Here is a 57,671-nt window from a genome sequence, read left to right as displayed (position 1 = left end):
TGGGGTGGTAACCATTCAAGTTACTCCTTCGTTTCCGTCATTCCTTTCATTATAGCAAGAACAGAAAACGTGATGTCTATTTATCGGTAGCGGACCAGCAGCTCGGTAAGCCTCCTCCGGATCGCTTCTTTCAATTCCTCCGGCTCCTCCAGAACGACACCATCCCCCAGTCCGATAAAAAAATCCGTGTAGAACGGGATGTCGCTGCGAGACACGTCCTTATCGATCAAGCCGCTTCCGTCTTCGCGTACATGCAGCATAGGAGCAAGCCACAGCTCGGCCTCGCAGCGCTGGACACCGGATCGGCTCAGCTCCGCGCGAAGGCGAATAGGCTCCTTCGGCTCCGCAGCCTCCCTCCGGCTGAGACGGACGTCGCTTAGCTCGAGCGGCTCCGTACCGGACAAGTCATATTCCGCTTCTCGAATCCGGTCGCACCGGAACACGCGAAAGCCTTGGCGCAAGAAGCAGTAGGCCGTGCAGTACCAGAATCCGTTGTTCGCATATATGCAGACCGGCTGAATGCATCGGCTGCCCGCCCCCTCCTTCTTCGACTCGTATTCGACGACAAGCACCTTCCGATGTACAGCCGCGTCCAGAAGAAGGGCCAAGCAAGGGGCATCGCCCCGCCTGGTCGGCGTAATAAAATCGACCCGGTTTTTCATGCTGTCGATTCGATCCCTGACGTCCCCGGGCATATGGAGATAGAACTTGCTCAGCGCCGAGGCGGATTCCGCTTCGAAAGGCAGCGAGGAATAATGGCGCAAGGCGTGCACCGCAAAAAACATCGCCACGGCCTCTTCCTCCGTGAATGCGATGGGAGGCAGCACTCGCTCCCGTACCACCTGATAGCCCCCATGCGGACCTACTTCCGAGTACAGAGGCACTCCCAGCTCGCTCAGCTCCTGCAAATCCCTTAGAATCGTGCGCTTGGACACGCCGAATTCGTCGGCAAGCTCCTGTACCTTGAACCGCCGCTTCCGGTTGACGGTCATCATCAGCTCCATCAGCCTTTTGGACTTGGGCATACTACCGCCTCCTTTTCATAAATAAAAAGTCAGTGACAAGTTCTGTCACTATTATGCCTTACGATAAGCACAACAAGCAACACTACACCAATAGGAGTGATCGACCCGTGCGCAAATATACCGCGCTATTTTTCCTCATCATGTTCATGATCGGAACTGATACGTTCCTGATCTCCCCCCTGCTCCCCACACTGCAGGAGCAATACGGCGTATCGACGGGAATCGCCGGATGGATGATTGGCGCCTATACGCTCGGCTCGGCCGTCTTCGCCTTGATCGCCGGGCCTCTGTCCGACGGCTGGAACCGCAGAACCGTTCTGCTGAGCGGCTTGCTCGGATTTTCCGTCTCGACGATTTTGTGCGGCTTCGCGGACAGCTTCTGGACGATGTGCCTGTTCCGCCTCCTCGCCGGCATCAGCGCGGCGTTCACGGCTCCCCAGGTGTGGGCTTCCATCCCGGCCGTCATGCCGGCATCCAGCGTCGCCAGGACGATGGGCATCGCATTCGCGGGACTTGCCGCCGCTCAGGCGCTCGGAGTGCCAATCGGGAGCTGGCTCGCGGCCGCCTATTGGCCCGTCCCGTTCTGGACGATTGGAATCGCCTCGCTGCTGTTAGCCGCCGTCGCCTTCTACTTGCTGCCCGACATGAAGCCCAATGCGCATAAGAACGGTCGGACGTCGATCCTTAGCCGATATATCCCGCTCATCATGAGCGGCAAGGCCAGAAGCGGCTTCCTTGCCTACCTGCTTCTTCACTTGGGGAGCGGTACCGCTTTCGCCTTCGTTGGCAAGTGGATGGCCGATCGCTTCGAGCTCCCGATCGGGCAGATCGGTACCGTGATGATGTTCCTCGGGTTCGGCACCCTGCTGGGCAGCATGGTTAGCTCTTATGCAACTCGAAAGCTTGGCAATGCGAACGCGGTCATAGCAGGAATGTCGCTGCTCGTAGTTCTATACACGGTTATGCCCCATCTGGCAAGCCTCCCTGTCGTGACGATCGTCTATTTGATCATTTTCACGACGCTTGGCATTATCTTTCCGATCGTCATGGGGGTGCTCACTTCGCTGAACGCCTCCATCCGGGGAACGATCTCCAGTCTGGCCAACTCTACGATGAACGGCGCGAACACGCTCGGCGCTTGGATAGCCGGCTTGCTCTATGTCCAGCTCGGGGGATATTCGTCGATTGGAATCTTCTCCGCAATCTGCCTCGCACTCTCGCTCGGGACGTTCCTGCTTGGTGGCGTCCTGGTGAGGAAAAAGGCGAGTCCAGGCCAGGAGTCGAGATCCGCTTCTTAAAGCAGGTAAGGTAAAAAAACAGTCCCTCGACGGCTTTGAGCCTCAGAGGGACTGCTCTTGATTTGCTTTGCCGAACGAACCGGCAAGAAGCAAGCTATTTCGAATCTTTCCAAACATTAAATCCAAGCCATTCGTCTTGAAACACGTCCTTGCCCTCGAGATTATTCAGCGGACCGAAGGCAAGCTCGAAATCCTTACTGCTTTGAAAACGATCCGTTGGCAGCAAAATGACCGACATCTTCTCGACGCTTTCACCCGGTTTCAACTCATCCTTCACTTTCGGCGCGAGCCCGCTTACAGCCTGTATGCCGGTATCAGGCAGTTCAATCGTCACTTTCAAACTGTTTACATGAACGGTTTGATCCGACTCATTCTCGATACGGTATTTGGCCGTCAAGGCGATGATGCCATTATCGCCATACCCTTTGAAAGAATCGATGTACGCCGGATCGATAGTCAGCTTGGCCCATTGGTACCCTTCCAGTGTAATTTTTATATGTTTCAGTTCCTTGCTTCTTTTGGGCTGCCAGGTGAAGAGCAATTGCTTTTGGGCAATTTTTTCCGTCGTCAGAAGATCCGGATAAGGTTGTTGTTCTTTATCTTTATCCTGAGAGCCGGTGCTCCCATTCGTTCCATCTGCTTCTTCGATCAGGAAATCACGGCCGCCAATGCGCAGCATGTTAACGTTTGGCTGTTCGGGCAAGAAAAACATATGCTGTTTGGTCGTTCCATCCTTATAATTGAGCAATAGGGTGTAATGGACTATCGTATAAGTTCCCGACTTTTCCGAGTCCGAAAGAACGGTTGTGGAAACTCCCGAATTATCTCCTCCAGCCGAGCCATCGGTCGTATGACCTACGAATCTGTTGTCGAAAAAAGTACCGTCTTTATTGAAAATATACGTATAGGAGCTTGCCAAGCCACTTCCAAGCGAGCTGGACGAATAGCTGCTTGATACATATTTGCCTTCAAGCTTCATCCGGCCGGCCGGCATATATTTTGTATAGGTATCTCCGTCGATTTCCAGTTCCGTATCCGATTTGATCTTGAGAGAATAAGTTTTGCCATTGCTTAGAACAAGCCGGTCCCCTTTGATTTCATAGGTCAGACATTGATCTTTACCGCAGTCAAGCGCATCAAGTCCGCCATCGGGGAGAACGGTTGCGACCTGTTTATCATTGATAAAATAATAATAATCCCAGCATAGGGTGGAGCAGTATGTAATTCCCGTCAAATCCATCTTCCATTTTGCATAAAAACCATGAAGCGTGCCTTGGGCAACAGCCGGAACGCCTTTATTCACTTCTTCTTGCGCAGCGGTAATGGAAAGTCCGAAAATCTTGATGAACTCTTCACTGTAGATCCCGATCGTCTGCTGCTCGCTGTTCCAGCCGACAACCGCACCTGTCGCTTCCCCGACAAAACGTAAGGGGACCAGAGTGTGGCCATCAACGATTGTTGCCGGATTGGTTAAAGTAACCGTTTGTCCATTGACTTGCGCTGTTTTGCTGTTGATCGTCAGTGAAAATGACCGCCCCTCTTTCTTGCCGCTGACCGTTTGTGTTTCCCCATTCCAGGAAACCTCAATGCCGAGCGACTCGAACAACGGGCGAAGCTGCACCAAAGTCGTGCCGTCCTCCAGCAGCGGATCAATGGAAAACTCAACCGGCTGTTTATCCGTGTATACCTCAATACGTTTGCTCTCTGCCCCTCCAACCGAAGGTGCAACAAGCAACAGTACGGCTGCCAGCATAACAACGCTCACAGCCCATGTTACTATTTTATAGTTCCTGACCTCTAACAACGGGTAAATCTCTCCCTCCATAGTCTCTAGATACCTAAGTAAAGGTTAGCGATTTAGGCCATTTGCGACAATAGGTCTACCGAATGAATAACCATTTCTTTACTTCTTTGTTGCACCTCTTACTTTAGTGCTATTAGTCCCATTTCTTTTGGCTCAAATGCACGCCGCACCACGTAAACATGAAACCTCCTCTATTCCCTCAACGTATCAGTGAATATGTAAATAACAAGGAGGAGGCTTGCAGTAATGTCCATGTTCAAACGAATGCTGGCGAGCGTCGGGATCGGCGCGGCCACAGTAGATCTCATGCTCCATCAAGATGTGGTGAACGCAGGGGATACGATCAGCGGCGTCGTCCGAATTCAGGGGGGCCGTGTGAATCAGCAGGTCGATGACGTCTACGCCTTCGTCATGACTCGTTATTTGAAGGAACAGAACGATACGAAGACGACCGTCGAAGCGCCGGTATCCAAATTCTTGTTGGCCGGGAAGTTTACCGTAGAGGCGGAGCAAGTCTATGAATTCCCCGTTTCGTTCCAGCTTCCGGCAATTACGCCGGTGACGATGGGGAGAACACCCGTCTGGATTCAAACCGGACTTGACATTAAAGAAGCGATAGATCCGAAGGATCAGGATCGCCTGCAAGTAAGGCCGCACCCGAATTCCTCGATTATTTTGGAGGCGGTCGATCAGCTCGGTTTCCGGCTTCGCGAGGTGACCTGCGAATACGCACCGTATTACGGCAGAATAAGCGGACTGCCCTTCGTTCAAGAATTCGAATTTGTTCCCGCTTCGCAGTTCAGGGGCCAGCTCGACGAATTGGAAATCATTTTTTACCCGGATGAGCACGGGGTCGACTTGCTGCTGCAGATCGATCGCAAGGCCCGCGGATTAGCCGGCTTGTTCGCCGAAGCGTTTGATGCGGATGAGCATTTTGTAAAGGTGCGGTTCGACAGCAATCAGCTTGCTTCCGGAGCAAACTACATTGCCGGTCAGTTGGCCGAGATGATCCGCAGGTATGTATAACACGGCAACATAAGCGAAAAGAAGCCTTTCCCAATGGGAAGGGCTTCTTTATTGGACCGAATCCGATCGGCGCAAAATTGCCACACTAGGAGGCCATTTCCGCGAGCACCTTGCCCAGTCGGTCGAAGTTCTGTTCATTGCCTTCAACGCAGTATGCCTTGGCTTCTTCGAACTCCTCTTTGATCTTGAAAAGCTGACGGAACGTAACTTTGGTGCGGCCCCCCACATTCTCGAATGTAGCCGTTACCCGAAATTGGTGACCGGAGAGATGATCAAACACGATGCGCTCAAACGGCACGATTTCCACAAACACGCTATGGTTCGGATATACTGCGCCATCCGGTCCGTGCATCGTGAACGCCCACGTGCCGCCTGGCCTTATATCGCACTCGTGAAACGTATTCGTGAAGCCTTGCGGCCCCCACCATCGGGCCAACAACTCGGGGGTTGTCCAAGCTTGAAACACAAGCTCCCGCGGTACGTCGAACTCGCGTGAAGAAATGATTTCCGTATCGCTTATCGCCATGCTTACCCCTCCCCTTCCACTACCTTGCCCAGTGCGTCCATCATGAGGTTTGTCCCGTGTTCCCGCACCTCCGGTGTATCATGTCCGTCTAAGTACGCCCCTTGCTCCGTAAAAATCAGCTTGGTGCCGCTTTCCAGCTGGATCAACTCGACCGTTGTAGTCGAGACGGAGATGCGGGTGCCATCCGAATCCAGAGTGTACGTATAGACAATGCGCTGCCCCGGAACAAGCTCCTGGTAACTGGCGTCGAAGGTAAAGACCGGCCCTTTCGGCGGCCCGCCGCTGCTGTACTCGCGACCCCCAACCCGAAACTCGAAAATGTCCGGCTTCGAAAACCACTTGGCTTTGGCAACCGGGTCGGCCCAGGCTTGATAAACCCGCTCCGGCGAAGCGGCATAGGTCCGCTCGACGACGAAGGTTGCATGCTTGACGAATCGTTCGTTCATTAGTTTTCCTCCTCAGGTTTCGGCATTCCACTCTCTTCGGTAAGAAAGTCTCCCAACAAATCCAAATGTCGCTCCCAAATCGCTCGCCGCTCAATGACCGGCTTCTCAAATCCCATTTTCATCGCTTGCAGAAGACTCGTGAAGTCTTCTACCGTCAATTCCCCTTTGCCCTGCATAAGCTTGGATACATGTCCAAGCTGCTCCAATAGTTTCTGCTGCAATTGGATCTGCTCTTTGATGCGGTTGATCTGTAGGTTGACGACCTCCAGCGGACTGATATGCCCGCCATTTAGGGCCGATTTAATCTCCTCGAGAGATAACCCCAGCTCCTTAAGCGATAAAATCTGGTGCAAGCGCGACAAATCCGCTTCGCTGTACAGTCTGTGTCCGGATTCCGTCTGTCCAGACGAAGAGAACAGCCCGATTTGATCATAGAACCGCAAAGTTCGTACGGTAAGCCCCGTCAGCTTGGCAAGATCGCCGATCTTCCACTTTCTCTTCATTAACCATCCCCTCACTTTAGCGCTTACGATGTACCGGTAGCTCTATTATAAAACCTTACGTTGCGTAAGGTGCAAGCGTTATTAATAGACAACCTCCTTTTTTTGGAATCAATGTCCCTTTTTCGCATCTTTTTCTCCGATTCAAAATGTCGATTACAGGAACTGTAGAGCAAGGCAGTATTGTGTGGTAAAGTCGGCTTTTTTATTGATTTACCTTGTAGAGTTGACCGGCACGTTATCATAATCCCCAAACCTCATCACGTCAAGAGATAATGTGCGAATAAGCGACATAGCGGGGGATCCCCCCTTATGCTTTCGAAATAAGAATGAATGTCCGAGTATGGAGAGCGATATCGCTTTTTCCAATTCATCCGGTTTCACGTAAAATTTTCTTCAGGTTACTAAAGACAGAAGGAGAAGCTGTATGAACAGAGTGGACAAAATCAGATTTATGCTCCTTTACGGTGAAGCGCCTGAAGCGCAATGTTACGGGTACATGGAGTTGGATCGGGATGGCAATATGATCGCGCTCTACAATAGGCACGGCGAGGAGATTGACATGTATGGCGGACATGAATTTGTCAGGATACGGACGCTTGGCCAATTCGATGACGAAGACCGCGATCATTTTTATTCCTTGTTAGAAAGTGATGGTGTAGGATAATCTGCGCGACAGGCTGGCGATTCGGTGTCAAGGCAATACGAAAACTCGGCTTATTCGATTGATTAACTTGCAGAGTTGCCCGGCCCTCAGGTCGATCGGGGGATATTGAATATACATACAATGGACGGAACGTAATGAACAATCGGGAGGTAGAAGATGGACAAACGGGCTCAAGAGGCAAGAGGAATGAAGAGGGGAGCAGTGTTAACCGCTCTACTCATCGGTACATTTATCGCGTTTCTTAACGAAAATTTACTTACCAATGTGTTTCCTGGATTGATGAGGGAATTTATCGTTGCTGCTTCGGCATGTTTTAGGGCCATCCTTTGCGGGAAGGCCCATCAAATCATACTTTTTCCACATAAATAAATATATTTCCATAGTATTTCATGAATCTTTTATACTCAGCATTTCCCTTCAAAACGATGATGGTGGGATAGGCATTGATTTTTCGTTGTTTTAATGAAGCCAACAACTCCTGCTGCGTGGTGCATACAAACTTCCCTTCCTCATAGTAAATAAGAAGCGGCGGATGCGCGGATACATGATCATCGCCTTCGCTTGCAAGGTTCTCCCCGACTTCACATTCTTCACGCTGAATGAGACGCAGTGGAAACTTAACCACCCCGAAATAGAGAGAATCTCCCTCCATGAGATCCCGTACAACGGGAGCAGTTTTGCGGGTAAGCAGGAAATAGCATTGGACCCACTCTTCGATCATACCGGCATTCGCATAGTGTACAGCTGATTCTAGTGTCGGAGAATAAATTAAATCCTTATCATTACTCTTCGAATATATAATTTTCTTAATGGAATCCAAGGATAAGAAGTATTCGTCCGCAATTTCCGAAACGGTGAGCCCATGGGCGTACTTATTGCGAATCATTCGATTGCGCTTCTGCAGTTGATCCCGGTAGCCGGACGTTGCGCCCCAAGCCCTCTTTTCCTCCCCGGTGGGAATATAAAGCAGTTTCCCTGCCGCGTATTTCTGGATTTCTTTCAATAGTTCCTCGGGGATTATATCGCTGGCATTTTCATATTTCATCCTATCACCATCTATAAGGCGTATATTCGATCTTTCAGCTCACTGATAGACTTCATAATGGACGTACAGGACTCCGTGTCATCAATCGATGCATGCCAACGCAAGACATCGATCCCTTTGTAATAAGCCATACATAAGAATCTCTCTTGGAAATCCGGTATGACGATGTCCCTTTTCTTGCAATACTCGAGGAACAATTCCGGAATGTGCAAGTACGGCTTATTCAAATCCATAATGGCGAAATCGAGAAGGAAATCGCAGATGCCGGATCTGCTCCAGTCAGGGAACCCGACCGTCATGTTGCCATCCGTGATCATATTGGCGAAGAACGTATTGTTATACACCAAATAACGTTTTCCTTCACAATACGGGATTCTGTCCTTCATTTCCTGCAGGTATTTTTCGAAGAATTCACGCTCAAGAACCGTTGTCTCGAACATCTCCTTCCAATTATACCAGTATCCCTCTCTATCTTCTGCGAATGTCTCGATCAGAAATTCCTTACAGGTCCTATATTCCGTCTTACACTCCTCATTAAACTGGCCATAGCCTTCTACTCCCATTATATCGGAAGAATGAATTTCCAGGATTTTGTCAAAAAACAATTCGTGGCAATCCGTAAACTGTTCTGGGTTTAATTGATCAGCGATAAATCCATTCGGCGTCATATTTACCTTCGCAGAAAGCATCGATCTAATGATATTGTCCTTACCCATCTTTTGGCTCCCTTTCCATTCTTAAATTAGGATTCATCAGGTGCGCATCTGATCTAGGATAAGGATATCATTGGAATTACGCAGGATATATGCATTGAATGTCTTAAATCAACTTTTACACAGTCCCACAAAAACTTGCCGTTACTTATGATACGGTCCTCCGCGCTGTCTATAACGGCAAGTTTAAAAGGCACCCAAAACGGGGGTGCCTTCCTGAGATCTTTTATCGATGCCACATTTATATCGCAGAAGCTTGGCGGCTTAGAAATTGTCGAACAGAACCATCGGTGCATAGTCCGATAGATCGGCTATAAGCAGAACGGGCATCTTCTATTCGATTCATCCGCTTGTACAAAAAACCGGCAAGCGCCCAATAGGGCTGGTAATCCGCCACTTCTTCCGATGGAATAGCTTCCAGCAAGATAATGCCGCGTTCCGTTCCATAAGCCTCTGCGACCGCGGCAGCTCGACCGACTAACGCGCCCAGTGTTGGGTGCATACGAATGAGGCCCTCGTATAACTGAGCAATCGCCTCCCATTCGGTGCTCCCAGTCCATAAACGCTGAGCATGCACCGATTGAATCGCGGCCATGAGTTGAAAGCGCCCGATTCCGCCAGCTTGCGAAGCGGTATGCAGATAACGCTCCGCCTCCATAATCAAGCCTTGTTCCCAACGCGTACAACTTTGCTCAGTGAGGGGGACATAGTTCCCCTCGTCGTCATACCGTGCTTCACGGCGCGCCTCGCAGTGCAGCATGAGCGCCAACAGACCGTAAACCTCCGGTTCGCGGGGAGCGAATTGAAGAAGCAGCTTTCCCAGATAAATGGCCTCCTCTGCCAATCTCCTGCGAGGCGAATCCGCAATAGCGGCCTCGTCCCACCCGCTCCCGTAAGCAGCATAAATGGCTTCCAGAACGGAATCGAGACGACCCGGTATCTCTTCCGCATCAGGCATTTCAAAAACGAGGCGTTCGGCACGGATTTTTGCCTTTACCCGAGTAAGACGCTGGCTCATCGTAGAGGGCTTGACGATAAATGCAGACGCAATTCGAGCTGCATCGATGCCAAGCACGGTCTGCAACATAAGCGGCGTGCGCATCGCAGGATCAATGGCCGGATGTGTGCAAAGAAACATCATCCTTAGGCGTTCGTCCGGAAAAGCAGCGCTTGAAGAATTCAGACGCTGTGCATCCTCGGACATCGCCAGGAGTGTCGGCAGCGCACCTTCGGAAATACGGGTATGTCGGGCACGATCGATAAGCCTCCTTCGGGCGGCCGTAACTAGCCAGGCTTCAGGCTTATCCGGAACGCCAACCTTGGGCCAAGTTTCTAGCGCGGCAAGAAAAGCATCTCCAAGGGCATCCTCAACAGCTTGCAGGTCCCGCCAATTTACAGCCAGATAGGAGAGCAATCGACCGTAAGCATCACGTGCCGCTGCTTCAATGACCTGATTAGTTTCCATAGCCTATTACTTCAAAGGGGGAATGTTCTGTCTGATCTCAACCGTATCAACGGGCCCTCGGGCAGCCCATTCCAGTGCCGTTTCAAAGTCCGGAACATCAATCACGAATATCCCGCCGAGCTGCTCTTTCGTTTCGGGAAACGGTCCGTCCTGAACCACCATCTCGCCGCCGCGCCGCTTCATCGTTGCAGCCGTCTCAGGAGCACAGAGACCCGAACCGAATACCACAATTCCAGCCTGCCGCAAAGCATGCACATAATGCGTCCAGCCTGCCAAGTATTGTTGTTGTCGAGTCGGGTCCGTTCTTGCCGCAAAGTCTTCCTGGCTCTCGTAAAACATCAAAGTGTAATTCATGCAAAAGCTCCTCCCTTTAATGCGTATTGGAATTTGGTTTCGCTATAATGACGTATCGGTTATTTTGATTTCTACATTACAAAAAAATTTTATTGAAATATTCTTAGCTGCGACATCTTTTCAGTTGGTGTAAAGAGCTTGCATGTTGGCTCGAATTGCTGTAATATGAAAGACCTGATCAACGTTAAAGATCACAATGCTTAGTTATACTATCGCGGGGTGGAGCAGCCCGGTAGCTCGTCGGGCTCATAACCCGAAGGCCGCAGGTTCAAATCCTGCCCCCGCAACCAACTTACCATTCTAGCTCGGCATATATATCAAAAAGCCTTTAACCCGCTGAACGTGGATTAAAGGCATTTTTACGTTATCCTATAATTTCATGGCTCCCTGGGCAATAGGAGCCCTGTCTATTATTTGTATATCACCTTATCTACATTGTACTTAGCCTTATATTCGTTGATAATGTACGTCTCGTATATTTCTCTATGGACGGGATCCTCGACTAAACAAACCTCGATTTTGCTCACTTCCTCCCGCTTCTCTTTGATAACCGATGCCGTATCCTCGAAATGCTTCTTAATTCTGGGTCTTAGCTTCCGTGCCTTGCCAACGAATAGGAGTTCATTCTTATCATTATAGAACATAAAGATCCCCGCTTTATCCCTTGGAATCAGAATGAAATCCGTAAACCCGTAAATATGGCTTAATTCAGGGGCCTTCTGTTTGTAAATCTTGACATCCGGAGTCGGAACCGTTATTTGTATCATGAACAATCACTCTCTCTTCTACGTCATTGTTATTTTCGGTTCGCCTCATTTACCTTCAGCAGCTTGCCTTTGATCGTTGTATCCTTTATCTTATCACGAACGAGGCACCCTTTGCCATTGAGGATGCCGGGTTGGGGCACTTCCGGCGGCACTCCTCGATCAGGTCGAGGACTACTTCAACCAACTAAGTGTTGAACTGGAAGGCGAAGCGGAAAGCCAATTTTGCTTAGACGAGAACGGCTACATCGTCTCCCCTTAACACCAAATTTTTCGCCCTCACTTGTGATAAGGTTCCCCCCGAATAATCTTAAAAGCCCGATAAACCTGCTCTACCAACACTAACCGAATCAACTGATGCGGAAACGTAATCCGTCCGAACGACAGCTTCGCGTCCGCTCGCTTCAGCACCTCGTCGGACAGTCCATTCGAGCCGCCGATGAGGAAGGTGACGTGGCTCCTGCCGTAGGTGCCGAGGCGGTCGATCTGGTCGGCCAGCTCCTCCGAGGTCCACATCTGTCCGCCGATCGCCATGGTGATAACGTAAGTATCCGGCTTGAGCGCGGCGAGGATGCGCTCTCCTTCCTTCTGCTTCACCTGCTGCTCTTCCGATTCGCTCATGCGCTCGGGGGCTTTCTCTTCCGGCACCTCCGTAATCGTGAGCTTGGCATAGGGCGTCAGCCGTTTCGAATATTCCGCGATGCCGTCCGTCCAGTACTTTTCCTTAAGCTTCCCTACCGCAATAATTTGAATTTGCATGCTGATCCCGCTCCATTCTTATAGCTGTATATACTCCCCGTAACGAAAGAAAGGGAGCCCTCGCAGGCCCCCGTGTCTGTTCATATGACCAAAAATTGCGGCTTGTTCCCGCACCGCTCGCAAGTTGCCGGCGGCTCCCAAGCGGTGAACTTCACGTCTTTCAAATCGTAAATGTCCGGCGCTTCCTCGTATTCGTCGACAAACTGGTCGATCGCGATTTCGATATGTTCCTTGCATACGACAAACATCGATTAGTCCTCTTTCTTCTCGCCCAATTCGATCGTGGCGGTCGCTTTTTTGCCTGCGCGGTAATACGTCACCTTGATGCTGTCGCCGATTTTCTTGGATCCGTACAGATATTGGCGCAGCGTGATATTATCGTATACCGGCTTGCCGTCGAGCTCCGTAATGACGTCGTTGGTAGCGAGCCCCGCCGTCTTCGCTGGGCCGATTGCATCAATGACGATAAGACCATTCTTGACCGAATCGGGAAGTTTTAGTACTTCCGTTCCTTTATAGGCGCGGAGCGGCTCGGTTGTGAGCCCCATGTACGGGCGCTTCACCTTGCCGTATTTGAGCAGACTGTCGATCGTTTCCTTGGCGGAATTGATCGGGATGGCGAACCCGAGTCCTTCCACGCCCTTCTCCGCCACCTTCATGCTGTTGATGCCGATCAGCTTGCCTTCGAGATTGACGAGGGCACCGCCGCTATTGCCCTGGTTGATGGCCGCATCCGTCTGAATGACGTCCATCTCCCAATCATAGTTCCCGTCTCCGGCAAAAGAGATCGGAACCTTCTGATGCGGCGAGCTGATAACGCCTACGGTCGTCGTCTGCGCGAAACGAAGTCCGAGCGGACTGCCGATCGCAATCGCCGTCTGGCCCGCTTTCAGCTTCTCCGAATCGCCGAACTCAGCGTACGATTGAATGCCGGACGAATCGATCTCGACTACGGCCAAGTCGGTGATCATGTCTCTGCCCTTCAGCTTTCCTTTGCGATGCTCTCCATTGGCCAAAATGACCTCGATCTGCGAAGCCGATTGCACCACATGGTTGTTCGTCACGATATACGCCTTGTCCCCGTCTTTGCGGAATAGGACGCCCGAGCCGATACCCAGGCTTTGCGCATTGCCGGCGCCTTCTTCCTTGATGGCGCTCAGGATGCTGACCACCGCGGGCTTCACCTGCTCGACCGCGCGGACAACCTGGTCTTCCATAAACTGATAGCTGTTTCCGGTGGACATCACTGGAACGGCCGCAAGCTTATCCGGGTTATCCCGGTGCGATCCAATCCCGATCAGGAGAGTCCCCAGCATAAGAGCAGCAGCCGCTCCCGCGATCGTAACGACCGCGGCCGTACTGTTCTTGCTCCGTCTGACGGATGGAAACTCCGATCCATCGTGCGTCCAGCGGGTTCTTCGGGGCAGCTTCGTCGTGTAAAAATCGTCATCAAACAAGCTCATGCCCGCTTCTCCTCTCGGGTCCCTTCACTCTATTTCCACTCGATTTCCAACCGGAAAAAAGAGGAATGTTTTCGCTTCTATCGGCCTATACTAACAATAAGAGAGCCGCTCCCCTTATTTTACTAGATTTGCGCGGAAAGTTCGAGCCAGTTTCACTGGAAAAGGAGAGAAAAGTATATGAATCGTATCCACTCGCATATGCAGGAAGTCAACTGGATCGCCAAGCTCGCCGATCTGAAGGAAGATCATTATCGCAACACGCTGCTCGTCACGACTCTTATGGATTTGCTAATCGAGAAAGGGATTCTGACACGGGGCGAAATCGAGACGAGAATGACCGAGCTGGACCGGATTATGACTCCCGACCCAACCTATCCCATCTCGTAGGACGGTCGAAATATGTATCCTTGAGCTCCACCTTGCGCCCGTCCGCTTCGATTCCGCGGTCCTCTAATATATTATTCACCGTCAGTTTGGCCAAATCCATCAAGTTATGATCGCGGCTCAAATGGGCCAAATACACCGTCTCCGTCTGGCCGGACAAGATGTCGCACAGCGCCTCGCCGGCCGCCTCGTTGGATAGATGGCCGGTATCGCCCAAGATGCGTCTCTTGATATTCCATGGATACTTTCCCATCCGCAGCATCTCGATGTCGTGGTTCGACTCCAGAATGACCGCGTCGGAATCGACAATTTTCTCCTTAACCTTCGCGCTGACGTAGCCGAGATCGGTAGCCAGACTCAGCTTGTGCTCCCCGTCATGGAAGCAATAACCGACCGGCTCGGCCGCGTCATGGGAGATCGGGTAAGATTCGACTTGGAGCGCTCCGAACTCGACGACGCTCCCCGTCTCCATCACCTTGATTTTCTCTTCCGCCAACTCTCCCAGATGCTTATTTAACGCTTCCCAAGTTTTTTCATTGGCGTACACGGGCAAATCGTGCTTTCTTGCCAGAGCGCCGACTCCTTTAATATGATCGGAATGCTCGTGGGTGATCAGGATCGCGTCCAGCTCCGACCCTTTCACACCCCGCTCCTCCATCAGCTGCTCGATTTTTTTGGCGCTTAGTCCCGCATCCACAAGCACTTTCGACTCGCCGCTATCCACGAGCAGCGAGTTCCCCGTCGAACCGCTCGCCAATATCGTATACCGCATCGTCATCCGAAATCCCCTCTTGTCCCAACTTCTTGTCGCTATCATAACTTTCTACGGCTTCTTCGTCGTGCGCGCCGCAGTCTCCACATCTCCCCGGAAGCCCTGCACGTAGTAGATGTCCCCGTTCTCAAGCGCTACCCGCCATGTAGGGAACGTCGGAAGCGCAGACCATTGCTCCGTCTCGAAAAACTGGCCGTGGTACCCGAGCCGGATATCCGTCACGACGGCACCGTTCTGCAAATATTTTTCCGCCAGCGTCCGGAGCACCGTATGAGCCGAGATCACCTTCTTCTCTTCTTTCCCTTCCGAGCCGGAGTCCACCTCCACGTACGATTGCCGGTATCCGGTCACTACGCCGTTAGTCACGAACAGCTCGAGATTGACGTCGAACAAAGGATATTCCCCTACGAGCTGATTCATCATAAACAGGCCGTCCTTGCTCGTAACCCGGTCGTAGGCGTACGACTCGATTTTCGGGATCGCCCGGTTACCCAAATCTTTCAACGATCCTTTGCTTAGGAATAAGTTATAGCGGATTGGCTCGGCCAGATTGATTTTTTTTCCGTAATTTTCGTCATCTACCCATTTCACTGTGATTTCCCGCATCTTCGGGGTTTCCTTCGGTACGACTGCCGTCATCTTAATTCCCCGGCTGATCATAATCCGGTCCAGCTCCTGGGCAATATCCGCCGATGTTTGCTTCGAATCTCCGATGACGTTCCATTTCCCGATCCACAGCTCGTAACCGAGCAGCAAATTCAGCGCCAGGAAAGACAGTATGAATATCGACTTCGCTCTGCTCCAGTCCATCGCACCCTCACTCGCCCTTCCCGGCTCCGATTATCTTAAAATATCGTACGTCCCGTCACGCAGCTCCACAGCCCATACCGGATTCAGCTCCATAAGCTTATCCCGGACGATCGGCTGGTAAGCCGGTGTTACCGCCACGATCAAATTTCTGCGCGCATACGCGTTCAATAGATCGTCCAGCGCTTTGCCGCCTTCGATCGTCTTGAGCGAGCGCTCCACCTTCGTGTTGTCCAGCATCATCATTGAACGCTCGTAGTTCGCTACGACCCGGTTCTGCAGCACGGTTCGGATCAAGCCGAAATTATCGCTGCGATCGCTGATGATCGGAAAAGAATCGTAATATTGGCGGAACGTGAACTGCTGCCGCCCGACGAGCTGCGACTGTGTGAGGGATTTGGCCATGAAGCTGCCGTTCCATCCGCCATGCTGGTTAATAAACTGTACGGCCGCGTTCAGATTCTCTCTGACGTCGTTGCGGCTGTCGACGGCCGGTATAGGGTCGGTATAGCTCATCCACAGCTGGTCGGGCTTTACTTGCAGCCCTCTTTTTCCGTCCGTATACATTTCCGAACCGTCATTTTTACGAAAATTGCGAGTGTTGCGCGGGTCCACGAACAGCGTCTTCTGCAGCTGGTCGATCGGCATCGTATTTACCGCGATTTTATAGTTCGCAACCTCGAGCGGCTGATCGGGCAAATAAAAGTCGTCCTTGATATGGTACGTGACCAGAAGCTCTCCGAAGCCGACCATTTGCTCGATGTTCTTATTGTTTAGATCGGCCCGCGCCTCATATGTGTTGTAATCGGACTGAAAAAACGTCCTCACTTCGTCGGCATCCCGGTTTACATAAATCCAGATCCGGTTGACGCCTTCCGTATCCAGCGGAAGATCGCCCCTGAGCTGGAATACGCTTTTCAGAATGCTGAACGGAACGCCTCCGCGCTGAAACCGCACCTCCACGCCCGCTTGCTTGTTGCGTATTTCCTCCCAATCCAAGCCGGTTTGAACGACTCCGGACCGCCTGAAGTTATCGAACGTGCGTCCTTTGAGCATTTTCATAATTTCTTTGAAATGCAAATGGTTCGGATACAGAGCCATATGCGTCTGTTTCCCCGTATGAAGCACGATCTGCTCGGGGAAAATGAGTTCCTCGGTCGTCATCTGCGTACCGATCCGATCGGTTTGGACATACTCCGCTTGATTGGTCGGCATTTGGCGTGGTGAGCTGAATATGAGCATATAGCTTTGCAGCAAGCTGGCCAGCACGAGAAACGCGAGAATCGCGGATTTGAACTTCTCGATCATACCGCCTCACCTTCCGTTCTGTGAACCGGCAAGGCAAAAGTGACTCGGGTTCCCTGATTCAGCTCGGAATCGAGCGAAATCGTTCCGCCATGCGCTTTTACTATTTCCCGGGCAATCGATAGCCCGAGTCCCGTTCCGCCCATATTGCGCGACCGGGCTTTATCCACCCGGTAAAACCGGTCGAAAATCCGGGCCAAATCTTTCCTCGGAATTCCGATCCCATTATCCTGCACGGCGATTTCCAACCATTCCTTCTCCGTCTTGCCCGCGCGGATCGCGATCGCTCCCCCTTCCGGAGTATATTTGATCGCATTCGATACGAGGTTATCCAGTACTTGGTCGATTTGATCGCGATCGAGCAAAACGTCTTGTATGCCCGGGTCGACGGCAATCTCGATCGATATTTCCTTCTGATCGAGCTGGAACGAGAACCGGTCGGCCACCTCCTCCAGCATATCGGGCACATACGTCGGAACTCTGCTGATCAACGCTTTGCGCGAATCGAGTCTGGACAAATGCAGCAGATCGTTGACGAGCCGGATCATCCTTTCCGTTTCGTTGCGCATGACGCCGACGAATCGGTGCGCCAGCGTTGGATCCTCGATCGCTCCGTCGTCCAGCGCCTCCAGGTAGCTCTTCATCGTCGTCAGCGGCGTACGCAGCTCGTGCGATACGTTGGCGACGAACTCGCGCCGCGCATTCTCAAGCTGCTCCTGCTCGGTGATATCGTGCAGCATGGCGATCGTTCCCGTTATCCCTTCGCCTCTCCGATGAATCGGGGTAAAGACGACTCTCAGCGTTACGAAATCCCCCTCTTCCTCATTCGCTATCTGAATCGTTGCAGTTTGATGCTCGCCCTGCACGTATTGCCCGATCTTCTCCTCCCCGATACCCAGTACTTCCGATACGTTGCGGTCCGTAATGTCCTCGTTGCCGATCCGAAGCATCTGCTTGGCCTGACGGTTTACGACGATGATCGTACCTTGATCGTCCGTGGCGATGACACCGTCGTTCATATTCGCGAGAACCGAAGCGAGCTTTTCCCTCTCTTCTTCGTTCAACGACAACGCTTCCTTCAACCGGTTCGTCATGTGGTTGAACGCATTGCCAAGCTGCCCGATCTCGTCCGGCCCTTTCACCGAAACTTGCTGATTGAAATTGCCGTCCGCCATCGCAGACGCCTGCCTCGTTATTTCCTTGATCGGATTCGTGATCGTATGCGAGATAATGACACCCAGGAACACGGTCAACGCAAGAGCAATTCCGGTCCCGGACAGAAATATTTTGTTAATCCGATTCATCGTCCCGTACAGAGACTCCATCGATGCCACGATATAGACGGCACCCAGCACCTTGGCCCCTTCGCTGACCGGCTGAGCTACCACTTTACGCCGGTGGCCGTCGCTGTCGATCGTTTCGGACTGGATATCCTTAATCCCCTGCAGCGCGGAAACGACTTCGGCCTGCGTGTTCTTTTGCCCGATCAGCGATGCTTTGCTTTGCACGGAAGTGGTCAGTACGAGTCCGTTCGCATCAATGATCTGGATTTCCGCGTCGCTTATGTTGAATAGATTGTTGACGATTTCGTTTAGATCGGCGTACGATTTTTTCCCTTCCACAGACGGCCCGGCATCTTGGCTCGCGATCAAATACGGCTCGGAGAAATTGGCGAGCAAATACGCCTGCTTGTTCAACGAATCGGTGAAATTATCGATAAACGACCGTTCCATCGTGCGGACGAAATAGACGCCGATCAGCTGCATCGCCATCAGAATGAGCAGCACATAGATGATGATGATTTTGCTTTGAATCGTTTGGAAGAGACGCATTTCCTTCAATTCAAGCGCCTCCCGCCTTCGGGTTGCGCATCGTATACCCGAGCCCGCGGCGCGTCATAATGTATTCCGGGCGGCTCGGATCGTCTTCGATCTTCTCCCGCAGGCGACGGATGGTCACATCGACCGTTCGGACGTCCCCCAAATATTCGAACCCCCACACCGCTTGCAGTAAATGCTCCCGCGTCATAACCCTGCCGCTGTTTTTGGCCATGTAATAGACCAGTTCATATTCCCGATGCGTCAGGTCAAGCGTCTGGCCGTCCTTGTATACCAAATACATATCGGTATCGATCGTGAGCCGGTGAAGGCGCAATCCGGCCGGCTCGGCCGCTTCCTGCTGGCTTTGGGCGGCTTTGCTCTGCCGGCGCAAATGCGCTTTCACCCGTGCCAGCAGCTCCCTCGTACCGAACGGCTTCGTCACGTAGTCGTCTGCACCGAGCTCCAGCCCGAGTACCTTGTCCACCTCGGAATCTTTGGCCGTAAGCATAATGATCGGAGTATCCTTCTTGGCGCGCACTTCACGGCATACGTCCATGCCGTCCTTCACCGGGAGCATGATGTCGAGCAGAATGAGATCCGGATCCTCGGAGAAGGCGAGCTCCACCGCCGCACCGCCGTCAAATGCGCATACGACCTGATAGCCTTCCTTCTCCAGGTTGAATTTCAATATTTCCGCGATCGGTAGTTCGTCGTCCACGACCAATATTTTTCCGTACATTCGCCTTCACCGCCCCTTTTCGTTTCTTTCCTCTATATTACCATACATGGCGTTTCAAATCGCAATGAATCGGGTAATAGTAAAATATCCCTGGAAAATATTGCAGGGAGAAGAAAGAGGCGTGAGGCCGAATTTTCGTTCAGCTCCACACCTCTGCAACCTTTGATGGGTTTCATTCGTATAGTAAGAAGAATTAACGCGACAAAAACTTCAGTGGGTTTTCGGCAACGCCGTTGCGCTGGATTTCGAAGTGCAGGTGGACGCCGGTCGAATCGCCGGTGCTGCCCATCACGCCGATTTTCTCGCCCTTCTCGACGATTTTGCCTTTGGTCGTTTCGATTTTGCTCAGATGACCGTACACGGTGACGTATCCGTTCTTATGATCGACGACAACCTTGTTGCCATAACCGTCGCCTTTGTCTCCCGTATACGTCACTACGCCGTTGTCGGCAACGATAATGTTGCGGTTTCCTGTAATGTCTACGCCTTTGTGCATTTTGCCCCAACGCATACCGAAGTAATCCGACAGCTTGGCGCCGACGACCGGCCAGATGAACTTGCCGCTGCCCTCGCCGAGAATAACCTTCGTGCCCTTCTTGGCGTATTCCGGTACCGGCTGTTCGATGATTTCCTCATCAACCAGCTCCTGGTCCATCATATAGCCGTTCGCTTTCGTCACGAGGAACGTTACTTTCTTCATGCCGTTTTTGCCGGGCTTGATCGTTTGGATTTGACCGGCCCGCATCGTATCGTCCTTCTCGTAGATGATCTCGTGCTGCATTTCCTGGTTCTCGACTACCTTCTCCACCGTCTTCACAGTAAGCGCCGGCTTCAGCATCGTAACGTCGAGTACATCGCCTATTTTGATTTTATCGTCTTGGATCCACGGATTTTTCTCATAAATGAGCTGCTTGGAGATGCCTAATTTCTTGGCGATGCATCCGACGCAGTCTCCCTTGACGACCGTATACTTGCTGGGGGCGACATCTCCGGTTTCCAATTTCACGACCAAGTCATCCGGTTTCGCGATGTCTTCCGGCTTAATCTCGGTAATGTTCAAGTCGATCTTCTCCATAAAATCGACCGATTGGATGACCGACTCCCCGACTTGCGGTTCGGGAGCTGTCGACAACACGGATACGCGTCCGTCTTTTTTCTGAGGAGCGTATTTCCCTTTGATCCGGCTCAGCACGTCTTCCGCCGTCTCTTTATCCTTCACAATACCGACCAGCTTGTCATTTACGACCATCTGCACGCCGACGGCATGCGCCTTCAACATTCCATCCAGATTGGAAAGCGCGGCATCGTTATCGCTTTGGATTTTGTAAGCCTTTTCAGCTTTATAGGCGACCTCATCCGAATTTAGCACCATATGTACATTCGGGTTATCCTCTTCGAGCTGCTTTACTTTGCCTATAATGTATTCTTCGACAATTTTCGGATCGCTGACCGTACCGGCCAGTTGATTGCCGACATATACGTGATACACCTCATAGGTGTGCAGCTGAACGTATTCATTGCCGCCGACTGAAATGGAAGCTAACAATCCCAAGGCGCCTACGCCTTGCAACAAGCGAAGTTTATACGTCCGGAGCAGCGACTCTGTGCGATGTAGAGGCCGTCGTTCCCTTATTTTTTCAGTCAAGCTTTCGTATTGAGCCTTGGAGAACATGCGCTTCGTCTTCTCAAGCGCGGCCATGACCCAATCTTTACCCTTGAATGACTTCATGAGATTCTCCTTACATTGGTTTTTTACGAAACTTGGCAACATTCGGCAACAAAAGCCGACACCAATGTTTTTACTTTACCACAGACCGTCTATCAGTTTCAACTTTCTGTGGGTAAAGGCAGTAGAGAGGACCGTGAAGGCAGGCGGCATCTACAACGAACGGAATTGGGCGCTATCGGATCAACTGGCATTTCTAGTATTTGTTCACAATATCCATCAATTTTGCAACTTGCTCCGGCTGCAAGTATCGTTCCACGATCTTCTCGATTTCCGTAAGCTCCGTAGCTGTGAGACCGTCCTCGAGTTTTGTCGATATGTGCTGAAGCTCATCTTGCGGCAGTTGAGAAATGAGCATCGAAAAAACGGTAACCTTATCTTCCTCCGAAAGCATTTCGCGTTTCTTCTGGAATTGTTCGGCACTGATCACCACTTTATCTTTTCCCCGGCCCTCCTCCGTACCGGTCTGCGACCAAGCGGCAACGGCCTCGTCTTGCGGAGGTGTAACACCTGTGCTGGAATCGGGCTGCGGCGCCCTCTCCTTTCCTTTTTGCGGCGTACCCCCTTGATCTACTATATTCGACCCGTTCCACAAATTTGCAACAAATTCGGTAAGATCAATCTGATTTATCGGCAATACGGCTTCATAGGACTTCAACATTTGCTGTACATACGCATGCATGACATAAAAAGTAGTTGCTGCGGATACGATTGCGACTAGTAACACGGTTGCGATCATTTTGCTTAGCCAGCTTAAAAATTTCATGCTTCCGTTCCCACCTTCTGACGATTAGGAGCTTTAACGGAATTACCGCCCTGACTGACGACCAGAAACGTTATTCCGTTAAAGTTCCCTAGCGTTCCTTGTATCACCAGTATTGACGGAAACGGGGAGCTTGAAACCGGAACAAAAGAAAAACGAACTAACCCCACATAGTGAAGCCTAAGCTCCGGTGCTTATCCAGATACCTTGCGGGGACCCTGAAATTTATAATGGTATACGAAAAAAAGCCGCCTTTCACGACCTGTGGCCGTAAAAGCGCGGCTTGCTTCTTTAATTTAGGATTACGCGTATACCGGGCGGACGAGATTCGTCTGCTCGCGGTTGCGGCCTACGGAGAAGATCGAGATCGGAATCCCGCTCAGCTGGGAGACGCGCTCCACATAATGTCTTGCCGCTTCCGGAAGGTCCTCGAGCGATCTTGCGCCGGAGATGTCTTCGTTCCAGCCCGGCAGCTCTTCGTATACGGCTTTGCATTCGGACAGCATTTTCAGGCTGGCCGGGTAATAATCGATCTTTTCCCCGCGATACTCGTAATGGGTACAAATTTTGACCGTGTCCAGTCCGGAGAGCACGTCGATCGAATTGAGCGACAAGCCGGTAATCCCGCTGACACGTCTTGCGTGCCGAACGACGACACTGTCGAACCAGCCGACGCGGCGCGGACGGCCGGTTGTCGTACCGTATTCGTTGCCTTTCTCGCGGATCCAATCGCCCGTCTCATTATTCAACTCGGTCGGGAACGGACCGTCGCCTACGCGCGTCGTGTACGCCTTGGCAACGCCGATAATTTGGTGGATTTTGGTCGGACCTACGCCCGAACCGATACATACGCCGCCCGCCGTCGGGTTGGACGAAGTAACGAACGGATACGTGCCTTGGTCGATGTCGAGCATAACGCCTTGCGCGCCTTCGAACAATACCCGTTTGCCTTGATCGATTGCATCGTTCAGAACTACCGAAGTGTCCGTTACATAACGGCGCAGCACTTCCGCGTAGCCCAAATATTCGGTAAGAATCGAATCGGCGTCAAGCCCTTTACCGCCGTATACTTGCTCGATCAGCGTATTCTTCTCCGCTACGAGGTGGCGCAGCTTACGCTCGAACTCTTCCGCGTCCATCAGGTCCGCGATGCGAATGCCGTTGCGGGCGGCCTTGTCCATATAGCACGGACCGATCCCTTTGCGCGTCGTCCCGATCTTGTTGGCGCCTTTGCGGTCTTCATCCAACCCGTCGAGCAGCAGATGATACGGCATAATCACGTGAGCGCGGTCGCTGACCTTCAGGTTGTCCGTAGAGAAGCCGTTCTCGTGAATGTAGTTGATTTCTTCGATCAGCGCGGCCGGGTTGATAACCATACCGTTGCCGATCACGCAAATTTTATTCGTATAGAAAATTCCGGATGGAATCAAATGCAGCTTGTACTTCTTGTCCTGGATCAAAATCGTATGTCCGGCGTTGTTCCCGCCTTGATATCGAGCGACTACTTCAGCCGATTCGGCCAAAAAGTCGGTAATTTTGCCTTTTCCTTCATCGCCCCATTGGGATCCGACTACAACTACGGTTGACATGCGCATACCCCCAGTTATGGTGTGACGACACACCGAGATCACCGCAATGCAATAGCGAAGGCGGCAGTTTCAGTGTAGCAGTCCTCCTATGTAATGTCAATGAAAAACGAACAATTACACGGATGACCGTATAATTGTTCGGAAATTATTCATATACCTATGAATCCGCCAAAAGTGAAGCCATTTTTCAAAGCTTATAGCCAGGTCAGCCCGCTCCGGCGGCAGCCTCCTGATGCGTGCGGTCCAGACTGACGAACTTGTTGTAGTTTTTCAGAAAGGCGAGCTCCACCGTTCCGACCGGGCCGTTCCGCTGCTTGGCAATAATGATTTCGATAATATTTTTCTTCTCGGACTCTTTGTCGTAGTAGTCGTCGCGGTACAGAAACGCCACGATGTCGGCATCCTGCTCGATCGATCCCGATTCCCGCAAGTCCGACATCATCGGCCGCTTGTCCTGCCGCTGCTCTACGCCCCGGCTAAGCTGCGACAGCGCGATGACCGGCACATTCAGCTCACGCGCGATCTGCTTCAGTGTCCGGGATATTTCCGATACTTCCTGCTGCCGGTTCTCGCCGGCCTTGCCCCGGCCTTGAATAAGCTGCAAGTAGTCGATCAAGATCATGCCGAGACCTTTCTCTTGCTTCAGCCGGCGGCACTTGGCCCGAATATCGGCTACGGTTACGGACGGAGAATCGTCAATATAAATGTTCGCTTCGGACAGCGTACCGATCGCCATCGTCAGCTTCTCCCAATCATCGCCTTCCAGATGACCGGTACGCATCCGTGTCGCATCGACGTTCGCCTCCGCGCATATCATCCGCTGGACGAGCTGCGCGGCGCCCATCTCGAGACTGAAGATGGCTACCGTCTCCTTCGCCCTTACGCCGACATTTTGGGCGATATTCAGCGAGAACGCCGTCTTCCCTACGGATGGGCGCGCCGCTACGATAATTAAGTCGGACCTTTGGAAGCCGGACGTCATCCGGTCCAGATCCGGAAAGCCGGACGGAATTCCGCTCGCCCCGCCTTTATTGCTGTATAGAAACTCGACCTTCTCGAACACTTCCATCAGCACATCGCGAATGGATATGAACCCGCTGCCCGACTGGCGCTGCGAAATTTCCAGAATTCGCTTCTCCGCATCGCCAAGCAAGCTGCTTACATCGTCTTCGCCGGCATATCCGCTCGATACGATTTGCGTCGCCGTACGGATCAGTCTGCGAAGCATCGACTTCTCTTCCACGATTTGCGCGTAATAGTCCACGTTCGCCGCAGTCGGTACCGCATTGGCCAATTGGCTCAAATAGCTGACGCCGCCGATATCCTCCAGCTGCTGATTGTCCTGCAGCCTGGCGGTCAGCGTAATCAGATCGATCGGCTCGTTCTGCTGCGCGAGCTCCAGCATGGCACCAAATATATGTTGGTGAGATGTTCGGTAGAAGTCGTCGCTGCCGACCCGCTCCATGACCGTGATCAGCGAGTCGCTTTCGAGCAGGATCGCTCCGAGTACCGCTTGCTCCGCCTCCAGGTTTTGGGGCGGAATGCGGTTTTCGAGTAACTGTTCCCCGTTCATGCCAGACTCCTTCTTTCGCGGAAGCCGCTCATTCTTCCGACACTTGAACCCGAAGCTCGGCCGTTACTTCCGGATACAGCTTCACTTTCACGGTCGTCGTTCCGAGGGAACGGATCGCATCGTTCATTTCGATTTTGCGCTTGTCGAGATGGATGCCTTTCTTCTCCAGCTCCTCCGCGATCTGCTTGCTCGTAATCGAACCGAACAATCTGCCGCCTTCGCCGGCTTTCGACTTGATGACGACGATCATTTCGCCCAGCTTGGCAGCAAGCTCTTGAGCATCCGCCTTTTCCTTATCTTTGCGCTTCGCTTCCGATTGCTTCTGATGCTCCAGCTGCTTGACGTTCCCTTCGGAAGCCGCGGCTACAAGCCCTTTCGGCAGCAAAAAGTTGCGGACGTATCCTTCCGACAAATCTTTGACTTCTCCCTTTTTCCCCTGGCCCTTCACGTCTTTCAGAAAAATCACTTTCATTCGAACAGCCCCTCCTCTTCATTCATCTGCTTCAAAACCTGCTTCAGCTTCGCGAGCGCATCGTCCACGGTTCCTTCCAGCTGCGTCGCAGCGTTGGTCAAATGACCGCCGCCTCCGAGCCGTTCCATAACGACCTGGACATTGATCTGCCCAAGCGAGCGGGCGCTAATGCCGATCAACCCGTCGGTTCGCTCGCTGACTACGAATGAAGCCATAATATCCGTCATATTGATAAGCGTATCGGCTACTTGCGCAATTAGCAATTGGGAATATTTGCGCCCCGCTGCCGTCGCCGCCACCGCAATATGGTCGTACATGATTTCCGCGTGCTTGATTACTTCGGCCTTGCGGATATACTGCTCCAGGTCCTCTTTCAGCATGCGCTGGATGAGCGCGGAATCGGCCCCGTTGCGCCGCAGGAACGAAGCCGCTTCGAACGTTCGCGCGCCGGTGCGGAGCGAGAAGCTTTTCGTGTCGACTACAATACCCGCCAGTAACGACGTCGCCTCCAGCACATCCATCGACAGCCGGTCGTGGAAATATTGCAGCAGCTCGGTTACAAGCTCGCACGTAGACGACGCATACGGCTCCATATAGACGAGCGTGGCATCATTAAGAAATTCCTCGCTTCGCCGATGATGGTCGATCACCATGATGCGGTGCGTTTGCTGCAGAAGCCTCGGTTCGGCGACCATCGATGCTTTATGCGTATCGACTACGACCGCCAAACTTCGCGGTGTCGTAATCTGCATCGCCTGCTCCGGTGTAATGAACCATTTGTGCAGCTTCTCTTCCTCTCTGATCGCTTCCATCAGCTTCAAGATGGACGGGTTCATCCCTTCCAGGACGATATACCCTTCTTTCTGGCTGACTTGGACGGCCTTTAGTACCCCTATAGCGGCTCCGATCGCGTCCATATCGGGAATACGGTGACCCATGATGACCACTTTGTCGCTATCGCGAATCAAATCCCTCAGCGCGTGTGAAATGACCCGTGCCCTTACGCGCGTACGCTTCTCCACTGCATTCGATCGCCCGCCGTAGAACGACAGCCGCTGTCCGACTTTAACCGCCGCCTGGTCGCCGCCGCGTCCGAGCGACATGTCCAGACTCGTTTGCGCCAGCTGCCCGAGCTCGATCAGACTTTCCGACCCCGCGCCTACCCCGATGCTTAGCGTAAGCGGCAGCTTGTATTCGATCGTCAGATCGCGTACGTCGTCCAGCACTTCGAACCGCGTTTGCTCCAGCTGCTTGAGCGATTTGTTATTCATGAAAATGAGGAACCGGTCGGAAGCGGTACGACGAAGGTAAACGCCATACTTTTGGGCCCATCCGGTCAGCTCGCCCGTCACCTTCGCCAGCATGACGCTGCGGCTCTGGTCATCCATTCCTTGTGTAGCTTCGTCCAGATTGTCCAGCATGACGATGCCGATCGCGATTTTTTCTTCCTCGTACTTTTTGGACAACGCCTTATGCGCCGTTACGTCCTGGAAGTACAGAAGACGATGCTCGGCCTTCACCTGCACCTGGTAAATCTGTTTGCCGATCGTAAGTTCGAGCTTGCTTTCTTTATCGTCCTTGCCCTTCAAACCCGGTAATATCTCGTGCAGCGGTTCCCCGATCACCGATTCGCGTTCCAGCATTTTGCCGACGAAACCGTTATGCCACTCGATCATCCGCTCTTCGTCGTAGAGGACGATGCCGATCGGCAGCTCGTTGAACACTTCATTGCCCGCTTTCTTGATCCGATGCGACAACGTCCCGACATATTGATTCAATCCTTTGCGGAAAGCCCTCTCCGCAGCCAGCGTGTAATAAGCCAGCACTCCCCCGATCACGAGACCCGCGGCACCGAGCACCCACTCATAAAAGAAGAGCGCGATCGACAGAAGAAGGATCGCGATCGACGACCAATAAATATGAAGTCCGTGCCATCGATTCAACAAAAACTTCGGCATACGGCTCGCTCCTAAACTTCTATGATTTCTTCAACTTGCCTCGGATCGGGAAAGCGACGTCAAACAAGCCGAGTAAAGTAAGCAGCTGCATAAATCCCGGCAGAAACGGCATCAGCAGCATCGATACGATCACAAGCGTAACAGGCGCCGCTCTGGCCCATCCCCTTGCCTCGGCGAGGAAGAAGAAGAATCCGAACGCCTGGATCGCAAAGGCGAACATAAGGAGCGGAATGACGTTAAGCAGCACCATCGCAATCAGCGAACCGTTCACTTCGGTGAAAATGAAGCTTAGCACCAGCGCGATCAAATAATACCAGACGAACGACTTCGGAAGCATCCACTCTTTGGCCGGCTTCATGCCCGGAATCGACTCCCCGCTGCGGTTAAGCACCTTCCGCGCCAACCAGTGGGTTACGACACTGTAATAGAACGACAAGCCGATCAAATACAACGGCAGCAGTTGAATCATCATCTCGATCACTTGCTCGATCAAGTTAGCCGGCAGCATTTGTTTGAACTCGGACGGGAACGTATCCAGACTGCCTCTGACGAATTCCCGCATCTCATCCGTGACATGGACCCCGAACAGCGTAAGGAGCAGCAGAAACAGAAGCAGCTGCGCCAGAAGCGCCACAGACCCGCCCGTGATGACCGAACGCGCCGATGCCTTCCTCCGGTACATGATTCCCATCACGATGCTAGGAATAAGAAGAAACAACGAGAAAATCGAGGCGATCGTGCCCAAAATACCCGCTCCGAATGCCGCGGTCAGGGCATAAACGACCAACAGTGACAGTACATAATAAAGAACAAATCGTTTCGTGTCCAATTTGACAAATAAATAGACCACCGGAATCATGGCCAAACTGATCGCCACCATGATCAATGGAGTAAAAATGAGCAGGAGCAGCACCACAAGAATGAGGCTCCAAAGCAAAGCCTGCTTGTTTACCAAAACGTCACCTCTTAATGAATCAGGTTGTTCCGATTCCGATTCCGCAGCTCCCAGACAACGGCTCCATTTGTTCGGCTATGATACAAATTATAGCACAAACGACAGGGACTGTCCCGTCCGCCGGACTGCCGCAAAAAACACGATTTTCCAGTTATCGTAAAGAAGGTGAATCCCCCGGCGAAAGCGAATTGTTTGTACAAAAGATTGATATGATTACGGGAGGGACACCCTTGAACAAACGACTGTTCTCCTTTGTTTTGACTTTCTGCCTGCTGCTTGCCCTCGTTGCGCCAACTGCCCTGGCTGCCGACGCCGGCTCCCCGTCCACGGAAAAATATGTTGTCTTCGGCGATTCCCTCGCGATCGGATTCGAGCCGGGGATGACAACGGCCTCCGTGCCTTACGGCTATTCCGATCGCCTGTACGAGCAAGCGCTTCTGCACGGTCGTGCCACCGCGACAAATTATGGAATCGGAGGGCTGACCAGTACCGGCCTGAAGACGATGCTGCAAGCAGTCGTCGATGGCAAGAAAGTGAGCGGCGCCGACATTCAGCCGAAGCTGCCCGATCCGCGGGCCGATCAAGTCGTTAGCGATATGCCGAAAATAAAGGCGGATATTGCGGCTGCCACCTTGATCACCATTACAATCGGCGGCAACGATATCGGCACGAGCATCGTAACGGAGCTCGCCACGATGGACGACGCCGGGCTTGCTGCATTCTCCGCCAATTGGATGAAAACCTATACCGATAATTTGACCTCCGTACTCCAAAACATATTCACGATCAACAAAAACGTCCGCGTCTATGTAGCCGACCAATACTCTCCGATCCCGGCCGTAATGAAGACCGAGTACCCGAAGGCGCAGAAACTGAAAGATCAGTTCACGGCGACGTTGAAGCAGGTCGAGCAGTCGTTCCGCAAAAACAACTTCAATGTAACTGCCGTTCCCGTAGCCGCGGCTTTCGTAGGCAACGAAGGCTTGTACTCGCATATAGCGGTTCGTGACATTCATCCGAACCAAAGCGGCTACGAAAAAATGGCCGAAATTTTCGCGAAATCGATCTGGGGCGAATACCGGAGCAATATGGCCAAAACCGATCCGATTACGGTCGTCGTAGGTGGACGCACGATCGATACGGTGCATTTGCCGGCGTTGATCCAAGACAGTACGTTCGTGCCGCTTCGCGAGTATTCGGAAGGACTCGGAGCAACCGTCGAATGGGAAGACTCGACCAAGACAGCTACCGTCCGCTACAAAGGCAAAAGCGTCGCTCTCACGATCGACTCGACTACGATAGTCATTAATGGCGTTCCGAAGCAGATCGAGTCCGCGCCTCCCCATTCCCACGAAAGCGCCGGAGAGACGAAAACATACATTCCTCTTCGCCTGATGGCCGAAGGGCTCGGCTTCGACGTGCAATACGTCGGGCAGAGCCGGACCGCGTACATTAATCCGTAAAATGCAACAGGCCACCCGAACCGGGTGGCCTTCTACGTTATATCCAATTTCTCATCTCGCTTCCATCAGTTCGCGCATCCGTTTGCGCGCTCGGTGTACTAACGTTTTGATCGCATTTTCCGTAACCCCGATATGTTCCGCGATTTCCTTGTAACTGAGCCCCCGCTGTATGAGCATTAAGAGCACCTGGCGGTCTCTCGGCTTCAGCTCGTTCAGAGCCTGCCTTATTTCCATCCGCAGCTCGGCTCCTACGGCCGCCCCTTCGGGCGATATATCCAGTACCGGCATGTCGGGTATCGACTCTAGCGGTACATGAACCGATCTCCGTTTTTTGCGCCATTGGTCGACGAACAAATGATAGCCCGTTTTGAACAGCCATGCCTTCGCGGTTTCCGGCTGAACCCGCTTCTCGTACATGCGAACGAATGTTTCTTGAGCCAAATCGGCGGCGTCGCTATCATTTCCCGTTCTGCGTGCCAAATAGCGGTACAGGGGTACTTGGTATTGCTTATATACATGTTGGAACATTTGTTCTTCAGCTTGTGTCATATCCGGTCCAGCCTCTTTCATCTTCTCTTAGTAGGTACGCCTTAATTGTACAGCGCAAACCTTAAGGAGAATGAGCCGTAATTCTTAACTTTCTCTTAATTACGTAACCTGCCTAATGAAAAAGAAAAGACAGGGCGTGTCCGCCCTGCCTCTTTATTGCTTATTGGAGCTCTACTCCGTCGTATACGGCAGCAAAGCGATTTGACGAGAGCGTTTGATGGCAATCGTCAGCATCCGCTGATATTTCGCGGAAGTGCCAGTGACACGGCGAGGCAAGATTTTGCCACGCTCGCTGATGAATTTCTTCAGCGTTTCGATGTCTTTATAGTCAATGTGAGTGATTTTGTTAGCTGTGAAGTAACAAACTTTGCGGCGCTTGTTGCGTCCGCCTTTTTTGGAGAACTTGCGTTCGCCGCGGTCTTCTCCACCCTCACGTCTGTTGTTCATGCGAGATTCATTCCTTTCTGCCTAGAATGGCAAATCATCATCGGAAATATCGATGGGTTTTCCGTCGTCTGAGAACGGATCCTGATTGTCCCGAGCTCCGCCGTATCGGTTGCCGCCGCCGTTTCCTCCACCGCTTCCACCGCTATTGCCGCCGCCGCTGCTTCCGCCACCGCCGAACTCGTCACGGTTCGCTCCGCTGTTCGCCGATTCCAGGAATCGCACGTTGTCGGCTATCACTTCGGTCACGTATACCCGCTTGCCTTCGTTGTTGTCGTAGTTGCGTACTTGAATCCGGCCTTCCACTGCGGTCAATCGGCCTTTGCGCAAGTAATTCGCGCAAGTTTCCGCCAATTGGCGCCAGGTCACTACCGGGATAAAGTCGGCTTCACGCTGGTTTTGCTGGTTCGAGAACGGTCGGTCCACCGCAATCGTGAACTGCGTAACGGCTACGCCTGCCGGCGTGTACCGCAGCTCCGGATCGCGCGTAAGCCTGCCGATCAGAATAACACGGTTCAACAATCGAAATCCCTCCCTAACGATCGACTACATCACATACATGCAACGATTAAGCTACGTCTTTGACGATCAGGTAACGAATGATTTCGTCGGAAATCTTCATTACGCGGTCAAGCTCCGTAATGACTTCGGAACCCGCGTTGAAATGCACCAACACGTAAATCCCGTCGCGGAACTTGTTGATCTCATACGCAAGACGGCGCTTGCCCATTACGTCATGCTTTGTAATTTCGCCACCGTTGTTGATGATGCCTTGGAATTTCTCGATCGTCGCTTGAACAGCCTCTTGCTCGATGTCAGAGCGAATGATGTACATCACTTCGTATTTGCGCATGAATATTCACCTCCCTTTGGACTTAGCGGCTTCCGGGTTGCCGGAAGCAAGGAGCGGGCTTTGCTGTCAAAACTCGCACCATATAACTATATCAAAACAAACCGGGCAACACAAGCGAAACGGCCGGTTATTTTGAAAGAACTCATTTGCAAAAAATGGACTTCAGCTCCGGGCATGTTTTGGTGCCCGCTTATGCAATCTAAAGGAAGTATCGCCATTCAACCTTGGCCGGGAGGTGACACTATGGGAGAACAAACCGAGTTTAAGCCAGGCGCTAAAGCGCCGAACAGCGGAACCTACATCGAGATCGGCGAGAACGATTTCCATATGGGCATCACGAATCCGAAACAAATTCATCTGGAGCAAGGCGAGAAATTCCCGGAGACAACGAATAAGGACCGCAAATGGACGAAGAAAGGAAACGACTGACTTTTGGTATCCGCAAGCCTTTCTCTTGGCGAGAAGGCTTGTTTTCTTTCGAACTGCTTACAATCCTACTGCGCTCATTTTCTAAGTTGTTGACCCAAGTAACTCCCGTCGAGTAAAAATATCCCGAATCGCCAAAGACAGCGCTTTATACTTGCCCCGACTTCGTCCGAGCGGTTCATTATAAAATGTTCAAAATAATAAGTAAGGTCTTGAATGATACTAGATTTATTGACGTATTTCACATTAACTATTACTTTTAGAGTATGACTTAGGGAAAAGGGACACGGGATGGGTTCCATGCAAATCGACCGTTGTCGCCATTCTGGATACATTAAATCAGTTTGCCAAAGAAAAAGAATATCGAGAGTACATTCCACGACATCATGGAATACTTCACCGACAGCAACAAGTAGTTCCTTACTGTTGCTTTTTTTAACGTTATCCACATGTGGATAACTTCATATTTAGTTGCGGTTTAGTCACTTACACACATGTGAATATATAATAAAAAAACCGCTAGAGCTCATTGAATGAACAGCGGTTTTTTTATTTATAAATAATGCCGAGCAAACAAAAAAACGACTCATCTCTGAGCCGTTCGCTTCGTATGTATGGCGGAAAGGGTGGGATTCGAACCCACGCACGCCTTGCGACGCCTAGCTGATTTCGAGTCAGCCCCCTTGGGCCTCTTGGGTACCTTTCCGTGTTGGCCCGCCTCTAAAAAATGAGGACAAGAAGAATTATAGCACACTATCCTATAATTCCGCAAGGGGTTTTGTCCATTCACATTCAATTCTTTTTATGGCGCTTCCGTGTCGTTTAGTTCGTCCACCGGCGAGGCCGATTTCAGCACTTTTTTCATTTTTTTCTCGAATTCCGCACGAGGGATTAGTACGCTATGCTTGCAATGCACACATTTGATTCGAATATCCATGCCCATGCGAATGATTTCCCATTCGTTCGTTCCGCAGGGATGCGGTTTTTTCATTTGCACGACGTCTCCGAGATCGAATTTCTTTTTCTCCAACCGGTTCCCTCCGTTCTTCGTTCCGTCAGCCTATTTTCTTAAAGCCGAGCTGGTCCAACGCCTTCATCAATTCTACATTGAGCGCTCTCATCACTTCCGCTTGGGCGTTAGGACGGCATTCCGCCGATATACGCAGCGTTACATCCGTATTGGTCACCGTTTGCACTCCTAGCACGCTCGGCTCCTTCACAATAAGATCGCTGCTCTCATAGACGCGCCGAACCGTCTCCTTAGTCGCCTGCAGCGCCTTCTCCAGGTCCGCTTCATAGGCTACGGTCACATCGACCACAGCCAACGAATTATGGCTCGAGAAGTTCGTTACTTGCGTTATAAGCCCATTCGGGATGATATGAACTTCTCCCGTCCAATTGCGGATACGGGTTACGCGAATGCCGATTTCTTCGACCGTACCTTTGAAATTCCCAGTCTGAATAACGTCTCCTACCGCAAACTGATCCTCGAAAATAATAAAAAATCCGGTTATCACATCTTTAACCAAGCTCTGAGCTCCGAATCCGATCGCAAGCCCGAGCACTCCGGCGCCGGCTAAGATCGGGCCCAAGTTAAATCCGAATTGAGACAATATCAATATGATGACAAAGAAACTGACCGTTGAAGAAACTAAGCTCCCGATTAACTTTCCGATTGTTTTCGTTCTTCTCGGATCGAACTTGAGAGGGCTCTTCTCTCGCTCCTGCACCATATGCGCAACAGCCCGTCTTGTAATCGCATTGACGATACGTCCCATAATATAAATGACGGCTACTTTGATTAAGATCGTTAACCATGTCGTCCAATTATCCGGATTAATAATATAGTCCCACGTATTTTGTTTAAATTGAACCCATCCGCTTACATCCAGCAGCATGGTTATGGCTTTATGTTTATCCAACGTTTCCCCTCCCGATTCAAGCTAACGCGATCTTAACGTAACCGCCGTTTAATTTTCTGAAAATTCCGCGAATTTCTACTTTTTCGTCTCGTATTATGCTTGCCACGGTATCCAACTGCTCCGCGGGAAAATCGATCGATAAGGCACAGCCTGCCGTTATTTCTTTCGGCGTCGGCCGTATATCGATTTCCACATCCGCATATTCAAGCAGCATCTCCGTTCTCAACGCCTGCTGGGTTGAATCGAATGCTATCAGCAACGTTTCTTCCATCTCAAACCCCCGCCTTACAAACTAAGTCGACACTTCAGCTTCTTATACGGTCCAAATGTTTCCGATTCTCTCTTTTGCACACGTATAAATAGGATCTCTTTTTCGTATACTAGTAGAAAACAAGAAATCGACCAACATGAACGACAACGTAACATTAACAAGCTCTGGGAGGAACGTCCATGAAGTTTTCGCTCGGTTTATTCAATAAAAACGATCCCGCTTCTTACCGATTCAATTACAGCGACCCGGATGTCGTAGATTCCTTGACCCAGCGTTTGTATCAATATTTCGCCCAAGTTCCTGCCCGTCAACAAATCGTATTCGTATGTATCGGCACAGACCGATCGACCGGCGATTCGCTTGGACCGCTAATCGGCACTCACCTGCAAAAGCATCACTACAGCGGACTGCATTTATTCGGCACGCTGGACGAGCCGGTACATGCGATGAATTTGAACGAATCGATATCGGAAATCGAACGTTTGTATGATTCCCCATTTGTAGTCGCAATCGATGCATGCCTTGGCCAAGTTTCCAGTGTCGGATGCATAACAGTAGCCGACGGTCCGGTCAAGCCGGGAGCTGGTGTGCAAAAAGAACTTCCTCCCCTTGGCAATATGCATGTAACGGGGATTGTCAACGTCGGCGGCTTCATGGAATATTTTGTGCTGCAAAATACAAGACTGAGTGTCGTCATGAGAATGTCAGAAATTATTTCTCGCTCCATATTCCGCTCTCTTATGCTAGCGAGACGCATTACTTCGGCTCAGGCTGAGCACATTGATTGATTGCCTCTTCCTCCTCCGGTGACAGCCTGTAGTCGGATTTTCCTCTTGCGATCGGTTTAGCATACATATACGTTTCATTGCGGCTATGGATCCCGGTCAATACGACTCCATCCTGCTGTTCGCTCAGTAAGGCGACGGAAAAGCTCATGTTCGATCCCGAATCGCCAAAAGCATTGAATCGCTTTACTCCAACTCGCGAGTTCATCGTCTTCATCGCAGATTCCATCGCATTCAATCGGACATCTTGCGCTTCCGTTCTAGCAGCCGCCAGCTCTACATTTTCCTTTAGCTGTGTCAATACTTGCTCTAGGTCGGTGACGTTCATACTGTCCATCATTTTGACATACGTCTTTCTAAGCCTATTCAGCTTAACCCACAATGCAAGAATTGCAATGCCTAGTACAATAATAACGAACAGTGCGATTATAAGTAAATAGGTCGGTTCGAGCAACAATTCCACCCATTCGTTCACGCTCGGTTTTTCCTTTCTTCCTCTGTATCGTTTGGCTGGAGATTCATCAAACCATTTGTCGGTAATGCTTTGATATTTCCCGAACCGCACCAATAAAATCGTCTAGTTCCGTATTTGTCGTAAAGTATCCGATACTTGCCCTGACTGCTCCCGTCTCCATCGTTCCGGCCGCCTCATGAGCTAGCGGCGTACAATGATATCCGGCCCTAACTGCAATTTGGAAGCTTTGGTCCAGAATGAAAGCCACTTCCGAAGAATCGGCTTTATCAAGCACAAATGCAGCAATTCCGGTCTTTGGCTCGCCCAGATCCGGCCCCAGCAGGCGAACGCCTTCGATGGACTTTAGCCCCTCCATCAGCCTCTGGATTTGCTCCCATTCTTTATTATGGATTGTCTCTACACCCTCATTCAGGATAAATTTGACTCCCTCCTTCAGGCCTGCCACTCCTACCGTATTTTGCGTCCCGGACTCGTATCGGTCCGGCCTTACCGCAGGCTGCACGATCGATTCCGACTGACTCCCCGTCCCCCCATGTAGCAGCGGCTTCAGTTCCAGGTCCGAGCTAATATAGAGCCCCCCTGTCCCTTGTGGCCCAAGCAATCCTTTATGACCTGGGAAAGCAAACATGTCGATTCCCATCCGCTGCACATGGATCGGGATAATGCCGGCGGTTTGCGCACCGTCGACGAGCAGCTTGGCGCCTTTCTTTTTGACAATTTCGGCTATTTGTTCAATCGGGAGTATTGTACCTAGCAAGTTGGAGCTATGATTGCATACGACTAGCGTAGTATTGGTTTGGAATGCGTTCTCGACGTCTTGGACTTTCACTTGTCCTTTAGGGTCGGCTTCAACGTATGTAACCTGAACCTCTTTTTCCGTCTTCAAATATTCCAACGGCCTTCGCACGGAATTGTGTTCGACATTTGTGCATATAACATGATCGCCTTTTTTCACAAAACCTTTAATCGCTTGATTAAGCGCCATCGTCGTGTTAAGTGCGTAAGATATGTCATTCGGATTATTAATTCCCAGAAGCTTAGCAATTACGCTTCGTGTCTCGAACAATATTCTGCTCGCCTTGACAGCCATTTGGTGACTCCCTCTTCCGGGATTGGCACCTATTTGCATACTCGCAGTCATCGCTTCCAACACGGAGGGCGGCTTCGGCCAAGATGACGCTGCATTGTCGAAATATTTAATATTCATTCATGCATCAGCTCCCTACTCTGGTTCGGCCGTCATAATCCCGTACATGGAACCTATTCCATTCAGGACCGTTGAAAAAGCATACCACATCACACCCCTTTTGGAGATGAGCTTTGGTATGCCATTCGTGACGTCGTCAACTTATTTTGCCCTGTAATATGTCCAGCAATCGTTCCAAATCATCCTTTGAATAGTAGAGCAGTTCGATTTTACCTTTATCGTTCTGATGTTTAATTTTCACTGTCGTCCGATAACGATCTCTTAACGATTCTTCCAGTTGATCGATATAAGGGTCTTTTCTCTTTTCTTTGGCTTTATCTTTTTGCGGCTGCTTCTCTTCTTCCATCTGTTTAATATAATCCTCGAGAAAGCGGACGCTCCATTCATTTTTCACTGTCATATTGGCGAGCTCTTTTTTGGTTTTATCGTCCTTCACACCGACGATCGCTCTTGCATGACCCATCGATAATGTTCCACGTGAAACATGTTGCTTCACATCTTCAGGCAGCTGCAGCAGCCTCAGAAAGTTCGCAATATGAGAACGACTTTTCCCAACCTTAACGGACAACTCTTCTTGTGTGAATTGAAATTGTTCGACTAATGCTTGGTACGCATTTGCAATTTCAATGGCGTTCAAATCTTCGCGTTGTACGTTTTCTATGAGTGCAATTTCCATAACCTGCTGGTCCGAAAACTTCCGAATAACAGCCGGTATTTTTTCAAGTCCGCATTGTTGGGATGCACGAAAACGCCGTTCCCCTGCAATTATTTCATATCCTCTTAATACGGTCCGGACGATAATCGGTTGTATAACTCCGTGTTCCTTGATCGATTGCGCCAATTCGCCGATCGAATCTTCATTAAACGTTTTTCGGGGCTGATATGGATTAGGACGAAGCTCCTTCAAAGGAATCTCGATTACTTTATCGTCATCGCTTACATGAAGCGACGGGATAAGAGCGTCCAATCCTTTTCCGAGGCGTTTACTCATAGGAGATCACTTCCTTCGCCAATTCCAAATATACTTCCGCACCTTTCGAGCGTGGATCATAAGTAATAATGGATTGCCCATGACTGGGAGCCTCACTTAAGCGGACATTGCGAGGGATAATCGTTTGATACACCTTTTGCTGAAAATATTTCTTCACTTCTTCAATAACCTGAATACCCAAATTCGTTCTGGCATCAAACATTGTCAACAATACACCCTCAATTTGAAGGCTCGTATTTAAATGTTTCTGCACGAGTCTGACCGTATTTAACAACTGGCTTAACCCTTCGAGCGCGTAGTATTCACATTGTATCGGAATGATCACAGAATCGGCGGCAGTCAATGAATTAATTGTCAAAATACCGAGCGATGGCGGACAATCAATCAATATGTAATCAAACATATGCTTCACTAGCTGCAACGATTTCTTCAATCGTACTTCACGAGATATGGTCGGAACAAGTTCAATTTCTGCGCCTGCCAGTTGGATCGTAGCCGGTATGACTTTCAAATTCTCTATTGCGCTATCTACAATCGCATCTTTCGGATGAACATCATTAATAATAACATCATAAATACAATACACGACATCGGCTTTGTTGATTCCTACTCCGCTTGTCGTATTCCCTTGCGGATCGATATCGACTAGCAACACTCTTTTTCCAAGTGTGGCCAAACAAGCACCCAAATTAACGGAAGTTGTCGTTTTCCCTACTCCGCCCTTCTGATTTGCAACGGCTATTATTTTCGCCAACATATTCACCTCAATCAATAATGCATACACAGCACTGCCGTGTACTCCACTCCGACAATCCCCCGTAATATCTCTAACTTATATATGATAACACGTCTACCCGTTTTAAAAAAGACCTGGAACAAAAAGAAGCCCCAATTATTGGAGCTTGATGGTTGTTCGTGAACATTTAATGTTTTTTTGGGATGCGAATCACGATTTCATAATGATCTTCATGATCTTTCTCGTCAGTCTTAATTTGCAGTCCTGATCCCGCAACCATTTCCACCGACTGACGAATCGTATTCAAAGCCAAACGAATATCTTTCGAGAACGATATTCGTTTGCTCTTCTTTATGGCCGCAGCTTCCTTATAATAATTCACTCTTGCTTCGGTTTGCTTAACATTCAATTCTTTTGTAATGATGTCATTTAACACTTTAAGCTGGAGCTCCTCGCTATCCAATGCAAGGAGCGCTCTTGCATGACGCTCTGTTATTTTCCGTTCAAGAAGAGATTGCTTCACAGGTTCGCTAAGCTGCAGCAGTCTAATTTTATTAGCTATCGTCGATTGGCTTTTACCTAGCCGTTGCGCCAAGCTTTCTTGCGTTAATCCGTGTATCTCCATCAATTGCTGATAAGCGATCGCTTCTTCCAGCGCGGTTAGTCCTTCACGCTGTAAATTTTCTATTAGAGCAATAGATGCCGCTTGTGCATCGTTAAATTCTCTAACGATAGCCGGCACCGTATCTAAACCGAGCTTTTTGACTGCCCTCCATCTTCGTTCCCCGGCAATAATTTCGTACTTTTGATTCCGGATTCGAACCACGATAGGTTGAATGATACCATGTGTCTTAATGGTTTGACACAGCTCGTCAATACGGTCGTCGTCAAATATAGTTCTCGGTTGATATGGACTCGGCACGATTTCTCGAACGGCAATATTTTTCACTTCATCTTGGTTCGTTCGCTCCGAGAACCCGAATAGTTTGGAGATTTGTTCTTTCATATGGAAACCAATCACCCAATTCCTTTCGTTGCAATGAAAGCCTTGTCCGAGGGTTCCCCATCCAGATTCCGCGGCTCTTCGCAGTCATCCTACCAATCTAACTTGAACGGACTTATACTATATTAATTCTCCAAATATTAGCGATTTCCTGCCTGACTATAATAAACATTTGTGAATGTTCCACGTGAAACAATACCTCGGGCTTAATACTTCATAAGATCACTTATTTAAACTAGCGGTTGTTTTAATGGAGTACCCGCTTTGCGCGGATACTTTGCCGGAGTGCTGCCGGTTTTGTGGATCAAAATGATATGCCGCGTAGACTGTTCCACTGGAAGCTCGAATCGAAACACCGACTTCGTCTCACCGCGTAGCTGCTTTAAGCTAAATACAGCCTCCTGCAGTTCCTCATCGGGGTCAGACCCCTTCATCGCAGCGAATAATCCGGAAGCTTTGACAAATGGAAGACAAAACTCGTTCAGTACATTCATACGGGCAACGGCCCTGGCCGTGACAAGATCGAACGAATCTCTTAGCTCGGCTTTCCTCGCCAAGTCTTCCGCCCTTCCATGAATGCATTGAACGTGCTCGAGTTCAAGCGATTTTACGAGATGATCGAGAAATTGAATCCGTTTGTTCAGCGAATCGATAATCGTCACTCGGAGATGCGGATATACGATTTTCAGCGGAATGCTTGGAAAACCCGCCCCCGATCCGATATCCGCTAACGTCACAACTTCGGACATGGGCACAAAAAAAGAAAGAGAGAGCGAATCGTAGAAGTGCTTAATATACACTTGCTCTCTCTCTGTTATTCCGGTCAAATTCATTTTCTCATTCCACGACACCAGCTCGCGGAAGTAAATCTCGAATTGATTCCACTGCCTCTCGGATAAAACGATTTGTTTCTCCGCCAATAACTCTTCAAAGCCTTTTCTCACTTCGTCCATCGTATCATCCTCTTGCAGCAGCCATTTTGTTGTACTGTTCCAAATAAACGAGCAGTATCGAAATGTCCGCCGGCGTAACTCCGGAAATTCTTGATGCTTGACCGATCGAGATCGGACGTATTTGCGACAGCCTTTGCTTTGCTTCGTTTGCCAGACCATGGATTTCCTTATAATTTAAATCTTCAGGCAGCTTCTTCTTCTCCATCTTGCCTAGACGTTCAACGTGAATCAGCTGCTTCTCGATATAGCCTTCATACTTGATCTGGATTTCCACTTGTTCTTTCATCTCATCATCCAGGTCGAATGGAGACGGAGCAAGCTGCACCAATTGATTATAAGTGATCTCGGGCCGGCGCAGCAGCGTGATCATATCAACCGCATTGTTAAGCGGCACTGTTCCCGCTTCGGTCAGCATCTGCTGCACATTCGGTTCCGGTCGAAGCTTTGTCGTTTTCAGTCTATCGATCTCCGCTGCAACGGCCGCTTTCTTATGCAGGAACTTGTCATACCGCTGCTGAGAAATGAGCCCAATCTCGTATCCGATAGGCGTCAAACGCAAGTCAGCGTTATCATGCCGGAGAAGAAGACGATATTCAGCTCGCGAAGTAAGAAGCCGGTAAGGCTCGCTTGTTCCCTTCGTAACGAGATCATCGATCAATACGCCGATGTATCCCTGAGAACGATCCAATATAACCGGTTCCTTTCCTTGAACTTTTCGTGCGGCATTTATTCCTGCCATAATTCCTTGACCAGCCGCCTCTTCATAACCGGACGTACCGTTGATCTGACCTGCCGTAAACAGACCCTGAATTCGTTTCGTTTCCAAAGACGGCCACAGCTGGGTCGGAACAACCGCATCGTACTCGATGGCATAGCCCGTTCTCATCATCTTTACGCGTTCCAGACCGGGAATCGATCTTAAGATTTCAAGCTGAACCTCTTCCGGCATACTGGTCGACAAGCCCTGGACATAATATTCCGAAGTATGGCGGCCTTCCGGCTCCAGGAAGATTTGATGCTTCGGCTTATCGCTGAAACGAACGATTTTATCTTCGATGGAAGGGCAATAACGCGGTCCTGTCCCCTCGATCGCACCCGAAAACATCGGAGCCCGGTGCAAATTGTTGTTAATGATTTCATGCGTATCGCCGGACGTATAAGTAAGCCAGCAAGGCAGCTGTTCTCTTGCAAACGGCTCCGTTTCGTATGAAAAATATTTGGGCTGTTCGTCGCCCGGCTGAATTTCCATTTTGGAGAAATCGATCGTTTCCTTTTGAACGCGCGGCGGAGTCCCCGTCTTGAAACGAACGAGATCGAACCCGAGCTGCTTTAAGCTTTCGGACAGCTTAACCGACGGCTGCTGATTATTCGGGCCGCTCTCATACATCAAATCGCCCATAATCACTTTCCCGCGCAAATAAGTGCCGGTTGTCAGAACGATCGCCTTACCGAAATGTTGAGCACCGGTTTTCGTAATAACACCGATGCACACCCCGTCTTCGACGATCAGCTCTTCCACCATGCCTTGTCTTAACGTAAGCTTCTCCTGCTTCTCGATCGTTTCCTTCATCGTATGCTGATACAGAAACTTATCCGCTTGCGCCCTCAGCGCATGAACGGCCGGCCCTTTACCCGTATTCAACATGCGCAGCTGAATAAACGTTTTATCGATATTGCGCCCCATCTCTCCGCCGAGCGCATCAATCTCTCTAACGACATGTCCCTTCGCCGGACCTCCGATCGAAGGATTACACGGCATAAAAGCCACCATATCCAGATTGATCGTCAACAGCAGCGTATCGCAGCCCATGCGCGCGGATGCCAGAGCCGCCTCGCAGCCAGCATGTCCGGCTCCTATTACAATGACATCAAACTGACCAGCTGTATAGCTCATTACAAAAACCTCCTTTGCATTCAGAACATATGTTCTTATTGTTATTTACCGAGGCAAAACTGTGAAAAAATTTGATCGATCAACGATTCGCCTACCGAATCACCGACAAGCTCTCCGAGATTTTCCCAGGCATTGCGAATATCGATCTGGATCATATCGATCGGCACGAACTGATCGGCCGCATCCTGCGCCTCTTCCAGCGAACGCTTCGCTTTATTCAGTAAATGAATGTGACGAACGTTACTCACATACGTAATATCGTTGGTTTCCAGCTGTCCACCGAAAAACAAATTTGCGATCGCTTCTCCGAGCCGGTCCAATCCTTCGTTTTCCTTCACGGACATCAAGACGATCCTCTCCGGCGGGAAACGCGCTTCCATATAAGAAAGATCGGCGGCCGTCGGCAAATCGCTTTTATTCAATATGACGATGCTCTGTTTGTCTCTCACTTGCTCCATCAGCTGCTTCTCGTCTTCATGAAGCGGTTCGTTGCGGTTAATAACGAGCAATATCAAGTCCGCATCGCCAAGAGCGCTCCTCGAACGTTCCACGCCGATTCGTTCGACGATATCTTCCGTCTCCCGCAATCCGGCCGTATCGAGCAGCTTCAGAGGGATGCCGTTCAAGTTCACGTATTCTTCGATGACGTCCCTCGTCGTACCTGGAATATCCGTCACAATCGCTTTATTGTCCTGGGCAAGTGCATTCAGCAAGGAGGACTTCCCTACGTTCGGGCGGCCTACGATGGCCGTTACGATCCCTTCGCGAAGAATTTTCCCTTGCTCGGCCGAACGAAGCAACCGGTCCAAATCGCCAATCGCAGTCGTACACTTATCTTTAATATAAGCATTCGTCAGCTCTTCGACATCGTGCTCCGGATAATCGATATTCACTTCGATATGGGCCATCAGCTCGACGAGCCGGTATCGAAGTTCCTTTACTTGCTTCGAAAGAGTGCCTTCCACTTGCTTTAACGCGATTTTGAAAGCGCGATCCGACTTGGCGCGGATCAAATCGATAACCGCTTCGGCTTGGGTAAGATCGATTCGTCCGTTAAGGAAAGCTCTCTTCGTAAACTCTCCCGGCTCGGCCAAACGGACACCTTGCTCCAGCACCAAATTCAGCACTTTTTTGACCGAAATAATCCCGCCGTGACAGCTGATTTCGACAACGTCCTCGGTCGTAAACGAACGGGGGCCTCTCATGACCGTTACCAAAACTTCTTCGATACGTTCACCCGTAGAGGGCTGAATAATATGCCCGTAATGCACCGTATGCGATGCGACATCAGGCAAGCTGCCTTTGAAAGAAAAGATGCGGTCCGTCGTCATAATCGAATCCGGTCCGCTTACGCGAATAACGGCAATGCCCCCTTCCCCCGCCGGAGTCGAGATTGCCGCAATTGTATCCGTCATTGTAAATCATCCACCCACCTTTACGTTCCCGCACCGTTCTTAGTGCCGGGAAAAACAAAAGCAATGACTTCCGCCCCGCGGAGTCATTGCAAGTTTAGCGCTGTAAGCCGCAGTGAAGCGTACCGGCCGGCAATCGAAGCAACTGCATGGCAACTGGCGGTCGAATCCCTCATCCGGCTCCACTTCTCCTATCTGATTGCGATAACGACTCTCCGGTTCGGCTCTTCCCCTTTGCTGAACGTCTTTACTTGAGGATGGTTCTGCAATTGGGAATGAATCACCTTCCGCTCCTGCGCCGACATCGGCTCCAGCACGACTTCCTTACGGGTCCGGATCACACGCAGGGCGAGACGGTCCGACAGCTCCTCGAGCGTTTGCCTTCGGCGCAGCCGAAATTTTTCCGCATCCAGCACAATTCTTATGTGGGAAGTGGCATAACGGTTCGCCACAATATTGACAAGATATTGCAAAGAGTCCAGCGTCTGGCCCCTTCTACCGATCAGTATTCCCATTTCTTTGCCGTTCAAATTAATTTGTACGCCGTCATCGGTTTGTTCGCGATCGATTTTCACTTGGATGTCCATAGTACGAAATACGTCTTCCAAAAAGGCGACGGCTTCTTCCAAAGCATCCGGAATCAGCTCGAGCTCCACCTTTGCATCTTTGGAGCCGATAAGGCCGAACAGCCCTTTGGACGGCTGCTCCAGCACTCTCGTCTTCACCCGTTCTTCCGGAACGTTCCATTGGTTCAATCCGGATTTTATAGCTTCCTCGATCGTTTTTCCCGTGACAACGATTGTTTTCATTTCGATAGGCCACCCTTTTGATTTGATCTACCGTATAGAAAATAAGATTGCACGACTGTGAACAAGTTGCTGTATACCCAATACAACGGCAGTGCCGAAGCGAAGTTCATCGACATGACGAAAATCAAAACCGGGAATATGAACATCAGGCTTTGCATTTGCGGCGTCATTTGAGTCGACATCACTTTTTGTTGAGCCCAAGTAGTAAGCGCGGCTAATACCGGAAGCACGTAATAAGGGTCCGGAGTGCCAAGCTGCATCCACAGAAAAGAATGGCTGCTGATCAGGTCGTTACGAACGATCGCGTTGTACAGCGCGATCAGAATAGGCATTTGAACGACCAACGGCAGACAGCCGGCCAACGGATTGACGCCGCTTTTCTGGAACAGCTTCATCGTTTCTTCCTGCTGCTTCTTCGGATCGTCCTTGTACTTATCTTTGATTTTCTTCATTTCGGGCTGGATCGCCTGCATCGCCTTGGAGCTTCGATATTGTTTAAGCGTAAGCGGAAGCACCAGGAAACGGATGATGATCGTGACGACCAGGATGGACAATCCGTATTGTCCCCACATCAAGTCCGCAAACCAGTTAAGCAGCCAAGAAAGCGGATGCACGAAATATCGGTCCCATATCCCGTTACTGGGATTGATCGGATTCGCTTGTGGAGACATGCTGCTACAGCCCGACAAGACGAGCAGGAATGCTGTAAACAGCAGGGCGAGTTGTATTCGACGACGGGCCAAAATAAGCTTCCTCCCAAATATCTTTGTCTATACGTACATCTATAGCAAACCGAACCCATCAAAAAGCATAACTAACACGAGGATGGTAAACGGCCTTCCTATCCAACATCAACTATACCACATGTTGGGTGCCAAAGAAAACTTTTTAACGAGAAGAAAAGCTTCTGCTCGAAGCCTTTCGATGAAGTACATTCGTGTTTTGGCGATTGCTTATTCTTGGTACGGAAATCCGCAGCTCGCTTTGATAACAAGCCAAGCATGCGGCTAGAACGGATTCCTTAACAGCTGTGCCCTTTTCAGGCCGTGCAGCAAGCTTTTCTCGAGCTGCTTGTAGTCCATATCGGCAACCGGCTTCCGGCCTATTACGATAAAATCGTAGTGGGACCGAATCTTGTCCGCATTCAGACGAACGATTTCCTTCATCATGCGCCTAATCCGGTTTCGGACTACGGCGCTTCCCAGCTTCTTGCTGACCGACACTCCCATCCGAAAACGTTCAATCCGGGGATTCGGCAAACAATATATGACAACCTGCAGGTTAGCCGCCGATTTGCCGTGGCGGTACACTTTATTGAAATCTTCCCTGCGGGTCAGCCTCAGTTCCTTCTGCATCAGACTCACCAACTACCCTGTAAATTCACAGAATTTGCAGCCTTCTATTCGAGTTGAGCAAACGGTACCGTAAAAAGCGCATATGGATTTTATCGTTGACACATTTTCGGTATTTTAAACGAAAGCCGATATGCGATCCCTACGCTTTTTTTACGACCCTTGCTCTTTTTTTTCAAACTTTATCAATAAAAAGAAAAGACCACCTTGAAGTGGCCTTCCGTTACGCGCTGATAACTTTTCTTCCTTTTTGGCGGCGGGCTTTCAATACTTTGCGGCCGTTTTTCGTGCTCATTCTTTTGCGAAAACCGTGCACCTTTTTGCGTTTGCTCACATTCGGTTTAAATGTCGGACCCATCTATCGCACCTCCTTGCATTATTCCATGTTCATCATCTTCCGAAGACGCCTCTATACATTAAATCATTTTCGCCCGCAAAAGTCAATTCGGCAGCTTCTTGCAATTTTTGCGCGGCGGTCCTGCACCTATCCCCCAAGTTATCCAGAATCGCTGTTTTTCGATAAACTTTATCCACTTGTGCATAACTTATTGGCGACCAAAAACGGATTTTGTCGATTTTTACACAATGTATAAACAATATGTAGTGCTGTTAACAACTTTTGCGCACAAGGTCTAGATATTGTGGATAATGTTTGAAAACACGCGCCAATTCTGCTATTATGATATTGTTTTCGGTTGTGAACAATTTATGCAATTCTCCGCTTATCAACAGGTTGTGGATAAGTTTGTGAACAATTTCCCCCTTCCTATAATTACAATATTCCCATTCCTATGACCAATGTGGATAATATCCGACATATTCTTCTATAAATATGAACATAGCATGGCTCCCCTGTCCGACCGGCATTGAATCTAAGGAGTGAACAAACTGTGGACGGTCATACCCACGATTTATGGCAACAAGTGTTGTCCGTTATTCAATCAAAACTTAGCAAACCCAGCTTCGACACTTGGCTGAAATCAACGAAAGCGTCCGTCTTCACCGAAACGCAGCTGATCGTATGCGCCCCGACGGATTTCGCCAGGGACTGGCTGGAAAGCCGTTATAAGAAGATGATTGCCCAAACCGTCTTCGAATACTTGAACCGCGATGTCGAAGTCAAGTTTGTGCTGCAGGACACCGAATCGCCGGTGGTCAAGCCCGTTCAGGTAATGGCGCCGCAGCCCGTCAAGCAGGCTCCCGTTCAGGAAGACGGCAGCATCTACAACATTTTGAATCCCAAATATACGTTCGACACGTTCGTCATCGGCTCGGGCAACCGTTTCGCCCATGCGGCCTCGCTTGCCGTGGCAGAAGCTCCCGCAAAGACGTACAATCCGTTGTTTCTGTACGGCGGCGTAGGGCTTGGCAAAACGCACCTGATGCACGCAATCGGAAACTACGTGCTTGAGCACAATCCGGGCGCTCGCGTCCTCTATATATCGTCTGAGAAATTCACCAATGAATTTATTAACGCGGTCCGTGACAACCGCGGGGAAGATTTCCGCAACAAGTACCGGAAAATCGACGTGCTGCTGATCGACGATATCCAGTTTCTTGCCGGCAAGGAAGGAACGCAGGAAGAATTTTTCCATACCTTCAATGCGCTGCACGAGGAGCGCAAGCAGATCATCATTTCGAGCGACCGCCAGCCGAAAGAAATTCCGACCTTGGAGGACCGGCTACGCTCCCGTTTCGAATGGGGTCTCAATACCGACATCCAGCCGCCCGATCTGGAGACGCGTATTGCGATTTTGCGCAAGAAAGCGAAAGCGGAGAACTTGGATATTCCGAACGAAGCCATGGTTTACATCGCCAATCAAATCGATACGAACATCCGGGAGCTCGAGGGCGCGCTGATCCGCGTCGTCGCCTATTCGTCTCTCATTAATCAGGACATTACGACCCATCTGGCGGCCGAAGCGCTGAAGGACATCATTCCGTCCAGCCGTCCGAAAATTATTACGATCCAAGACATTCAGCAAAAAGTAGGGGAATTTTACGGCTTGAAGCTCGAGGAGTTCAAAGCCCGCAAACGGACGAAGGCGGTCGCCTTCCCAAGGCAAGTCGCCATGTACTTGTCCCGCGAGCTGACCGATTATTCGCTTCCCAAGATCGGCGAGGCGTTCGGAGGGCGGGACCATACGACCGTCATCCACGCCCATGAGAAAATCGTCTCCTCGATCCAGCAAGATCCGGATTTATATAAAATCATTCAGTCGATTACCGAGAAAATCAAAAATCCGTCCTCTTAATAAACGGGAGCCTATGCACAAACTATTCACATGTGGATAGGCTTTACTGTTCAAGGGACTTGCCCACATATCCACATATTCAGGGGCCCTACTACTACCATCACTTTAAAAGATATATACTTATGCATAAATAGCGAAGCACAGTTCGCACCGATCCCATCCTTGTGACCGAACGAAATCATGACTATGTTTCCCATCTTATGCGTAAGTCGGAACCATTTAGAACCGGGAGTTGAAATTTATGAAGTTGAATATTTTGAAAGAACATTTGAACGAATCGATTCAACACGTATCCAAAGCGATTTCCAGCCGGACGACGATCCCCATCCTGACCGGCATCAAAATAGATGTGGACGCAGGCGGAGTTACCCTCACCGCATCCGATACCGAAGTATCGATTCAAAGCACCATACCGATCGAAAAAGAAGGAACCGAAATCGTTCAAATCGTCACACCCGGAAGCGTTGTCCTTCCCGCAAAGTTTTTTACCGAGATTATCAAGAAGCTCCCGTCTTCCGACGTCACGATCGAAGTGAAAGACAATTTCATCACGTGGATCAGCTCCGGGACGGCAGAAATCCAAATCGTCGGTCTCGATCCGGAAGAATATCCTCTTCTTCCCCAGCTGGAGGAAAACAATATCGTCTCCGTATCGAGCGATCTGTTGAAGGCGATGATCAGACAAACGACCTTCGCCGTGTCTACAAGCGAAACTTCCCCTATATTGACAGGCGTTCTGTGGAATTTCAGCCATGACCGGCTGAAGCTGATCGCATGCGATCGATTGCGTATGGCTTCTAGAGAAGCACAGATTGAAGCCGAAGGCGAAATTGAATTTCATAATATCGTCATTGCCGGCAAAAGCTTGAACGAGCTCAACAAGCTGCTTCCCGACCAGAACATGCCCATCGATATCGTCGTAGCGAATAATCAGGTTCTTTTCAAAATCGATCGAATCCAGTTCTATACAAGGATTTTGGACGGCGCTTATCCCGATACATCCAAGCTCATTCCGCAATCGTTCCAAACTCATCTGACGATCGATACGAGAAAGCTTGCGGACGCGATCGACCGCGCTTATTTGCTTTCGCGCGAAGAGAAGACGAATATTGTCAAAATGACGCTGAAAGACGAAAGAACGGTCGAAGTATCGTCCAGCTCGAGCGAGCTCGGCAAAGTTACCGAACAAATTGAAACGCATAAGCTGGAAGGCGACTTGCTCAGTATTTCATTCAACTCCAAATATATGCTGGACGCCCTGAAGGTCATCGACAGCGACTTTATCCAGATCTGCTTCCGCGGTCCGATGCAGCCGATCATCATGAAGCCCGAGGACCATTCCAACATGCTGCACCTGATCATGCCTTACCGGACGACAAATTGACACCCGATATGGAGAATATGCCGTGAAAACGATAACGATTACTACGGAATACATCACGCTCGGACAATTTCTGAAATTGGCGGATTGCATCTCCACTGGAGGAGAAGTGAAGTTTTTCGTCAAAGAAACGGAGATTCTCGTCAATGACGAGCCGGAAAACCGCAGAGGGCGCAAGCTCTATCCGAAAGACCGCATATCGGTACCGGGATGCGGTTCGTTTGTAGTCGATCGGCGCTAGCTAGGAGGCTGCTTCTTTGTATCTGAAAAAATTGGCGCTGCGCGATTATCGCAACTATGAGTCCGTCGAGTTTGCCACCGAGGGAGCCGTCAATATATTCGTCGGTCCGAACGCCCAGGGCAAAACGAACTTGCTGGAAGCGATATTCGTGCTGGCCTTGACCAAATCGCACCGGACGCATCAAGACAAGGAATTGATCCGCTGGGGAGCGGACCGTACGCTGCTCCGCGGCGAGCTGGATAAAAAATACGGCCCGTGCACGCTCGACCTGACCTTTACCAACCAAGGCAAAAAATTAGCCAGAATCAACGGTTTGGAGCAAAAAAAGCTTAGCAGCTTCATAGGGGCTCTGAACGTCGTGATGTTTGCCCCGGAAGATTTGAGCATCGTCAAAGGCGCTCCCGGAATACGGCGGCGTTTTCTCGATATGGAGATCGGTCAAGTGCAGCCCTCGTATTTATACGATGTGACCCAATATCAGAAAGTGCTCGTTCAGCGCAACAATATGCTGAAGCAATCGTTCAAGGGGGCTTCGAACGAAGCGCTGATGGAAGTCTGGAATGAACAACTCGTACGGCTAAGTATTAAAATTATGAAAAAACGTCAAAACTTTATTAATAAGCTGCAAATATGGGCGGAATCTATCCATCGAGGCATTACAAACGGTTTGGAAACGCTTGTGATCGAATACAAGCCTTCCTTCACTTATGACGACTCGGTAGAAGAATCTGTTTTATTTGAGCAATTTATGATAAAGTTATCACAGGCTAAAGATCAGGAATTACGCCGCAGCACGACTTTATACGGCCCTCACCGGGACGATCTTGCCTTCTTCATCAACGGGAAGGATGTCCAGACGTTCGGTTCGCAAGGGCAGCAGCGGACGACGGCACTGTCGCTAAAGCTCGCGGAAATCGAGTTCATTCAGGAGGAAGTCGGGGAATATCCGATTCTTCTGCTCGATGACGTATTGTCCGAATTGGACACATACCGGCAAACCCAACTTCTCGAGACGTTCCAGACAAAAGTTCAGACGTTCATCACGACGACCGGCGTGGAAAGCCTTCAGATGAACCGACTGGAGAACGCCTCCATTTTTCATGTGCGAAACGGCCAATTGGTACTTTCCTAACACTCGCCAACAATCGAAAGAGGGAGCTGATTCGTCATGTTCATTCATCTGGGCGGAGAAAAAATAATTCGTGCGTCCGAACTGATCGCCATCTTCGATCTGTCGATCGAGAAGTCTTCGAAAATATCGAAAAGTTTCGTCCAGCACGCTCAGAAGGAAAAAAACTGGGAAGTAATCGGCGAAGAGGAATGCAAATCGATCGTTGTCACGAAAACGAAAGTATACTATTCCCCGATTTCCTCCACGACATTGAAAAAACGGACCAGCAGCTTGTTGATGAGCGATATCGAGAATTTTTCAAATCAAAGAAGTAGGTGACCTAGCTAATGACTGTCAACCAACACGCATACGACGAAAGCCAGATCCAGGTGCTCGAGGGGCTCGAAGCGGTACGAAAGCGCCCGGGGATGTACATTGGGTCTACCGGCGTCCGGGGGCTCCACCATTTGGTTTGGGAAGTAGTAGATAATAGCATCGACGAGGCGTTGGCGGGATATTGTACGATGATCCAGGTCATCGTCCATAAAGATAATAGCGTAACCGTAATCGATAACGGCCGGGGTATTCCGGTCGGGGAAAACGTCAAGCTGAAACGTTCCACGCTCGAGGTCGTGCTGACCGTTCTGCATGCAGGCGGCAAATTCGGCGGCGAAGGATACAAAGTATCCGGCGGCTTGCATGGTGTAGGCGTATCCGTAGTAAATGCCTTGTCGGAACGTTTGACCGTTCAAGTCAAGCTTCACGGCCATATTCATATGCAGGAATACGAGCGCGGCGTGCCTCAATACGATGTCAAAGTAATCGGCGATACCGAAGAGACGGGAACGACGGTTACGTTCAAGCCGGACCCCGAAATTTTTACCGAGACGACCGAATACGATTATGATATTTTGCAGTCCCGGATCCGCGAGCTCGCCTTTTTGAATAAAGGGATCGAGATCCAACTGACGGACGAACGCCACGATCTATCGCACACGTTTAAATACGATGGCGGGATCATTTCCTATGTCGAACATTTGAATCGGACGAAGCAAGTCGTTCACGAGCCGCCGATCTTTGTCGAAGGCGAGAAGGACATGATTCAAGTGGAAGTGGCTTTGCAGTATAACGACAGCTACACCGAGAACATTTATTCGTTCGCGAACAACATCAACACCCACGAAGGCGGAACGCACGAATCCGGGTTCAAGAGCGCTTTGACCCGCATATTGAACGATTACGCCCGCAGATCGAATTCGATCAAGGATAACGATTCCAACTTGACCGGAGACGATGTTCGGGAAGGATTGACCGCGATCATCTCCGTCAAAATTCCTGATCCGCAGTTCGAAGGGCAGACGAAGACAAAGCTCGGCAACAGCGAAGTGCGGGGCATCGTAGAGTCTTTGTTTGCGGACAAATTCGAGGAATTTCTAAACGAAAATCCGGCAATTGCCAAAAGAATCATAGAGAAGGGCATCCAAGCCGCACGAGCCCGGGAAGCGGCCAGGAAAGCGCGGGAATTGACCCGGCGCAAAAGCGCGCTTGAAGTCAGCTCTCTGCCGGGCAAGCTTGCGGATTGCTCGTCACGCGACGCCTCGATCAGCGAAGTGTATATCGTCGAAGGGGACTCTGCCGGTGGATCGGCCAAACAGGGCAGAGACCGGCACTTCCAAGCGATATTGCCGCTGCGGGGCAAAATTTTGAACGTAGAAAAATCGCGGCTCGACAAAATTTTGTCCAATGCGGAAATTCGCGCGATTATAACGGCTCTCGGAACCGGGATCGGCGATGATTTCGATATCGCCAAAGCGCGCTATCACAAAGTCATCATCATGACCGATGCCGACGTTGACGGAGCGCACATCCGGACGCTGCTGCTCACGTTCTTCTACAGGTACATGCGCCAAATTATCGAGTCCGGCTATGTTTATATTGCACAGCCTCCGCTGTTCAAGATCGAACGGAACAAAACGGTGCGTTATGCTTATAACGAGAAGCAGCGCGATGTAATTTTGCAGGAATTCGGCGAAGGCGTCAAAGCGAACATCCAGCGTTATAAAGGTCTCGGTGAAATGAATCCGGAGCAGCTGTGGGAGACGACCATGGATCCGGACAGCAGAACGATGCTGCAAGTAAGCATACAGGACGCCATCGAGGCGGATGCCGTATTCGATACGTTGATGGGCGACAACGTCGAACCGCGAAGAGATTTTATACAGCAGCACGCGAAATTCGTGAAAAATTTGGACGTATAAGTGTTTCGTAGTTTTGTGATTTTCAAGCTTGTTAGAGTACCAGCTTCTAGGAGGTTTCCATGGCTGAAGAAAACCAATCGCAAGTGAGAGATATCGACATCGGCACAGAAATGCGCACGTCGTTTATGGAATATGCGATGAGCATTATCGTCAGCCGCGCGCTTCCGGACGTCCGGGACGGGCTGAAGCCGGTTCACCGTCGTATTTTGTACGCGATGTCCGAATTGGGCATGGCTCCGGACAAGCCTTATAAAAAGTCGGCCAGGATCGTCGGCGAAGTTATCGGGAAATATCACCCGCACGGCGATTCCGCCGTCTATGAAACGATGGTCGGTTTGGCGCAAGATTTCTCGACCCGTTACATGCTCGTCGACGGTCACGGCAACTTTGGTTCGGTCGACGGAGATTTCGCCGCGGCCATGCGTTATACGGAAGCGCGTCTGTCGAAAATATCGACCGAGCTTTTGCGCGACCTGCAAAAAGAAACGATCGATTTCGTCCCGAACTATGACGGCGAAGAGCAGGAGCCGTCCGTGCTGCCGGCCCGCTATCCGAACCTTCTGGTGAACGGATCGTACGGGATTGCCGTAGGCATGGCCACCAGCATACCGCCTCATAATTTGGGAGAAGTCATCGACGGCGTACAGATGCTGATCGACAATCCGGACGTAACGCCGCTGGAACTGATGCAGACGATTAAAGGCCCGGATTTCCCTACGGGCGCCTATATTTTGGGGCGCGAGGGTATCCGCCAGGCTTATACGACCGGACGCGGCCACGCTACTATGCGTGCCAAAGTCAATATCGAAGAGACGAACAACAAGGCGCGCATAATCGTCTATGAGCTGCCATATAAAGTAAATAAAGCGAAATTAGTCGAGAAAATCGCCGAGCTTGTTCGCGACAAGCAAATAGACGGCATTACCGATCTGCGGGACGAATCGGACCGTACGGGCATGCGCATCGTGATCGAGCTGCGACGAGATGTTAATCCAAGCGTCGTTCTGAACAATTTGTATAAGCATACTCCGATGCAGTCCAACTACGGAATTATTATGCTTGCGCTCGTTAACGGCGAACCTAGGGTGCTGAACCTAAGGGACATGCTTTATTATTACTTGAAGCACCAGCAGGAAGTTATTCGCCGCCGGACGGAATACGAACTCAGGAAAGCTGAAGCGCGGGCCCATATTCTCGAAGGATTGCGTATCGCTCTGGACAATCTGGACGAGGTTATTACGCTTATCCGTTCTTCCAGAACGACCGAGGAAGCGCGTGAAGGTCTGATGAGCCGGTTCAGCTTGAGCCATGAACAGGCGCAAGCGATTCTGGATATGCGCCTGCAGCGTTTGACAGGATTGGAACGGGAGAAGATCGAAGCGGAGTATGCCGAGCTGATGCAGAAAATCGCCGAGTACAAAGCGATTCTCGCCGACGAGCAGCTGATCCTTGGCATCATCAGCGAAGAATTGCGGGAGATCAAGGAGAAGTATGCTGACGCGCGCCGCAGTGAAATTACGATCGGCGAAGAAAGCATCGAAGACGAGGACTTGATTCCGCGCGAGGATGTCATTATTACGATCACGCACTCCGGTTATGTCAAACGATTGCCGGTAACAACGTACCGCAGCCAAAAGCGCGGCGGCAGAGGCGTCGTAGGCATGGATACGAAGGATAATGACTTCCTCGAACATTTGTTCGTTTCGAATACGCATCAATATTTGATGTTTTTCACGAACAAAGGGAAGGCATATCGGTTGAAGGCGTACGAAATTCCCGATCTGAGCCGGACGGCCAGAGGGACGCCGATAATTAACCTGATCCAGATCGAACAGGGAGAAACCGTAAATGCGGTTATTCCGATCGAAAACTTCGATTCCGAGCAGTATTTGTTTTTCACGACGAAAAACGGGATCGTGAAGAAGACCCCGCTGGACGATTATTCCAATATTCGCAAAGCCGGCTTGATCGCCATTCATCTGCGTGAGGATGACGATCTGATCGGCGTGAAGCTGACCGACGGGAAGCAGGAAATCATTATGGGAACGAAGCAGGGCATGTCGATCCGCTTCTCGGAGGACGATGTACGCCCGATGGGACGTTCCGCTACCGGCGTAAAGGGAATAACGATTGCCGACGACGATGCGGTAATCGATATGGATGTCGTAAATTTGAATGACGACGTTCTTATCGTTACGTCCAAAGGGTACGGGAAACGGACTCCGATGGATGAATACCGAATCCAATCGCGGGGCGGCAAAGGGATTAAAACCTTGAACATCACCCAGAAAAACGGACCAGTCGTCGGCTTGAAAGTCGTCAAAAACGAGGAAGACCTCATGATCATTACTGCTTCGGGCACCATCATCCGCACGAGCATGGCGGGAATCAATACGATGGGCCGCAACACGCAAGGCGTCAAGCTCATCAATACCCGTGAGGATGATGAAGTGGCAACCGTTACGCGCGTGGAGAAGAGCGAAGAGACGGCCGAGCTGGAAGAAGGAGAATGAACGGCGGTACGATTCGGTAATCGTAAACGTAAGGCAGGGGAAAATTGATGGCGATCGTTTCCGTCTCCCAGTTGAAGATAGGCGATAAAATCGTCGAAGACGTCATTACGAAGTTGGGCAACGTGTTATTTAAGAAAGGCTTTCACGTCACCCAGAGAGAATATGATATATTACGAGCTTTCCTGATTCCTTCCGTCTCGATCGAGGCGAAGGAATCGGATCCGGAAGCGACGGATAAGTCGGAAGAGTTCAAGGCGGAAGATACCGGGCTCATCCAGTTTTATACCGAGTACGACAAGATGATCCAACTGCTGAAAAAAGTGTTCAAGGATGCGATGTCCAGTCCGACGATTCCGATTTTGGACATTCGCAACGGCATGGAACATTTGATTGCCAAAATCCAGCATTACAACATTTTGACGTTCACTCCGCGGATGCTCAGCACGGACGAGTATATATATCACAACAGCATCATGGTCGCTCTTACGTCGTTCATACTGGCGCGCTGGCACGGCTTCCAGAGCAAGGACTGGATGCCGATCGCGCTTGGCGGGTTGCTTCACGATATAGGCAACGCGAAGGTCGATCGCGCCATATTATCCAAGCCGTCCAAGCTAACGGTATTGGAAGTGGAGGAAGTAAGAAGGCATACGCTATATGGATACTCGATTATGAAAAATATCCCGGCCCTAAACGAAGGCTCGAAGCTTTGCGCTTTGCAGCATCACGAGCGCGAAGACGGTTCCGGCTATCCCCTTGCCGTCAAAGGAGATAAAATTCATCCGTACGCCAAAGTGATTGCCGTAGCGGACATCTTCCATGCTATGACGAGCCATCGCACCTACAAGAAGGCACAGTCGCCATATCTTGTATTGGAGCAGCTGCAGAAGGAGTCGTTCGGCAAGCTTGATCCGATTATCGTATCGACGTTCATCAATAAAGTGACGCAGTTTCACAACGGCACGATTGTCCGTCTTAGCGATAACAGCGTAGGCGAGATCATTTTCACCGACAGAGCGAATCCGACCCGTCCGATGGTTAATGTGAACGGGACGATTATTAATTTGGCCGTCGATCGGAAGCTTTTTATTCAAGAAGTCATCTAAACGGCTTAAAACGGGTGCTGCAATGCGCCCGTTTTTCTTTTTCGATAAAACTGCAAAAAGAGTTGACACTGTCTATTAGGCGTGGTATTCTATATCTCGCCCCTTTAAAAGGGCTGCCATCGAAAAGCGGGTTTGAAAAAAGATTTTAAAAAAAGCTTGCAAAGACATGGGTAGCTGTGATATATTAAAGAGGTCGCCGCAAAACGGCGAAAAATGACGAAAGTCATCGATTGTTCCTTGAAAACTGAACAACGAGCGTGCAAGTGAAGGTCTCGTAAGAGACCGCAACAAGCTAGTCAAGTAATGAGCAATCAGCTCATCTAATAAGCAACACCTTATTGGAGAGTTTGATCCTGGCTCAGGACGAACGCTGGCGGCGTGCCTAATACATGCAAGTCGAGCGAATCCTTCGGGGTTAGCGGCGGACGGGTGAGTAACACGTAGGCAACCTGCCTGTAAGCTTGGGATAACTATCGGAAACGATAGCTAATACCGAATAAGTGGAGGAGGGGCATCCTTCCTTCTGGAAAGGCGGAGCAATCT

60 protein-coding genes, 2 tRNA genes, 1 rRNA gene and 1 pseudogene (1 of these 64 running past the window's edge) are annotated in these 57,671 nt (G+C 50.4%); 18 read left to right on the top strand and 46 right to left on the bottom strand.

Going from position 1 to position 57,671, the window contains the following annotated elements; translation table 11 throughout:
• On the bottom strand, positions 1–15 hold the start of the coding sequence (locus FE783_RS18820) for a protein kinase domain-containing protein (RefSeq protein ID WP_138880935.1). Its footprint begins 1,785 nt before the window's first position; 15 of the gene's 1,800 nt are visible here — the first part of the coding sequence; it begins with the start codon at positions 13–15; the stop codon falls past the left edge of the window.
• 65 nt (positions 16–80) lie between these two features.
• Positions 81–1,025 carry a helix-turn-helix transcriptional regulator gene (locus FE783_RS18815; RefSeq protein WP_138880934.1) on the bottom strand — a complete coding sequence of 315 codons (945 nt, stop codon included), beginning with the start codon at positions 1,023–1,025 and terminating at the stop codon, positions 81–83.
• 107 nt (positions 1,026–1,132) lie between these two features.
• Here FE783_RS18815 and FE783_RS18810 point away from each other — a divergent pair, with 107 nt between their 5' ends.
• Positions 1,133–2,323 (top strand): MFS transporter, encoded by a 1,191-nt coding sequence (locus tag FE783_RS18810; protein ID WP_238403152.1) that lies wholly within the window; start codon positions 1,133–1,135, stop codon positions 2,321–2,323.
• Between the two features lie 94 nt (positions 2,324–2,417).
• Here the strand turns inward: FE783_RS18810 and FE783_RS18805 are convergent, their stop codons facing one another.
• Positions 2,418–4,127 carry a copper amine oxidase N-terminal domain-containing protein gene (locus FE783_RS18805; RefSeq protein WP_158301903.1) on the bottom strand — a complete coding sequence of 570 codons (1,710 nt, stop codon included), beginning with the start codon at positions 4,125–4,127 and terminating at the stop codon, positions 2,418–2,420.
• 246 nt (positions 4,128–4,373) lie between these two features.
• Between FE783_RS18805 and FE783_RS18800 the strand changes: the two genes are divergently transcribed.
• Complete coding sequence (locus tag FE783_RS18800; RefSeq protein ID WP_138880931.1) at positions 4,374–5,153, top strand: sporulation protein; 780 nt, start codon at positions 4,374–4,376, stop codon at positions 5,151–5,153.
• An 85-nt stretch (positions 5,154–5,238) separates the two neighbouring features.
• On the opposite strand, the gene FE783_RS18795 is transcribed toward FE783_RS18800, so the two are convergent.
• Genes FE783_RS18795 through FE783_RS18785 form a run of 3 tightly spaced genes read right to left on the bottom strand, consistent with a single transcriptional unit; the run spans position 5,239 to position 6,628 of the window.
• A complete protein-coding gene (locus FE783_RS18795; protein ID WP_138880930.1) occupies positions 5,239–5,679 on the bottom strand; it encodes an SRPBCC family protein in 441 nt (146 codons plus the stop codon).
• Positions 5,680–5,681: 2 nt separating this feature from the next.
• A complete protein-coding gene (locus FE783_RS18790) occupies positions 5,682–6,125 on the bottom strand; it encodes an SRPBCC family protein (protein WP_138880929.1) in 444 nt (147 codons plus the stop codon).
• A complete protein-coding gene (locus FE783_RS18785; RefSeq protein ID WP_138880928.1) occupies positions 6,125–6,628 on the bottom strand; it encodes a MerR family transcriptional regulator in 504 nt (167 codons plus the stop codon). The genes FE783_RS18790 and FE783_RS18785 overlap by 1 nt, the downstream gene beginning before the upstream one ends.
• A gap of 424 nt (positions 6,629–7,052) precedes the next feature.
• Here FE783_RS18785 and FE783_RS18780 point away from each other — a divergent pair, with 424 nt between their 5' ends.
• Positions 7,053–7,292 carry a hypothetical protein gene (locus FE783_RS18780; RefSeq protein WP_138880927.1) on the top strand — a complete coding sequence of 80 codons (240 nt, stop codon included), beginning with the start codon at positions 7,053–7,055 and terminating at the stop codon, positions 7,290–7,292.
• Between the two features lie 156 nt (positions 7,293–7,448).
• Positions 7,449–7,661: a hypothetical protein gene (locus tag FE783_RS18775; protein ID WP_238403151.1), complete on the top strand. Its 213-nt coding sequence runs from the start codon at positions 7,449–7,451 to the stop codon at positions 7,659–7,661.
• Positions 7,662–8,079: 418 nt separating this feature from the next.
• Here FE783_RS18775 and FE783_RS18770 read toward each other — a convergent pair.
• The 4 genes and pseudogenes from FE783_RS18770 to FE783_RS18755 all read right to left on the bottom strand — a co-directional run.
• Positions 8,080–8,337: pseudogene (locus FE783_RS18770) on the bottom strand (CD3324 family protein); the annotation flags it as partial.
• A gap of 11 nt (positions 8,338–8,348) precedes the next feature.
• Positions 8,349–9,053: a hypothetical protein gene (locus tag FE783_RS18765; protein ID WP_138880926.1), complete on the bottom strand. Its 705-nt coding sequence runs from the start codon at positions 9,051–9,053 to the stop codon at positions 8,349–8,351.
• A gap of 238 nt (positions 9,054–9,291) precedes the next feature.
• Entirely contained in the window at positions 9,292–10,515 is a 1,224-nt protein-coding gene (locus FE783_RS18760; RefSeq protein ID WP_138880925.1) for an RNA polymerase sigma factor, read from the bottom strand.
• Between the two features lie 6 nt (positions 10,516–10,521).
• Complete coding sequence (locus FE783_RS18755) at positions 10,522–10,869, bottom strand: YciI family protein (RefSeq protein ID WP_138880924.1); 348 nt, start codon at positions 10,867–10,869, stop codon at positions 10,522–10,524.
• 213 nt (positions 10,870–11,082) lie between these two features.
• Here FE783_RS18755 and FE783_RS18750 point away from each other — a divergent pair.
• Positions 11,083–11,159: transfer RNA gene (locus FE783_RS18750), tRNA-Met, on the top strand.
• A gap of 120 nt (positions 11,160–11,279) precedes the next feature.
• Here the strand turns inward: FE783_RS18750 and FE783_RS18745 are convergent.
• From FE783_RS18745 to FE783_RS18730, 4 genes are all read right to left on the bottom strand, one after another.
• On the bottom strand, positions 11,280–11,636 hold the full coding sequence (locus tag FE783_RS18745) for a nucleotide excision repair endonuclease (RefSeq protein ID WP_138880923.1): 357 nt from the start codon (positions 11,634–11,636) through the stop codon (positions 11,280–11,282).
• 276 nt (positions 11,637–11,912) lie between these two features.
• Positions 11,913–12,392 carry a 23S rRNA (pseudouridine(1915)-N(3))-methyltransferase RlmH gene (gene rlmH, locus FE783_RS18740; protein WP_138880922.1) on the bottom strand — a complete coding sequence of 160 codons (480 nt, stop codon included), beginning with the start codon at positions 12,390–12,392 and terminating at the stop codon, positions 11,913–11,915.
• A gap of 80 nt (positions 12,393–12,472) precedes the next feature.
• Positions 12,473–12,640: a CxxH/CxxC protein gene (locus FE783_RS18735; protein ID WP_138880921.1), complete on the bottom strand. Its 168-nt coding sequence runs from the start codon at positions 12,638–12,640 to the stop codon at positions 12,473–12,475.
• A 3-nt stretch (positions 12,641–12,643) separates the two neighbouring features.
• Positions 12,644–13,855: a S1C family serine protease gene (locus FE783_RS18730; RefSeq protein WP_138880920.1), complete on the bottom strand. Its 1,212-nt coding sequence runs from the start codon at positions 13,853–13,855 to the stop codon at positions 12,644–12,646.
• A 177-nt stretch (positions 13,856–14,032) separates the two neighbouring features.
• On the opposite strand from FE783_RS18730, the gene FE783_RS18725 reads away from it, so the two are divergent.
• A complete protein-coding gene (locus tag FE783_RS18725; protein WP_138880919.1) occupies positions 14,033–14,242 on the top strand; it encodes a nitrile hydratase subunit beta in 210 nt (69 codons plus the stop codon).
• Here FE783_RS18725 and FE783_RS18720 read toward each other — a convergent pair.
• The 12 genes from FE783_RS18720 to FE783_RS18665 all read right to left on the bottom strand — a co-directional run bounded on the left by FE783_RS18720 (position 14,208) and on the right by FE783_RS18665 (position 28,718).
• Positions 14,208–15,017, bottom strand: coding sequence for an MBL fold metallo-hydrolase (locus tag FE783_RS18720; protein ID WP_138880918.1), 810 nt, complete (start codon positions 15,015–15,017; stop codon positions 14,208–14,210). The genes FE783_RS18725 and FE783_RS18720 overlap by 35 nt on opposite strands.
• A 45-nt stretch (positions 15,018–15,062) precedes the next feature.
• A complete protein-coding gene (gene yycI, locus FE783_RS18715; RefSeq protein ID WP_138880917.1) occupies positions 15,063–15,821 on the bottom strand; it encodes a two-component system regulatory protein YycI in 759 nt (252 codons plus the stop codon).
• Positions 15,822–15,851: 30 nt separating this feature from the next.
• Positions 15,852–17,126, bottom strand: a complete 1,275-nt coding sequence (locus FE783_RS18710; RefSeq protein WP_138880916.1) for a YycH family regulatory protein — start codon at positions 17,124–17,126, stop codon at positions 15,852–15,854.
• Positions 17,123–18,964 carry a cell wall metabolism sensor histidine kinase WalK gene (gene walK, locus FE783_RS18705; RefSeq protein ID WP_138880915.1) on the bottom strand — a complete coding sequence of 614 codons (1,842 nt, stop codon included), beginning with the start codon at positions 18,962–18,964 and terminating at the stop codon, positions 17,123–17,125. Before walK ends, FE783_RS18710 begins: the two co-directional genes overlap by 4 nt.
• Before the next feature lies 1 nt (position 18,965).
• Entirely contained in the window at positions 18,966–19,682 is a 717-nt protein-coding gene (gene yycF, locus FE783_RS18700) for a response regulator YycF (RefSeq protein WP_138880914.1), read from the bottom strand.
• Between the two features lie 193 nt (positions 19,683–19,875).
• The gene (locus tag FE783_RS18695; RefSeq protein ID WP_158301902.1) at positions 19,876–21,411 is read right to left on the bottom strand and encodes a M23 family metallopeptidase; all 1,536 of its coding nucleotides are present in this window, start codon (positions 21,409–21,411) and stop codon (positions 19,876–19,878) included.
• 193 nt (positions 21,412–21,604) lie between these two features.
• The gene (locus FE783_RS18690; protein ID WP_138880912.1) at positions 21,605–22,174 is read right to left on the bottom strand and encodes a hypothetical protein; all 570 of its coding nucleotides are present in this window, start codon (positions 22,172–22,174) and stop codon (positions 21,605–21,607) included.
• A gap of 299 nt (positions 22,175–22,473) precedes the next feature.
• The gene (locus tag FE783_RS18685) at positions 22,474–23,760 is read right to left on the bottom strand and encodes an adenylosuccinate synthase (protein WP_138880911.1); all 1,287 of its coding nucleotides are present in this window, start codon (positions 23,758–23,760) and stop codon (positions 22,474–22,476) included.
• Between the two features lie 205 nt (positions 23,761–23,965).
• Entirely contained in the window at positions 23,966–25,333 is a 1,368-nt protein-coding gene (dnaB, locus tag FE783_RS18680; protein WP_138880910.1) for a replicative DNA helicase, read from the bottom strand.
• A 28-nt stretch (positions 25,334–25,361) separates the two neighbouring features.
• Positions 25,362–25,805 (bottom strand): 50S ribosomal protein L9, encoded by a 444-nt coding sequence (rplI, locus tag FE783_RS18675; protein WP_138880909.1) that lies wholly within the window; start codon positions 25,803–25,805, stop codon positions 25,362–25,364.
• Positions 25,802–27,763 (bottom strand): DHH family phosphoesterase, encoded by a 1,962-nt coding sequence (locus FE783_RS18670; protein WP_138880908.1) that lies wholly within the window; start codon positions 27,761–27,763, stop codon positions 25,802–25,804. The genes rplI and FE783_RS18670 overlap by 4 nt, the downstream gene beginning before the upstream one ends.
• Before the next feature lie 19 nt (positions 27,764–27,782).
• Entirely contained in the window at positions 27,783–28,718 is a 936-nt protein-coding gene (locus FE783_RS18665; protein ID WP_138880907.1) for a DUF2232 domain-containing protein, read from the bottom strand.
• Positions 28,719–28,948: 230 nt separating this feature from the next.
• Between FE783_RS18665 and FE783_RS18660 the strand changes: the two genes are divergently transcribed.
• Positions 28,949–30,181, top strand: coding sequence for an SGNH/GDSL hydrolase family protein (locus FE783_RS18660; protein ID WP_158301901.1), 1,233 nt, complete (start codon positions 28,949–28,951; stop codon positions 30,179–30,181).
• A gap of 51 nt (positions 30,182–30,232) precedes the next feature.
• Here FE783_RS18660 and FE783_RS18655 read toward each other — a convergent pair whose 3' ends face one another.
• The 4 genes from FE783_RS18655 to rpsF all read right to left on the bottom strand — a co-directional run bounded on the left by FE783_RS18655 (position 30,233) and on the right by rpsF (position 32,027).
• Complete coding sequence (locus FE783_RS18655) at positions 30,233–30,730, bottom strand: RNA polymerase sigma factor (RefSeq protein ID WP_158301900.1); 498 nt, start codon at positions 30,728–30,730, stop codon at positions 30,233–30,235.
• A 171-nt stretch (positions 30,731–30,901) separates the two neighbouring features.
• The gene (gene rpsR / locus FE783_RS18650) at positions 30,902–31,177 is read right to left on the bottom strand and encodes a 30S ribosomal protein S18 (RefSeq protein WP_138880904.1); all 276 of its coding nucleotides are present in this window, start codon (positions 31,175–31,177) and stop codon (positions 30,902–30,904) included.
• Between the two features lie 21 nt (positions 31,178–31,198).
• Positions 31,199–31,696, bottom strand: a complete 498-nt coding sequence (gene ssb, locus FE783_RS18645; RefSeq protein ID WP_138880903.1) for a single-stranded DNA-binding protein — start codon at positions 31,694–31,696, stop codon at positions 31,199–31,201.
• 46 nt (positions 31,697–31,742) lie between these two features.
• On the bottom strand, positions 31,743–32,027 hold the full coding sequence (rpsF, locus tag FE783_RS18640; RefSeq protein ID WP_138880902.1) for a 30S ribosomal protein S6: 285 nt from the start codon (positions 32,025–32,027) through the stop codon (positions 31,743–31,745).
• Between the two features lie 243 nt (positions 32,028–32,270).
• On the opposite strand from rpsF, the gene FE783_RS18635 reads away from it, so the two are divergent.
• Complete coding sequence (locus FE783_RS18635; RefSeq protein WP_138880901.1) at positions 32,271–32,456, top strand: YjzC family protein; 186 nt, start codon at positions 32,271–32,273, stop codon at positions 32,454–32,456.
• Between the two features lie 612 nt (positions 32,457–33,068).
• Here FE783_RS18635 and FE783_RS18630 read toward each other — a convergent pair.
• The 4 genes from FE783_RS18630 to FE783_RS18615 form a co-directional block, all read right to left on the bottom strand.
• Positions 33,069–33,159 (bottom strand) — tRNA-Ser (locus FE783_RS18630).
• A gap of 96 nt (positions 33,160–33,255) precedes the next feature.
• Positions 33,256–33,483: a DUF951 domain-containing protein gene (locus tag FE783_RS18625; RefSeq protein ID WP_138880900.1), complete on the bottom strand. Its 228-nt coding sequence runs from the start codon at positions 33,481–33,483 to the stop codon at positions 33,256–33,258.
• A 25-nt stretch (positions 33,484–33,508) separates the two neighbouring features.
• The gene (locus tag FE783_RS18620; RefSeq protein WP_238403150.1) at positions 33,509–34,375 is read right to left on the bottom strand and encodes a mechanosensitive ion channel family protein; all 867 of its coding nucleotides are present in this window, start codon (positions 34,373–34,375) and stop codon (positions 33,509–33,511) included.
• A 16-nt stretch (positions 34,376–34,391) separates the two neighbouring features.
• Positions 34,392–34,646 (bottom strand): putative Se/S carrier protein, encoded by a 255-nt coding sequence (locus FE783_RS18615; RefSeq protein ID WP_138880899.1) that lies wholly within the window; start codon positions 34,644–34,646, stop codon positions 34,392–34,394.
• A 179-nt stretch (positions 34,647–34,825) separates the two neighbouring features.
• On the opposite strand from FE783_RS18615, the gene yyaC reads away from it, so the two are divergent.
• Complete coding sequence (gene yyaC / locus FE783_RS18610) at positions 34,826–35,434, top strand: spore protease YyaC (protein ID WP_138880898.1); 609 nt, start codon at positions 34,826–34,828, stop codon at positions 35,432–35,434.
• On the opposite strand, the gene FE783_RS18605 is transcribed toward yyaC, so the two are convergent.
• The 12 genes from FE783_RS18605 to rpmH form a co-directional block, all read right to left on the bottom strand.
• A complete protein-coding gene (locus tag FE783_RS18605; RefSeq protein ID WP_158301899.1) occupies positions 35,403–35,906 on the bottom strand; it encodes a DUF4446 family protein in 504 nt (167 codons plus the stop codon). The two genes, yyaC and FE783_RS18605, sit on opposite strands and share 32 nt — an antisense overlap.
• A 46-nt stretch (positions 35,907–35,952) precedes the next feature.
• A complete protein-coding gene (locus FE783_RS18600; RefSeq protein WP_138880896.1) occupies positions 35,953–37,113 on the bottom strand; it encodes an aminotransferase class V-fold PLP-dependent enzyme in 1,161 nt (386 codons plus the stop codon).
• Positions 37,114–37,249: 136 nt separating this feature from the next.
• Positions 37,250–38,104: a ParB/RepB/Spo0J family partition protein gene (locus FE783_RS18595; RefSeq protein ID WP_138880895.1), complete on the bottom strand. Its 855-nt coding sequence runs from the start codon at positions 38,102–38,104 to the stop codon at positions 37,250–37,252.
• Entirely contained in the window at positions 38,097–38,858 is a 762-nt protein-coding gene (locus FE783_RS18590) for a ParA family protein (RefSeq protein ID WP_138881123.1), read from the bottom strand. Before FE783_RS18590 ends, FE783_RS18595 begins: the two co-directional genes overlap by 8 nt.
• A 169-nt stretch (positions 38,859–39,027) precedes the next feature.
• Positions 39,028–39,846 carry a nucleoid occlusion protein gene (noc, locus tag FE783_RS18585; RefSeq protein ID WP_138880894.1) on the bottom strand — a complete coding sequence of 273 codons (819 nt, stop codon included), beginning with the start codon at positions 39,844–39,846 and terminating at the stop codon, positions 39,028–39,030.
• Between the two features lie 227 nt (positions 39,847–40,073).
• On the bottom strand, positions 40,074–40,796 hold the full coding sequence (gene rsmG, locus FE783_RS18580; RefSeq protein ID WP_138880893.1) for a 16S rRNA (guanine(527)-N(7))-methyltransferase RsmG: 723 nt from the start codon (positions 40,794–40,796) through the stop codon (positions 40,074–40,076).
• 4 nt (positions 40,797–40,800) lie between these two features.
• A complete protein-coding gene (mnmG, locus tag FE783_RS18575; RefSeq protein ID WP_138880892.1) occupies positions 40,801–42,690 on the bottom strand; it encodes a tRNA uridine-5-carboxymethylaminomethyl(34) synthesis enzyme MnmG in 1,890 nt (629 codons plus the stop codon).
• 41 nt (positions 42,691–42,731) lie between these two features.
• Positions 42,732–44,105, bottom strand: coding sequence for a tRNA uridine-5-carboxymethylaminomethyl(34) synthesis GTPase MnmE (mnmE, locus tag FE783_RS18570; protein WP_138880891.1), 1,374 nt, complete (start codon positions 44,103–44,105; stop codon positions 42,732–42,734).
• Positions 44,106–44,293: 188 nt separating this feature from the next.
• Positions 44,294–44,911, bottom strand: a complete 618-nt coding sequence (gene jag, locus FE783_RS18565; RefSeq protein WP_138880890.1) for an RNA-binding cell elongation regulator Jag/EloR — start codon at positions 44,909–44,911, stop codon at positions 44,294–44,296.
• Complete coding sequence (gene yidC, locus FE783_RS18560; RefSeq protein WP_238403149.1) at positions 44,908–45,654, bottom strand: membrane protein insertase YidC; 747 nt, start codon at positions 45,652–45,654, stop codon at positions 44,908–44,910. The genes jag and yidC overlap by 4 nt, the downstream gene beginning before the upstream one ends.
• A gap of 264 nt (positions 45,655–45,918) precedes the next feature.
• Complete coding sequence (rnpA, locus tag FE783_RS18555; protein ID WP_138880889.1) at positions 45,919–46,266, bottom strand: ribonuclease P protein component; 348 nt, start codon at positions 46,264–46,266, stop codon at positions 45,919–45,921.
• Positions 46,267–46,486: 220 nt separating this feature from the next.
• Positions 46,487–46,621, bottom strand: coding sequence for a 50S ribosomal protein L34 (rpmH, locus tag FE783_RS18550; protein ID WP_110841751.1), 135 nt, complete (start codon positions 46,619–46,621; stop codon positions 46,487–46,489).
• A 532-nt stretch (positions 46,622–47,153) separates the two neighbouring features.
• On the opposite strand from rpmH, the gene dnaA reads away from it, so the two are divergent.
• The 9 genes from dnaA to FE783_RS18505 form a co-directional block, all read left to right on the top strand.
• Positions 47,154–48,518 (top strand): chromosomal replication initiator protein DnaA, encoded by a 1,365-nt coding sequence (gene dnaA, locus FE783_RS18545; RefSeq protein ID WP_138880888.1) that lies wholly within the window; start codon positions 47,154–47,156, stop codon positions 48,516–48,518.
• Positions 48,519–48,759: 241 nt separating this feature from the next.
• Positions 48,760–49,902, top strand: coding sequence for a DNA polymerase III subunit beta (gene dnaN / locus FE783_RS18540; protein ID WP_138880887.1), 1,143 nt, complete (start codon positions 48,760–48,762; stop codon positions 49,900–49,902).
• Positions 49,903–49,924: 22 nt separating this feature from the next.
• On the top strand, positions 49,925–50,140 hold the full coding sequence (gene yaaA, locus FE783_RS18535) for a S4 domain-containing protein YaaA (protein WP_138880886.1): 216 nt from the start codon (positions 49,925–49,927) through the stop codon (positions 50,138–50,140).
• A 16-nt stretch (positions 50,141–50,156) separates the two neighbouring features.
• The gene (recF, locus tag FE783_RS18530) at positions 50,157–51,272 is read left to right on the top strand and encodes a DNA replication/repair protein RecF (RefSeq protein WP_138880885.1); all 1,116 of its coding nucleotides are present in this window, start codon (positions 50,157–50,159) and stop codon (positions 51,270–51,272) included.
• A gap of 36 nt (positions 51,273–51,308) precedes the next feature.
• Positions 51,309–51,590 (top strand): extracellular matrix regulator RemB, encoded by a 282-nt coding sequence (remB, locus tag FE783_RS18525; protein WP_138880884.1) that lies wholly within the window; start codon positions 51,309–51,311, stop codon positions 51,588–51,590.
• A gap of 8 nt (positions 51,591–51,598) precedes the next feature.
• Positions 51,599–53,509 (top strand): DNA topoisomerase (ATP-hydrolyzing) subunit B, encoded by a 1,911-nt coding sequence (gene gyrB, locus FE783_RS18520; RefSeq protein WP_138880883.1) that lies wholly within the window; start codon positions 51,599–51,601, stop codon positions 53,507–53,509.
• Between the two features lie 59 nt (positions 53,510–53,568).
• The gene (gyrA, locus tag FE783_RS18515; protein WP_138880882.1) at positions 53,569–56,022 is read left to right on the top strand and encodes a DNA gyrase subunit A; all 2,454 of its coding nucleotides are present in this window, start codon (positions 53,569–53,571) and stop codon (positions 56,020–56,022) included.
• A 47-nt stretch (positions 56,023–56,069) separates the two neighbouring features.
• Entirely contained in the window at positions 56,070–57,128 is a 1,059-nt protein-coding gene (locus FE783_RS18510; protein WP_138880881.1) for an HD-GYP domain-containing protein, read from the top strand.
• Between the two features lie 335 nt (positions 57,129–57,463).
• A 16S ribosomal RNA gene (locus FE783_RS18505) occupies positions 57,464–57,671 on the top strand; the annotation flags it as partial.

The organism is Paenibacillus mesophilus (genome assembly GCF_005938385.1).
Lineage (GTDB): Bacteria > Bacillota > Bacilli > Paenibacillales > NBRC-103111 > Paenibacillus_AB > Paenibacillus_AB mesophilus.
This window is presented reverse-complemented; position numbering and strand designations above follow the sequence as displayed.

Coding starts and splice junctions, on each gene's coding strand:
- FE783_RS18595 (WP_138880895.1), bottom strand. CDS start 38,104: ATGAGTAAACGCCTCGGAAAAGGATTGGACGCTCTTATCCCGTCGCTT.
- FE783_RS18725 (WP_138880919.1), top strand. CDS start 14,033: ATGAATCGTATCCACTCGCATATGCAGGAAGTCAACTGGATCGCCAAG.
- FE783_RS18695 (WP_158301902.1), bottom strand. CDS start 21,411: ATGAAGTCATTCAAGGGTAAAGATTGGGTCATGGCCGCGCTTGAGAAG.
- jag (WP_138880890.1), bottom strand. CDS start 44,911: ATGAAAACAATCGTTGTCACGGGAAAAACGATCGAGGAAGCTATAAAA.
- rpmH (WP_110841751.1), bottom strand. CDS start 46,621: ATGGGTCCGACATTTAAACCGAATGTGAGCAAACGCAAAAAGGTGCAC.
- yycI (WP_138880917.1), bottom strand. CDS start 15,821: ATGGACTGGAGCAGAGCGAAGTCGATATTCATACTGTCTTTCCTGGCG.
- FE783_RS18815 (WP_138880934.1), bottom strand. CDS start 1,025: ATGCCCAAGTCCAAAAGGCTGATGGAGCTGATGATGACCGTCAACCGG.
- FE783_RS18785 (WP_138880928.1), bottom strand. CDS start 6,628: ATGAAGAGAAAGTGGAAGATCGGCGATCTTGCCAAGCTGACGGGGCTT.
- gyrA (WP_138880882.1), top strand. CDS start 53,569: ATGGCTGAAGAAAACCAATCGCAAGTGAGAGATATCGACATCGGCACA.
- rpsF (WP_138880902.1), bottom strand. CDS start 32,027: ATGCGCAAATACGAAGTGATGTACATCATTCGCTCTGACATCGAGCAA.
- FE783_RS18720 (WP_138880918.1), bottom strand. CDS start 15,017: ATGACGATGCGGTATACGATATTGGCGAGCGGTTCGACGGGGAACTCG.
- rlmH (WP_138880922.1), bottom strand. CDS start 12,392: ATGCAAATTCAAATTATTGCGGTAGGGAAGCTTAAGGAAAAGTACTGG.
- rplI (WP_138880909.1), bottom strand. CDS start 25,805: ATGAAAGTGATTTTTCTGAAAGACGTGAAGGGCCAGGGGAAAAAGGGA.
- rpsR (WP_138880904.1), bottom strand. CDS start 31,177: ATGAACAACAGACGTGAGGGTGGAGAAGACCGCGGCGAACGCAAGTTC.
- noc (WP_138880894.1), bottom strand. CDS start 39,846: ATGAAAGAACAAATCTCCAAACTATTCGGGTTCTCGGAGCGAACGAAC.
- dnaB (WP_138880910.1), bottom strand. CDS start 25,333: ATGAACGGGGAACAGTTACTCGAAAACCGCATTCCGCCCCAAAACCTG.
- FE783_RS18795 (WP_138880930.1), bottom strand. CDS start 5,679: ATGGCGATAAGCGATACGGAAATCATTTCTTCACGCGAGTTCGACGTA.
- FE783_RS18685 (WP_138880911.1), bottom strand. CDS start 23,760: ATGTCAACCGTAGTTGTAGTCGGATCCCAATGGGGCGATGAAGGAAAA.
- dnaN (WP_138880887.1), top strand. CDS start 48,760: ATGAAGTTGAATATTTTGAAAGAACATTTGAACGAATCGATTCAACAC.
- gyrB (WP_138880883.1), top strand. CDS start 51,599: ATGACTGTCAACCAACACGCATACGACGAAAGCCAGATCCAGGTGCTC.
- rnpA (WP_138880889.1), bottom strand. CDS start 46,266: ATGCAGAAGGAACTGAGGCTGACCCGCAGGGAAGATTTCAATAAAGTG.
- mnmE (WP_138880891.1), bottom strand. CDS start 44,105: ATGACGGATACAATTGCGGCAATCTCGACTCCGGCGGGGGAAGGGGGC.
- mnmG (WP_138880892.1), bottom strand. CDS start 42,690: ATGAGCTATACAGCTGGTCAGTTTGATGTCATTGTAATAGGAGCCGGA.
- FE783_RS18510 (WP_138880881.1), top strand. CDS start 56,070: ATGGCGATCGTTTCCGTCTCCCAGTTGAAGATAGGCGATAAAATCGTC.
- FE783_RS18690 (WP_138880912.1), bottom strand. CDS start 22,174: ATGAAATTTTTAAGCTGGCTAAGCAAAATGATCGCAACCGTGTTACTA.
- remB (WP_138880884.1), top strand. CDS start 51,309: ATGTTCATTCATCTGGGCGGAGAAAAAATAATTCGTGCGTCCGAACTG.
- FE783_RS18655 (WP_158301900.1), bottom strand. CDS start 30,730: ATGACACAAGCTGAAGAACAAATGTTCCAACATGTATATAAGCAATAC.
- FE783_RS18600 (WP_138880896.1), bottom strand. CDS start 37,113: ATGAATATTAAATATTTCGACAATGCAGCGTCATCTTGGCCGAAGCCG.
- FE783_RS18760 (WP_138880925.1), bottom strand. CDS start 10,515: ATGGAAACTAATCAGGTCATTGAAGCAGCGGCACGTGATGCTTACGGT.
- FE783_RS18670 (WP_138880908.1), bottom strand. CDS start 27,763: ATGCCGAAGTTTTTGTTGAATCGATGGCACGGACTTCATATTTATTGG.
- FE783_RS18730 (WP_138880920.1), bottom strand. CDS start 13,855: ATGAGCTTGTTTGATGACGATTTTTACACGACGAAGCTGCCCCGAAGA.
- FE783_RS18735 (WP_138880921.1), bottom strand. CDS start 12,640: ATGTTTGTCGTATGCAAGGAACATATCGAAATCGCGATCGACCAGTTT.
- yycF (WP_138880914.1), bottom strand. CDS start 19,682: ATGTACGGAAAAATATTGGTCGTGGACGACGAACTACCGATCGCGGAA.
- FE783_RS18615 (WP_138880899.1), bottom strand. CDS start 34,646: ATGGAAGAAACGTTGCTGATAGCATTCGATTCAACCCAGCAGGCGTTG.
- FE783_RS18710 (WP_138880916.1), bottom strand. CDS start 17,126: ATGATCGAGAAGTTCAAATCCGCGATTCTCGCGTTTCTCGTGCTGGCC.
- FE783_RS18800 (WP_138880931.1), top strand. CDS start 4,374: ATGTCCATGTTCAAACGAATGCTGGCGAGCGTCGGGATCGGCGCGGCC.
- rsmG (WP_138880893.1), bottom strand. CDS start 40,796: ATGGACGAAGTGAGAAAAGGCTTTGAAGAGTTATTGGCGGAGAAACAA.
- FE783_RS18775 (WP_238403151.1), top strand. CDS start 7,449: ATGGACAAACGGGCTCAAGAGGCAAGAGGAATGAAGAGGGGAGCAGTG.
- FE783_RS18780 (WP_138880927.1), top strand. CDS start 7,053: ATGAACAGAGTGGACAAAATCAGATTTATGCTCCTTTACGGTGAAGCG.
- FE783_RS18755 (WP_138880924.1), bottom strand. CDS start 10,869: ATGAATTACACTTTGATGTTTTACGAGAGCCAGGAAGACTTTGCGGCA.
- FE783_RS18635 (WP_138880901.1), top strand. CDS start 32,271: ATGGGAGAACAAACCGAGTTTAAGCCAGGCGCTAAAGCGCCGAACAGC.
- FE783_RS18765 (WP_138880926.1), bottom strand. CDS start 9,053: ATGGGTAAGGACAATATCATTAGATCGATGCTTTCTGCGAAGGTAAAT.
- FE783_RS18745 (WP_138880923.1), bottom strand. CDS start 11,636: ATGATACAAATAACGGTTCCGACTCCGGATGTCAAGATTTACAAACAG.
- yyaC (WP_138880898.1), top strand. CDS start 34,826: ATGAAGTTTTCGCTCGGTTTATTCAATAAAAACGATCCCGCTTCTTAC.
- FE783_RS18790 (WP_138880929.1), bottom strand. CDS start 6,125: ATGAACGAACGATTCGTCAAGCATGCAACCTTCGTCGTCGAGCGGACC.